The organism is Arthrobacter sp. Y3223151 (assembly GCF_059091125.1).
Map to the genome: position 1 here is coordinate 55,178 of NZ_JBNHGI010000006.1, position 56,528 is coordinate 111,705.

The following is a 56,528-nucleotide window of genomic DNA, read 5'->3' on the forward strand; positions in this document are numbered from 1 at the left end:
TCAGCACCAGCGGCCAGTTCCCTGGCCATGACTGCCAGGACCCTCCCATCCTTCCTGCCTCCGCAATACACCACAGTGTAAAGAAAAGGACGGCCGCCAGAGGGGCGCCCCAATTCCGCACGAAGTTCAAAACCGGTTCCATGCCAGTCACCATATCCACGGCAATCACACCAATCCCGCCGAAATGCTGCAAATCAACCTATTAGCCAAATGAATCATTCTATGAGCCAGATTTGGTCCGGACCGCACTTCTGGTCTGGTCAGACCCCTCCCGATCGACCCGCACAGCCCGATGATGATCCTTGGTCTGCCCAGAAAGCATGCAAACGCCGATAACGACGCATATGCCGCGGGTAGCGGCGACTCGCCGGTATGTACCCGTCAACTCGTTTAGCCTTCCCGGAGCGTAGAGCCAGCATAAGGGCACCCTTTATGTACAGAAGTTTGGTGGCCGTAGTGTTTCGAGGAACAGATGGACGGAGCCATCTGGCGTCCTCGCATAAAGTGGGCTCAGTCTCAGGTGAAGAAGTAGGTTTCCAAACCATGCAATCAACCGCAGCAGATATTTCAAGGGGCAACTCTCCCTGGTGGTCATCCATCTGGGCGAGAACGCTAATCGGCTTGGCCCTGCCTCCCGCGTATGTGCTCATCCTGCATCATTTCGTCTACCTGTCCTCGGACGCTGTCCAGACCCCCTCCCGAGTAATTGGGGCCGAGGTGGGTGACGCTGTTCTATGGGGCGCAATTGCAATGGCAGGTTTCGGATTGCTCGGGATACTGGTCACGATCTACTTCCCCAACAAACGTCCCGTCGTCCCTGCCTGGTCACTCGGAATCTTGGTGCTGATCATGCTGGCCGACATTTGGCTCGTGACGCTCCTAGGCATAGGAGTTTTCAATGTGCCTCACATGTACGCACCGGTGACACTTATCGTCGCCTGCACTGCAATGGCCCAACGGATGACAGCCGCACCTGAACACGGACGATGGCCGCGGATTGGGTTTACACTCGGCGCGGTTCCCTTCTTTGCGGCCACCCTGCTACTGGTAACCGAAATCATTTTCGGTTCCAGGTGAGGCAACGACAGGCCCGGGGTGGTCCACCCTCCGGCCCGCGCCAGCGGGACCGGTAGGCTTAGTGTGCTTTTCTTGCGCACGCTTTGGAAGCTTCTCTGGCCAGCACTTTTCCGCCATTACTTTGATGCAAGGCTGATGGCTGGGAAATCGCACTACCGGGGCACACCGCTTCTAGGCCAAATGTCCGGCAACACCGTCCGCACTGGGTAGGCTGGGCGAAAATCGATTCGTCCCCGGTCCCACAAATCGGGGTTGATGCATGGGGGAAAAAATCGCTAAGAAACCGTCCATCCTGTTGACTATAGGCTTCTTTCTGACTGCCGGCCTCATCCTTGGCATCAGCACCCTTCCCAGCCAGAGCCCTGCAATTGACACGCCGGATGCCTACCAGCCCTTCGTCGAATGCTCAGCTGACTACGCGGACGGTGCAGGCGCAGAACTGGACCGGATGAATATGATCGGCGCGGAGAGCAGTATCATCATTTCCCCCGAAGAAATGAAGGTTCTGGGTTTCTCCGAAGCCCAGATCCAAGCCCAGACAGCGAAATGGAACGAGCTTTCCCCGGAAGAACGTGAAGAGCAGTTGTGCCGTGCAGCGCAACAGAACCCGGCCAGCACTCAATAACGTGAAGCGGGGGCGGGACTAGCTCCCACTGGCATGAATGCAGCGCACTATCGACAAGCAAAAGGGATCTCGTCCAATGAGGTGATGTTGCCGTGGCCTCTGCCTTCAGGCTGATATTCACACCACTCGTCAAGGAACAACTGACCGAAAGTCCATAGAGCCGGCAAGGAAGCAACAAGTACCAAAATCCCTGCGGCGACGCCGCTGGAGGCGCTGGCCGAGAAGTGTGCGAACACATCCGGCCCGCCGTCGTCCTGGCGCAACCCAGATGAGGGCTCATCCGCAGGAACCCATCCGCTAGCCAAGTCAATTGCAAGTTTGTAATGACCCGGGAGCTGCTGCGGATGCATCAGAAATGGCTGTGGGCTGCCAGGAAGTCGGCGTGCGGCGCTTCATCGCCTCCGATTACGGCATGGCGCGTCCTGCTATTCGGCCGGGCGCATACTACTGGCCTAAACTGAACGGATCATGAGCTCCTTGACTTCGGACACGTCCGGGCACAACAGCCCTGACCAGAGCACCTCCAACGACGCCGCAGAAGACCGGGAGCAGACCCCACCGCTGATCCACCTCGACGCGCCGCGCGACGGCGTTCCGCTGGTCATCGCCAGCGAGTCGGGCCTGCAGCGGGCCGCCGCTGCGCTGGCGGCCGGCACCGGTCCGGTCGCCATCGACGCCGAGCGGGCCTCGGGCTTCCGCTACGGGCAGCGCGCCTTCCTGGTCCAGTTGCGGCGCGAGGGTGCCGGCACCTGGCTGATCGACCCCGAGCCGTTTGAGGACCTGAAGCTGCTCAATGACTCCCTGCGCGGCGTCGAGTGGATCCTGCACGCCGCCAGCCAGGATCTGCCCTGCCTGTCCGAGCTGGGCATGTGGCCCGACAAACTGTTCGATACCGAACTCGCGGCCCGGCTGGCCGGCCTGCCCCGGGTGGGCCTGGCAGCCGTGATCGAGTCCCTGCTCGGCTTCACGCTGGCCAAGGAGCACTCCGCGGCGGACTGGTCCACGCGTCCCCTGCCCGAGCCGTGGCTGCGCTATGCCGCGCTGGACGTCGAGGTGCTCATCGAGCTCCGCGATGCCCTGATCGACAAGCTGCGCGACGCGGGCAAGCTTGAGTACGCGCTGGAGGAATTCGAGGCGGTGCGCGCCGCCCCGCCGTCGCCGCCGCGCGTCGACCCCTGGCGCCGCACCTCCGGGCTGCACCAGATCCGCGACCGTCGGCAGCTGGCCGCCGTGCGCGAACTCTGGAACGAACGCGAAGCGCTGGCCGCCAAGCGCGATGTTGCCCCGGGCCGGCTGATCCCGGACTCGGCCATCGTCGCCGCGGCCAAGGCCATGCCCGCCACCGTCCCGCAGTTGCTGGAGACGCACGGGTTCCACGGCCGGGCCGCGCAGCGTGAAGCACCGCGCTGGCTGCGGTGCGTGGCCTCGGCCCGGGGCGAGACGGACCTGCCTCCCCTGCACCTGCCCACCAACGCTCCCCCGCCGCCGCGCTCCTGGGCCGACAAGGACCCGGCCGCCGCGGCCCGGCTGCAGACCGCCCGCCCCAGGCTGGCGTCGCTCGCCGAGCAGTTGGACATGCCGGTGGAGAACCTGCTCACCCCCGACTACCTGCGCCGCACCGCATGGCGTCCGCCGGAGCCCGTCACGGAGCAGTCGGTGGACGCCGCCCTGGCCGAACTCGGCGCCCGCCCCTGGCAGCGGAAACTGACGGCCGGGCTGCTCGCCGAAGCGTACGCCAACCCGGAGCCGCTGGCACTCAAGGAGAACCCTGAGCCCGAGGCCGCCGCCGGCGGCGGCGCGGCGGGCACCCCCGCGCGCCGGCGGACTTCCACGGTAACTGTTGCAGGGCCCGCCGACGCGGCGGGGGCGGTGTCCGGCTCCATCCGGCGGCGCCGGCGGGAACGGCATTCCCCCGCCTGACCCCCCTCGGCTGAGCCGCGAGCGGACCTGGTCGTGGCCGGTACGCGGGTCTATGCGTTGGCTTGGCCGCCGTTCCCGGCAGACTCCCGCCCACCGGCGGTGACTGGCCGCTGCCCGCGGACGGCCGCTGCCCGCCGGCCGGGTACCGTCAGGACGGCGAGGCTCGCGATGACCAGGGCGACGCCGGTCCAGCCGGCCGGCGACAGCCGCTCGCCCACCACCAGCACGGCCAGCACGGCGGCCACGACAGGCTCCGCCAGCGAAAGCGTTGTGGCGGTGCTCGCGCGGACCCGCGCAAGGCCGAGGCCGAACAACACGTAGCCGGCGAACATCGGGACCAGTGCCATGTAGGCCCCCACGGCCGCATTGCCCCAGGAGGCCAGCAGCGGAGCGCCCGTGGCCAGCAGCACCGGCATCAGCAACAGTCCGCCCATACCGAACATGGCGCCCATGGCCGCGCGTGCGGGAACACCGCCGCCGATGATCCGATGCGCCGCCCAGGAGTAGAGGGCGTAGGTCAGTCCCGCCAACAGGCCCAGGGCGATGCCCGCAATCGTGCCGCCAATACCCCCGGCAGCGCCGCCGTTCGCGGCACCGCCGCCGGCGCCTCCGGCGGCCGCTAAACACAGCAGGGCGGTCCCGGAGAGCCCCAGCACGGCGGCGCCGGCCCAGCGGGCCCCCAGGATGTGGCGGTCGACAGCCCGTTCGATGAGCGCGGACGCCAAGGGGGCGGAGCCGATGCTCACCACCGTGCCGACGGCAACGCCGGCCAAGTGCATGGAACTGTAAAACGCCAACGGGTACGCGGAGACGGCGACCGCCCCCGGAAGGACCAGCTTCCACCGCACCCGCAGTTGCGGCCGGGCACGCCCCATCGGCCGCAGCGCGGTCAGCGCCTGGAAGAGTCCGCCCGCTCCCATGGCCACCGCGCCGATGGCAAGCGGACCGACGCCGGGCGCGAAGGTGGCAGCTGTACCGGTGGTCCCCCACAGCACCGACGCCGCCAGCACCAGGAAGGCGCCGGCAGAGGCCGCCGCCGGCCGGTGCCGCTGCTCTTCTGCTTCCATGTCCCCTCGCCGGTTGCCTGCCGCCCAGCCTAGCCGCCACAGCGTACCCGCGGCATTCGTTCCACCGGACCAGCAGCCGTACTTGCTGGCTAAGTTACCGGCGGGTAACATCTTGCTAGCACTGTGTCCCGCATCTCATGGAGGTATCAGGTGAGCCCTACGTCCCCGCCCCGCGCCCTGCGCGATGTCGTCTTCGTCGACGGCGTGCGCACGCCGTTCGGGAAGGCGGGTGAGAAGGGGATCCACGCCGGCACCCGGGCCGACGACCTGGTGGTCAAGTGCATCCGGGAACTCCTGCGCCGCAACCCGTCGCTGCCGCCGGGCCGCATCGACGACGTGGCCATCGCCGCCACCACGCAGACCGGCGACCAGGGCCTGACCATCGGCCGCACCGCCGCGCTCCTTGCCGGCCTGCCCCGCTCCGTCCCCGGTTTCGCCATTGACCGGATGTGCGCCGGCGCCATGACCGCCGTGACGACGACGGCCGGCGGCATCGCCTTCGGCGCGTACGACGTGGTGGTGGCCGGCGGCGTGGAACACATGGGCAACCACCCAATGGGCCAGGGTGCGGATCCGAATCCGCGGTTCGCCGGCGAGCGCTTGGTGGATCCTGCGGCGCTGAACATGGGCAACACCGCCGAAAACCTGCATGACCGCTTCCCCGCGATCACCAGGGAACGCGCGGACGCCTATGCTGCGGCCAGCCAGGCCAAGCTCGCCGCGGCCTACCGGAACGGCAGCATCCAGCCCGACCTGGTGCCGGTGGCCGGCCGCAAACCGGGTGAAGGATGGTCGCTGCACAGCGCGGACGAACCCCCGCGGCCGGACACTACCGTGGAAGACCTGGCCGGGCTGCGAACCCCGTTCCGCCCGCACGGCCGAGTCACCGCCGGCAACGCCGCCGGCCTCAACGACGGCGCCACCGTCTCGCTGCTGGCCTCTGCGGAGGCAGCCGGCGAGCTCGGCCTGCCGGTGAAGATGCGCCTGGTCTCCTACGCCTTCGCCGGAGTCGAGCCCGAGGTCATGGGCATCGGGCCCGTCCCTGCCACCGAGAAGGCCCTGAAGATGGCGGGCCTGGACATCGCGGACATCGGCTTGTTTGAGATCAACGAGGCCTTCGCCGTACAGGTGCTGTCCTTCCTGGACTACTACGGGATCGCCGACGACGATCCCCGCGTCAACCGCTACGGCGGGGCCATCGCCGTCGGCCATCCCCTGGCCGCCTCCGGCGTTCGCCTCATGACCCAACTGGCCCGCCAATTCGAAGACGACCCGTCGGTGCGCTACGGACTGACCACGATGTGCATCGGGCTGGGCATGGGGGGAACGGTGATCTGGGAGAATCCGCACCATGCAGATTATTCGGGCAGCACCGTCGATACGGCCGCCGCAACTGTCGGAACCGCTGCCCCCGCGGCAGCACAGGCACGAGAGGACCACGCATGAACCCCGACTACACGGCCCTGGCCGCGAAGTTTCCGGACGAGACCGTCACCCACTCCTACGTGCAGGATGTGGAACTGCCCGGTGCCGGCACCCTGGCGCTGCTGACCCTGGACAACGACCTGGACCACCGTAAGCCGACCACCCTGGGCCCCAACAGCCTGGTGGAACTCGGCACGGCACTAGAAGGGCTTAAGGCGATGGCCGCGGCGGGCGGGATCTCCGCCGTCGCCATCACCGGCAAGCCGTACTACCTGGTGGCCGGAGCCGACCTGGGCGCCGTGGGCAGGCTCACCGGCCCCGAAGACGGACGGACCATGGCCAGGCTGGGCCACGATGCCTACGCCACGCTCGCCTCCCTGGGCGTCCCGACGTTCGCCTTCATCAACGGAGCAGCGATGGGCGGCGGGCTGGAGATCGCGCTCGCCGCCGACTACCGCACCATCTCCACCGGCGCCGGTGCCATCTCGCTGCCGGAAGCCTTCCTGGGCCTGATCCCCGGCTGGGGCGGGGTCTACCGGCTCCCCCGGCTGATCGGCCCGGCGAATGCCGTCAAGGTCATGGTCGAGAACCCGTTGAGCAACAACAAGGCGCTCGACGGCGCGGCCGCCTACCGGCTGGGCGTCGCCGACGTCCTGTTCGAACCGGCCGATTTCCTGGAGCAGTCGCTGGTTTGGGCCACGCGGATCCTCACCGACGACGACGCCCCCCGGCTGGTCGCGGACCGCCGCGCTGGAACCTCCGCGGCCACCGAGGCGGACTGGGACAAGGCCCTCGCGGCCGGCCGGAAGTTCGTGGAAGCCAAGACGTCCAACGCCGCGCCGGCGCCGACCAAAGTCCTGGACGTGATGGACGCCGGCCGGGGCAAGAGCCAGCAGGAATCCGCGGGGCTGGAAGTCGAAGTGCTGGCGGAATTGATGCAGACCCCGCACTTCCGCGACACGGTATACGCCTTCCTGGAGCTGGTGCAGAAGCGTTCCAAGCGGCCCGCCGGCGCGCCGGACCCCAAGCTCGCCCGACCCGTCACGAAGGTGGGCGTGGTCGGCGCGGGCCTGATGGCCAGCCAGCTGGCGTTGCTGTTCGCCCGCCAGCTGAAGGTTCCGGTGGTCCTGACGGACATCGACCAGGCCCGGGTGGACAAGGGTGTGGGGTATGTCCACGCCGAAGTGGACAAGCTGCTGGCCAGGAAGCGGCTCTCGGCCGACGCGGCCAACCGCACCAAGGCCCTGGTCACCGGCTCGGTCTCCAAGGAAGCGTTTTCGGACGCCGACTTTGTGATCGAGGCCGTGTTCGAAGAACTGGCGGTCAAGAAGCAGGTCTTCGCCGAGGTCGAGGCAGTGGTCTCCGAGGACTGCATCCTCGCCACCAACACCTCATCCCTGTCGGTCACGGAGATGGCAGCGGACCTGCTGCATCCCGAACGCGTGGTCGGCTTTCACTTCTTCAACCCGGTGGCCGTCATGCCCCTGCTGGAAGTCGTCCGAGCGCCGAAGACCAGCGACGAGGTGCTCTCAACCGCCTTCGTCCTGGGCAAGGCACTCAAGAAGACCACCGTGCTGGTCCAGGACGCCGCCGCCTTCGTGGTGAACCGCGTGCTGCTGCGGCTGATGGGGGAAGTGTCCAACGCCTTCGACGAGGGCACTCCCGCCGACATCGCCGACAACGCGCTCAAACCCATGGGCCTGCCGATGACCCCGTTCACCCTGCTGGCCATGGTCGGCATCCCGGTGGCCCAGCATGTCACCGAGTCGCTGAATGCGACTTTTGGCGACCGCTTCCGGGTCTCTGCCAACCAGCAGCGGCTCATCGACAACGGCATCACGTCCCTCTGGATCACGGACGACGACGGCCGGCAGGTGATTCCCGAGTCGACCCTGGCGCTGCTGGAGTTCGGAGACTCCCCCAGCAGCTCCGAGCAGCTGCTGCGGCGCACCCAGGACGCCCTCGCCGAGGAGATCGGGCTCATGCTGGAAGAAGGCGTGGTGGCCGCGCCGGAAGACATCGACCTGTGCATGATCATGGGTGCGGGCTGGCCGCTGCATTTGGGCGGCATCACCCCTTACCTGGACCGGGCCGGCGCCTCCGAACGGGTCAACGGCCGAAAGTTCCACCCGGAGCGGTAACCGCAGCCGCCGAAGCCGGGCACCGCCGTCGTACCGCTCCTTCAGGACGACGGCGGTGCCGGCCCGCCGGGGGAAACGGCGTCGTTACCCGTGAGCGCAGGCCGGGGCGTTTCAGTCACGCGACACCACCTTCATGGACGTCGTTTCCCGCCAAAAACCCCAGTGCCTTGGCTCTCACACTGAACGCAAGGGGCACGAGGGCGAGAGAGACCAGCAGTCCGAACATCATCGGCGGCCCGCCGACGTTTGCGACGGATCCGGCGTGGACAAAAACGCCTGCAAAGATCAGCGACATGAAGCATAGCGAAGCCGTCATGACGGTGGCCCATCGCTTTGACCGACTGGAGGACACGTTGCCCGCCACCGCGGCCGAAAGCAGCTGCCAGGACGCCAGCAAGGCCACCTCGAAACCGCCGATGGCAATCACGATTACCGTGACGTACGGGGGCGCCAGGTACGCAACCTCGGGGTAGGCACCGGCGAACTCTGCGGCGACCCGCGGAACAATCAGCAGCTGAGCCAGCAGTGCCCCAACAGCAAGGGCTCCGAGGATGATGCGGAAGGGTGTGGCTCGCTGGCTGATCATAGGGCAATCATCACCTACGTCGACTGGCTGGCGGGAAGCGCTAGGCGCAAATGAACAGGCATAATGCCAATAAACGAAAGGTGAGACCATGGCGGCAGTCGTTACCCCAGCGCGGCGACCTACTGCCGGACCAATAGCGGCGACGGTTGTCCTTGTGGCTTCGCTGGTCCTCTTTTTCGTCACCGACAACGCGCTGGTGGTTGTCGCCGTAGCTTGTGCCGTGGTGTTCTCACTGTTCGGACTACAGATGTCCAAGTGGTACTGGATCCCGTCTACCCTCGGCTCATTGCTGCTGCTCTTGCTGCTTGCGCTCATGATACCCCTGTGGACTGGAGGCTAGATGGTCGAGGTTGGGAACCCCACCAGGGTTGCTACCCTGCGTCCCTGCCTCCGCGAACGCCGATAGCCGCGATCCTCTCAACCATGATCACCAACCTGCGACGCCGCGCTTTTCGGACGATGGCCGTCATTAGACTTGCGCTCCGGTTGCCTCTGCACCGGGCCGGCATTCCGGCCCCTCGCAACATCTGCGGCGGCCAACGCTGAAAACCATTGCTTATCCCCTGGTGGGGGCGTGTTTTCCTGTTCCCGGATGTAGAGGTCCGTGATAACCCGCTCGACTGCCGGTGCTAGATAACGCGGATGGCCGAAGTGCCCGGCCATAACAGCCCGGCTGGCGGCGTCGTCGACCCCCGCCATATCGAGGCCTTCCGGCAGGCGCAGGAACCAGCGGTAGCCCCGGGGCCGAGGCGGCAAGCCCGCATCTCTCAGGTAGGCGTCGATGTCGTCCTCAATGGCGCGGATATCATCCTCGCTGATCGGCTCTTCCCAGGAAATGACGGCGCCGTCGGACTTCTCGCAGCGGACCTTGACCTTTTCGGTGCGGGGGCCCATCGGCTCACGTCGAATATTGTCCGGGCCGGCGAACCAGGAGATCATCGCGTCCCAGCCTGTCTCAGCGATTTCGATCCAGCCGTCCGGTCGGGGCCCTTCAGAGACCTGCTCCCACATCTTTAATCGCCTTCTTGTTGAGGGCCGGGCAGGGGCAGAGGCCCGGATGCGTTGATTATCCCATCCGGGCCCCTGCCATGGATGCCCGGAACAGGACAAGGAGAAGGTGCTAGAACGGGGTCAAAGCGCTGAAGAACAGGGGGCTGGGCGGGCTGCAGTACTTCGATTTCACCGCCAACCAGGCCTGGGCATACATTGTCGCCTTCGCCGCGAACTTCGTCGCCTGGCTGCAGTTGACCGCCCTCGTCGACAAACATGCGGCCCGTTTCCCGGGCCAAATCTTGAATGCTCGGGTCAAGAATTCTTCATCGAGACACGTGTCCGGGCATATACACAGTTATCGGCTTGGGAAGTTCTTCTGAAAACCGGGGGGATGCACCAGTGCTGCAGTGATCATGCGGCGCATGATGATGTTGTGAAAAGGCCGAATTAGGTTGAAGTAGAGCCGCCCCGTCCAACGGCGGTAATGGACGACGGTAGTGATCTGGAAATTGTTCTTGGGTTCGGTTCCGGTCGGCTCCACCTCGACGATGAGGTGGGCGATTAGATGAGTGTCTTCGGCGGTGAGCACCAGGTAGGCGTCTTCCTTGCTTTCGGAAACCGTGAAAAAGGCGAGTCTGCCACCGGGGCGGAGGCTCATCTCTGCCGGGCGAGGTGCGCGGTTCGTACGGCCGGATGGGTGTTCGAGCCGCATGAGGCGGGCCAGCACGCCACGAGCCACGAACAGCGCCTTTAGCCAGATCGGTTGCCACGACAGGATGTTGCTGATGCCCTCACGTAGAGACAGTGATGTAGTGGAGCTCACCCTGTCCAGGTGGTCTACTGACTTCGCGTATTGCTCAAGTTCCGGGCGCATGAGTTCGCCTTTCATGGGGGGCGCCGCTGCGATCTCCTACGAGCGAACGTGCGGCTGACTTAGCGCGCCGAATCTGCATATTGAGGTGGCCAGACCACCTTGAATCGTTCGAAGACGATCTCGTCGGACTCTGCCCATTGACGCCCTTGGGCTGCTGATACGCGAGCCCAATAGCGGCGGTGCTCACGCTGCCAACTGTCTAGGCTCAGATCGTCCTCGCCTTCGTCGAGGGCGAACGCAGCGTCAGCACTATTAAAGGAACCAATGCGCAGTTCAATACTGCGAATGATGATGCTCGGAGTGCCGTTCCCATCACAGGCAATCCAGTGGGACCCGATCCGGGGCACCTGGTCACCTCGCGCTATGAAGTCCGCAACGAGCTCCGCCGTCGCGCGTTTCCTTCCGCTGAGAACATGAGCGAGAAGTTCATCAGCTAACCGCTGCGTATCACCGAAGTGTTCAATTGTGTATTCCGGGGACGCAGCTACCGCCTCCGGGTGAGCAGCACAGTATTCCTGCCACATCCGAATGCCTGCGTCATGGTCGACAGGGCCAACAGGGTCAAGTTTCACCACCTCATAATGTCAGAAGCAGGCGCCCGATAGCCGGTCTCTAGAGCGGCACCCGATCGCCACTCCCCTAACTAAGGACGGGTTTTTTACTAGCACTGGCTCCGACGATTCGCGGATACCTTTCCCACGTCTGATGCCAGCTAGCGGTCTCTACCCCCGGCTTCGGCCGGCGGTTGTGGGTCTGTTCCGTGGCTCTTGTCTGCCCATTCCTCGGCGAGGATGGCGTAGACGTACTCGTCGGTCCATTCACCCTTTCACCAGGCTGACTTGTGGTGGTGGGCCTCGCGGCGCATGCCGATGCGTTCGAGCAGTGCGACCGAGCGGTCGTTGCGGGTGTCGCAGTCGGCGCAGATGCGGTGTACGCCGTGCTCGGTTAACAGAACGCCGCCACGAAGCGCCAAACTTCACGGGCGCGGAGCGCCGCGCGGAAGGACGCGAGTACGCTGTCCGCCAGCAGGAGGGCGGACGTCTTCACCGAACGGCGAATGATTGCGCGCGTCTGCGGGCGCGACTAGCGTCGGGGCATGAGAGCGAACGTCTATGACCGCTACGGGTCGCCCGATGTGCTGCGGCTCGACGACATCGCCATGCCGACGCCGGGGAGAGGCCAGGTGCTCGTGCGGGTGATCGCGACCTCGGTCAATCTGAGCGATTGGGAGGGGCTGCACGGGTCGCCCGCCTACGCCCGATTCGGCGGCCTATTCAGACCGGCCCGCCGCACGCTCGGTTCGGACATCGCGGGAGTGGTCCAGGCGGTGGGCGCAGGGGTCACGCGTTTCCGGATCGGTGACGACGTCTATGGCGACAATCTCGCTCTGAAAGGCGGCTTCGCGGAGTACGCGGTCGCGCCGGAGCACGCTCTCGCCGCGAAGCCGTCGCACTTGTCGTTCGCTCAGGCCGCTACCGTGCCGCAATCGGGGGCGATCGCGGTGCAAGCGGTTGCGCGTGCGAAGCCCGGTGCGCGGATGCTGATCAACGGCGCCGGCGGAGGAACCGGGGCGTTCGCGCTCCAGCTCGCCGCTGCCGCCGGCATCCATGTCACGGGGGTGGACAACGCCGGCAAGCTCGACTTCATGCGCGACCTAGGTGCTGCCGAGGCCATCGACTACCGAACCGGTGACTTCACGCGGACCGGGCCGTACGACCTCATCATCGACCTCGTCGCCCGGCGGTCGGTGTTCGCGTATCGCCGCGCGCTTGCCCCCGGTGGCACCTACCTGATCGTCGGCGGGACGATGCGCGCCCTGCTGCGAGTGGTGACGATTGGCACGCTGATCGGTGCCATGACGGGGCGGCGTTTGGGGGTTCTCGCCGTCAAGCCGGGTCCGGCGCATTTCTCGATCCTCACCGAGCGGTGCATTGCAGGAGATGTTCGTATCCACATCGACCGCGTGTTCCCACTCGCGCAGGTGCCCGAAGCGCTCGCCTACGTCGGCGAGGGCCACGCGCTCGGCAAGGTGGTGGTCGAGGTGCGGGCAGGCGCCGCCTGAAGGCACTACGAGAGGGTAAGGCCTGGCACCTCGAGAAGCAGGAAGGCCGCGGCGACGAACAGCAGGCCCGTGTAGACGAATGGCCGAAGCATAGAAGCGGGTAACTTGAACTGGCGCTTCGCTTTATTCGAACATGTGTTCTATTTTTAAGGGATGGATGGGGACGCGCTGGCGAAGCTGGCGGCCCGTTACGCCAGGCGGGCCGAGCCGGTGTCTTTGACCCCGGAGGAACTGGATCTCGGGCACTGCAAGGTGACCCGTGTGGTGCCAGGGGTGCCGGTTTGGGCGTGGATCCGGTTCCCGGGTTCAGCGGAGCTGGTTGCCGGTGAGGCATTTGGCTGGACGTCCCGGGCGGTGCAGGTCACCTGGACGGACGCAGGGGTCCGGCGGATGACCTGGGTGTGGGCATCCGCGGTGCGGCGGCGTACCGATCAGGTGCGGAAAACGCCTTTGGGCGACAGGACGGCGAAGGCCAATGATGGCGGTACAGGAAGCGACAGGCCGTAGAACGCTGAATGAGCCGGCTGAACCAACCCATGGGCCCGGACGTCTACCTTTGCGAAGGCACCCATACTGCCCACGGGGAAGGTCAGCGCATGAATCCCGACGCCGGTCCCTCGCGACGCTCGGTCCTGGCCGCCTCCGCAACGGCCTGCTCGGCGTGTGCACTGGCTGCCTGTGCTCCGGCGGGGAACGGCGGCGGCGAGGCCGGCGGAAAACGCGCCCCGGCTGCCACCGGCGGCGCAGCCATCCAGATCCTGAAGCTCGCCGACGTGCCGGTTGGCGGCAGCGGCAATGGCGAAGCGGCCGGGCAGGAAATCCTCGTCCACCGCGCCGACGAGACTACCGTCCTGGCCTACAGCGCAGTCTGCACTCACCAGGGGTGCACCGTGGCGCCGGCGGGCGAGGAGTTCCGCTGCCCGTGCCACGGCTCTGTCTTCAGCGCCGCAGACGGCTCGGTGCTCGACGGGCCGGCGTTGAAACCGCTGCAGCGCTTTGCGGCGGCCATCGACGGCGAATGGATCACCGTAGTGGCTTGATTGCTTACACGTTGGGCCCGGCGCGATCGGCAGTCGGTTTGGAAATTTACCAGCACCTTCCGGGAGAATAACGGACATGAGTTCGTCCCTGCCTTCGCGCCGCGCCATCCTGACCGCTACGACCGCCGTCGGTTCGGTGGGCGCGCTCACCGCATGTTCCCCGCTCCAGGACTACACAGGGGCACAAGGTGCCTCCGCTTCCCCGATTGCCAGCGACGGCACGCCGGTTCGGGTCGGCAAGCTCAGCGACGTGCCGGTCGGCGGCAGCGCCAGCGGCGAGGCAGGCGGGGAGAAGATCCTCATCCACCGCCCCGACGAAACTACCGTCCTGGCCTACAGCGCCGTTTGTACGCACCAGGGATGCGGCGTGACTCCGACGAAGGCTGAATTCGTGTGCCCGTGCCATAACTCGACCTTCGCGCTCGCCGACGGCACAGTTACCGGCGGTCCGGCACCCGCTCCGCTTCCGCGCTTCGCGGCGGCTGTCGACGGCGAATGGATCACCGTCACCGTCTGAGACCGGCGGCCGGGAAGCCACCGGGGCAGGCGTCCTAATCGGCCGGAGCCGGCCGGGCACCGTATCCGGCGTCCAGGAAGTCAATCAGCGCCCGGTCGAGGCCGGCGGTTGCTGTCGCCCGATCCGGAGCGAGGAAGGACTCGGCTCCGCGCCAGTCGCTCTTGACCACACGGCCGGCGGCCGCCCAATGAACGCCGACCAGTTCGGCCCCGGCGTCCAGTGAATAGTCCTTCCGGCCGGCGAGGCCGGCGACTGTTTCCCTCATTCGGGCACTCTGCACTACTTCATAGCGGTCGCACCGCGTCCGGCGGCCGTCCGTCAGCAGGACGTCCTCGGCGCCGGCCAGAGACATCTTCGTCCATGCCCCGCTGTCGGGTTCGGCCGGCGCGGCGTCGTCCAGCCGGAAAAACTCCACGGCCTGGGTGCCGGAACCGATCATGTCCGCCAACAGGAGGTACTCCCCGTAACTTGGCAGGCTAGTCCCGGGCAGCCCGAAGTCGTTCCGGCGGGCCGACGCCTCGGTGAGGCCCGGCCCCTGCCGGTAATAAGAGGACTCCCACTGCCGGGTCCCGGGCTCGAAACGGATGACGGATTCCGCGCGGTACCCGTCCGGCCCGCTCCCGAAGGCGATCCGCGTGGTGAGGACGTGATCCGCCCACCGGCGGTAGAGGCAGCCCTGCTTGGCGCCCTCAAAGTAAAAGTCTTCCCAGCGTTCCATCGGCACCTCCCTCGGCCCCCTCGGAGATGTCAGAACAGGGCCACTTTTGGCACCGCGGGGAAGATGCCTTCCAGCTCGGTCAGGTCCTCGGCGGTGGGCTGCCAGCCGGCGGCTTGGGCGTTCTGCCGGATCTGTTCGGGCTTCGTGGCACCGGCGATGACAGACGCGACCGCGGGACGCGTGGCAAGCCAGGAGATCGCCACCTCGATTTCCGTGAGCCCACGGTCGGCGGCGAAGCGGGAGAAGGCGCCCAGCTGCTCCCAGTCGGCGTCCTTGAGCATGTTGGTGCGCGAGTGTGTCAGCCGGCTGCCTTCCGGCGCCTTGCCGTCCTTGTACTTGCCGGTGAGCAGGCCGTTGGCCAGCGGGAAGTACGGCAGCAGGCCCAGTCCGTAGGCCTCGGCGGCAGGGGTGACTTCCAGCTCCGCCCGGCGGTCCAGCAGGTTGTAGTGGTTCTGGCTGGAAATGAACGGCGTGTAGCCGCCCATCCGCGCCGTGAATTCCGCCTCGGCGATCTGCCAGCCGGCCCGGTTGGAGTGGCCGATGTAGCGGACCTTGCCGGCACGGACCAGGTCGTCGAGGGCGGACAGGGTCTCCTCGACCGGAGTCAGCGGGTCGGGCGTGTGGAACTGATAGAGGTCGATCCAGTCGGTGCCCAGCCGGCGCAACGAGGCCTCTGCGGCCCGGACGATGTACCGCCGGGAGCCGCGGGCACCGAAGTCTTCGCCGTTCGCGCCCCGCATGTCCATGCCGAACTTCGTGGCAACCACCACGTCGTCGCGCCGCGATCCCAGCGCCTTGCCCAGGAACTCCTCGCTCAGGCCCGGGGTCTTCCCGTAGCTGTCGGCGACGTCGAAAAAGGTCAGGCCGGCGTCGAGTGCGGCCTTGACCACCGCATCCGTGCCTTCCTGCGTTTCCGTCGGGGTGTTGGACCGGCCGAGATTGTTGCAGCCCAATCCCACCGTCGAGACGGTGAGGCCGGATTTGCCGAGACGCCGGTATTCCATCGCTACATCCTTGTCATGTCACTAAGGGATTTGCCGTTCGCCTCGCATCCTATCCCGGCTCCGGCCCCCGTTCCGGAAGCGGGAGTGAGTTCGGACACGTCACGCAGGCGGCCGCGGCGTTGCCGCTTCTGTCTTTGGGTGCCGCTGCACATATGATCGAAACCATGGCCAAAGTTCTGACTTCCCTTCCCGTCGGCGAACGCGTCGGCATCGCCTTCTCCGGTGGACTCGATACGTCCGTTGCCGTTGCCTGGATGCGCGACGGCGGAGCCGTGCCCTGCACCTACACGGCCGACCTCGGCCAGTACGACGAGCCGGACATCGACGCGGTGCCCGGCCGCGCCACCGAGTACGGCGCGGACATCTCCCGCCTGGTGGACTGCAAGCCCGCCCTCGTGGAGGAAGGCTTGGCCGCGCTGGCCTGCGGCGCCTTCCATATCCGCAGCGGCGGCCGTTCCTACTTCAACACCACCCCGCTGGGCCGCGCCGTGACCGGCACCTTGCTGGTGCGCGCCATGCGGGAAGACGGCGTGGACATCTGGGGCGACGGTTCCACCTACAAGGGCAACGACATCGAGCGGTTCTACCGCTACGGGCTGCTGGCCCACCCCAGGCTGCGCATCTACAAGCCGTGGCTCGACCCGCGCTTCGTTTCCGAGCTCGGCGGCCGCCAGGAGATGTCCGAATGGCTGACCGCGCACAACTTCCCCTACCGCGACTCCGCCGAGAAGGCGTACAGCACCGACGCCAACATCTGGGGCGCCACCCATGAGGCCAAGACGCTGGAGCACCTGGGCACCAGCCTGGAGGCCGTCGAGCCGATCATGGGCGTGGCCTTCTGGCGCGAGGACGTGGACATTCCCACCGAGGACGTGTCGGTGCGCTTCGTGGCGGGCCGCCCGGTGGCGATCAACGGCACTGAATTTACCGACGCCGTCGCCCTGGTCCAGGAGGCCAATGCCATTGGCGGCCGTCACGGGCTGGGCATGTCCGACCAGATCGAGAACCGCATCATCGAGGCCAAGTCGCGCGGCATCTATGAGGCCCCGGGCATGGCCCTGCTGCACATCGCCTACGAGCGGCTGCTCAACGCGATCCATAACGAAGACACCGTGGCCAGCTACCACGCCGAGGGCCGCCGCCTGGGCCGCCTGATGTACGAGGGCCGCTGGCTGGACCCGCAGGCGCTCATGCTGCGCGAATCGCTGCAGAAGTGGGTGGGCTCCGCGGTCACCGGCGAGGTCACCCTGCGGCTGCGCCGCGGCGAGGACTACACCATCCTGGACACCACCGGGCCGTCGCTCAGCTACCACCCGGACAAGTTGTCCATGGAGCGTGTGGGCGATGCTGCCTTCGGTCCGCTGGACCGCATCGGCCAGTTGACCATGCGCAACCTGGACATCGCGGACTCCCGCGCCCGCCTGGAGCAGTACGCGGCCCAGGGCCTCGTGGGCGGTCCCACCGCCGAGCTCGTGGGCGCACTGGAGGCCGGCGGCGCGAGCGAAATCGCCGACACCGCCCAGCTCGACCCGGCCGACCGCGCGGCCGACGAGGCGCTGGACCGCGCCGCGTTCGACGCCGGTACCGACTGATTCGCCGGCCCGCCTCGGCGGGCAGCGGCACGGGCACGGCGCCACTCTTCGAGGGCGCCGTGCCTTCGTCTGTCCGGAGCAGGGGGCCGCGAGCCTGAGCATGCGGCCGGTTTCGCGGCGGGACAGCAAGCCGTGTGAAAGAGTGGATTTGTGCCCTTTACCCGTGCCGAACTGCTCGCCTACCGGGACGCGCTGGTCCCCGATCTCCTGGGCCCGGGCCTGCGCCTGCTGTTCGTCGGCATCAATCCCGGCCTCTGGTCGGCTGCCACCGGCTCGCACTTCGCCCGGCCCGGCAACCGGTTCTACCCGGCCCTGGCGGCCGCCGGCATCACCGACCATGAGATCCGCGCCGGGGACGGCATGGCGGCTGCCGACCGCAACCACCTGATCGACCGCGGCGTGGGCATCACCAACATTGTCCCGCGGGCTACCGCCAGGGCGGACGAGCTGGGTGCCGAGGAACTGCGCACCGGGGCCCGGCGCTTGGCTGCCAAGGTCGAAACGCTGGGGGCCCGGGTGGTGGCGGTCGCGGGAGTGACCGCGTACCGGGTGGGCTTTGAGCGGCCGAAGGCGCAGCTGGGCCGGCAACCGGAAACGCTCGGCGGGGCCGAACTCTGGGTGGTGCCGAATCCCAGCGGCCTCAACGCCCACCACAGCGTGGCCACGCTGGCGGCCGCCTACCGGGAGGCGGCGCGCGCCGCGGGCCTGGACGTGCCCGAGGGCGGCTAGCGCCGTCCCGCCGGCGGCCGGCCCTACAGGCTGAACGCCGTCTTGGCCGGCAGCGGATGCTTTTGTTTGACCGCGGCGAGGTCCCCGTGGGGCGCGACGCCGATGCTCAGCTTGGTGAAGTCCAGTTTGGCTTCGCGGAGGCAGACCTTCAGGCCGGCCACCGCCTTGGCCGCATCCGGCGCCAGGACATAGATGTTGAGCTTGTGCGGGACGAACTCGGTCTTCTCCACGGTTCCGAGCCCGCGCCAGGCGAAGTACTCGGTGATGGTGCGTTTGGCTTTGTCCTCGAGGTAACGGTCCCGGTCGCTGCCGTCCGCCGTCTTCAACGCATACTGGGCAATCACCCAGTGCTGCTCCCCCGGCGTGAGCTCCGCGTAGCCGTCTTCGGCGCACTGCGCGGCGAACGCGTCCATCAGCGACTCGGCGGCCTCGGCATCGACGTCCCGGCTCTCCTGCGTGGTGCTCTGGTGGCCCACCGTTCCGTGATTGACCACGAACTGGCCGTAGTCTTCGTCGAACCACGCCTCGCGGAACACCAGCGCGCCGTCGTCGTTCTTCTTGTACACCCGAAGGAAACTCATGTCCGTCCTTTGTTCAACCATGTCAGGGCCGTTCCGTCGAACGGCGCGGCCTCTGCCGCCACTTGCCCGTAGAGCGCCAGGCAGCTGGCCTGGATCCGATCGGCCAGCGCCGGCGGATAGTCCATGGTCACCCGGTGTTCGGCGAATTCGTCCTCGTCGTCGATGTACACGCCGCCGCTGACGGAGCGGACCACGTCCAGGTCCATGTCCGTGAGCTGGACTTCCCAGCCGGCCGGAAGCAGCGGGTCCACCCGGATGCCGGTGGCCAGGTCGATGTAGATGCGAAAGTCGCCCGGGTAGGTGTCGTCGTAGAACGTCGCCACGTAGTCGCCTTCCCGAGGCAGCAACTGCACGGCGTCGGAGGCCGCGAAGAAGGCGATGCCGGGCCGGGCGACCAGGGAGCCGGCCGGCTGGAAGATCCAGTCGCCGAAACCGTCGGAGCCGAGGTAGGTGCCGGGCACCAGCCAGTGGGCAGCGCCGTCGTACTTCCAGTTTCGGAACATCACCATATCGCCGGGCCGGGCCTCGGCGGGGATGCGGCCGGTCACTGGATCTTGGGAATCTGGCCGGTCGGCAGTTCCTGGCCGGGCAGCGGGCGCGCGAACGGGACCTTGGTGCCCAGCACCTGCGCGACGGTGTCCTGGGCCACCTGCTGCGCGGTGAGGCCTACCCGCTCCAGGACCTCGGCGCGGGTGCCGTGGACCAGAAACTCGACCGGGAGGCCGACCTCGTTCAGCGCCGTGTCCACACCGGCGGCACGCATCTCCTGGCGGATCCGGGATCCGACGCCGCCGGCGCGGACGCCGTCTTCGATCACGACGACGATCCGATGTCGGGCCGCAAGGCCGATGATCGAGCGGGGCACCGGCAGCACCCAGCGCGGGTCGACGACGGTGGAGCTGATGCCTTGGGCGCCGAGCCGGTTCGAGACATCCAGTGCCAGTTCGCTCATGGCTCCGATGCTGACGATCAGCACGTCGTTTTCGGTGGAGCCGGACGGCCGGCGCGCCAGTACGTCGACGCCGTCCTTGAGCCGTTCCAGGGCCTCGACCTCCGGTCCCACCGAGCCCTTGGAGAAACGGACCACGGTGGGAGCGTCGTCGACGGACACCGCCTCGCGCAGCTCTTCCTTCAACCGGGTGGCGTCGCGGGGGGCAGCCAGGTGCAGCCCCGGCACGATCTGCAGCAGCGACATGTCCCACATGCCGTGGTGGCTGGGGCCGTCCGGGCCGGTGACCCCGGCACGGTCGAGCACCACGGTGACGCCCGCCTTGTGCAGCGCGACGTCCATCAGCAGCTGGTCGAACGCGCGGTTCAGGAACGTAGCGTAGAGGGCCACCACCGGGTGGAGTCCGCCGTAGGCCATGCCGGCGGCGCTGGCCAGCGCGTGCTGCTCCGCAATGCCGACGTCGAAGACACGGTCCGGATGCCTACTGGCGAATTTCTGCAGGCCCACCGGGATCAGCATCGCTCCGGTGATGCCGACGATGTCCTGGCGCTCGTCGGCGATCTCGGCGATCTCGTCGGCGAACACGGAGGTCCAGGACTGCCGGCCGCCGGACTCGACGGGTTCGCCGGTCTCCGGGTCGATGACGCCCACGGCGTGGAACTGGTCCGCCTCGTGGGCGCGGGCGGGTGCGTAGCCGCGGCCCTTTTCGGTCATCGTGTGGACAATTACCGGGCCCCGGTAGTTCTTGGCCTGCGTCAGCGCGGCCTCGACGGCCTCCAGGTCGTGTCCGTCGATCGGGCCGATGTACTTCATGCCCAGGTCCTCGAACAGGCCCTGCGGCGCCCACCAGTCCTTGATGCCCTTCTTGGTTGCGTGCAGGCTCCGGTAGGCGAACTGGCCCAGCGGCCCGCCCGACTGCAGCTTCCGTTTCCACCAATCCAGGGTGCCTTCGTAGGCCTGGTGGGTGCGGACCTTGTCGATGGTGGTCCGGCGCAGCGCGGCCAGCTGGTCGGCCAGCCCGCCGATCGTCGGCGCGTAGGACCGCCCGTTGTCATTGACCACGATCACCACGCGCCGCCCGCGGTCGGCGGCGATGTTGTTCACGGCTTCCCAGGCCATGCCGCCGGTAAGGGCGCCGTCACCCACGACCGCGACGACGTAGCGGTCGCCTTCACCGGTCAGCCGGCGGGCGCGGGAGATGCCGTCGGCCCAGGACAACGACGACGACGCGTGCGAGCTTTCGACAATGTCGTGCACCGATTCGGCGCGGTCCGGGTAGCCGGCCAGCCCGCCCTGCTGCCGCAGCGTGCCGAAGTCCTGCCGCCCGGTGACCAGCTTGTGCACGTAGGACTGGTGGCCGGTGTCAAACACGATGCTGTCGTGCGGGGAATCGAACACGCGGTGGATGCCGAGGGTCAGCTCCACGACGCCAAGGTTCGGGCCGAGATGTCCGCCGGTCTGTGCGACGTTCGTGATCAGGAACTGGCGGATCTCCCGGGCCAGGTCCTGCAACTGGACCATGTCGATCCGGCGCAGGTCGCGCGGCTCGCGGATGGTCTCGAGCAATCCCACAGAGCAGGTCCTTTCCTTCACAAAGCGTCGGTTAATCCTACCGCCATCCATCCGCCACTCTGCGTTCCCCCGGTGCGAGGGTGCACACAACGCGGGCGACGCGTGGTCAGGGACCGAGCCGGAAAGCAGGCTGGTGCGGTGGCCGGACGCCGCAGGGCGGACGTCCATCGGACGCCCGCCCTGCGTTGGGCCGCTGTGCGGTGTGTGCCGGATCCCGGGCTAGTTCGCCGAGATCTGGCGCAGCACGTACTGCAGGATGCCGCCGTTGCGGTAGTAGTCGGCTTCACCCGGGGTGTCGATCCGCACCACGGCGTCGAAGCTCTTGGTGCCGCCGTCCTCGCCGGTGGCGGTGACCTTCAGCGTCTTCGGGGTGGTGCCCTCGTTCAGCGCGGTCACGCCCTCGATGGAGAAGGTCTCCGTGCCGGACAGGCCAAGCGACGCGGCGGACTCGCCGGCCGGGAACTGCAGCGGCAGCACGCCCATGCCGATCAGGTTCGAACGGTGGATCCGCTCGAAGCTCTCGGCGATGACGGCCTTGACGCCCAGCAGCGCGGTGCCCTTGGCGGCCCAGTCGCGGGACGAGCCGGAACCGTACTCCTTGCCGGCCAGCACCACCAGCGGGGTGCCGGCGGCCTGGTAGTTCATGGCGGCGTCGTAGATGTAGGCCTGCGGACCGCCGGTCTGGGTGAAGTCGCGGGTGAAGCCGCCCTCCACGTTGTCCAGCAGCTGGTTGCGCAGCCGGATGTTCGCGAAGGTACCGCGGATCATCACCTCATGGTTGCCGCGGCGGGAACCGTAGGAGTTGAAGTCCTTGCGCTCCACGCCGTTTTCCAGCAGGTAACGGCCGGCGGGGCTGTCCGACTTGAACGAACCGGCCGGGGAGATGTGGTCGGTGGTGACCGAGTCGCCCAGCTTGGCGAGCACGCGCGCGCCGCTGATGTCCTGCACCGGCTCCGGCGTGGCACTCATGCCTTCGAAGTACGGTGGCTTCCGCACGTACGTGGAGTTCGGGTCCCAGGCGAACGTATCGCCTGCCGGGGTCTCGAGCGCCTTCCAGCGGTCGTCGCCCTCGAACACACCCTCGTAGCCCTTGGCGAACATCTCCTTGTTGATCGAGGAGTCGATGACCTGCTGGACCTCGACCGGGTTCGGCCAGATGTCCTTCAGGAACACGTCGTTGCCCTCCGTGTCCTGGCCCAGGGGCTGCTTCTCGAAGTCGAAGTCCATGGTGCCGGCCAGGGCGTAGGCGACGACCAGCGGCGGGGACGCCAGGTAGTTCATCTTGACGTCCGGGTTGATGCGGCCTTCGAAGTTGCGGTTACCCGAGAGCACCGAGGTGATCGACAGGTCGTTGTCCTGGACCGCCTGCGAGATTTCGGGCTCCAGCGGGCCGGAGTTTCCGATGCAGGTGGCGCAGCCATAGCCGACCACGAAGAAGCCAAGCTTCTCCAGGTACGGAATCAGGCCCGACTCTTCGTAGTAATCGGTGACAACCTTGGAGCCCGGGGCGATCGAGGTCTTGACCCACGGCTTGGACGCCAGGCCCTTCTCCACCGCGTTGCGGGCCAGCACGGCCGCCGCCAGCATGACGGACGGGTTGGACGTGTTGGTGCAGGAGGTGATCGACGCGATGGACACCGCACCGTGGTCCAGTTCGAACTCGCGCCCGTCCTCCATGGTGACGTGGACACGCTTGGAGGCGCGGCCGTCGCTGGGCAGGGCGACGTGGCGTCCCTGGGCGGCCGAACCGCCGGAGGGGCGCTCGTGGGCCTGCGCGGTGCCGGACTGCACACCGCCGGCCTGCGCAGCGGCAGCGTGACGGACCGTGGAGGTCATGGCCGGGGCATCCGACGCCGGGAAGGACTCTTCGAGGGCCTCGTCCAGGGCGTCCTCGTTGCCGGTGCCGACGTAGCTCTGCAGGTCCTTGCGGAACTGGTTCTTGGCGGACGTCAGGGCGATGCGGTCCTGCGGCCGCTTGGGACCGGCGATGGACGGAACCACGGTGGACAGGTCCAGCTCAAGGTACTCGGAGAACTTCAGTTCGTGCGACGGATCGTGCCACAGGCCCTGTTCCTTGGTGTACGCCTCGACCAGGGCGACGTTCTCCTCGGAGCGGCCGGTCAGGCGCAGGTAGTCCAGGGTCACGTCGTCGATCGGGAACATGGCGGCGGTCGAACCGAACTCCGGGCTCATGTTGCCGATGGTGGCGCGGTTCGCCAGCGGCACCGCGGCCACGCCTTCGCCGTAGAACTCCACGAACTTGCCCACCACACCGTGCTTGCGCAGCATCTCGGTGATGGTCAGCACGACGTCGGTGGCGGTGGCGCCGGCGGGGATTTCACCGGTGAGCTTGAAGCCGACAACGCGCGGAATCAGCATCGACACGGGCTGGCCGAGCATGGCGGCCTCGGCCTCGATGCCGCCGACGCCCCAGCCGAGCACGCCCAGGCCGTTGACCATGGTGGTGTGCGAGTCGGTGCCGACCAGGGTGTCCGGGTAGGCGCGCAGCTTGCCGTCAACCTCGCGGGTCATCACGGTGCGGGCCAGGTATTCGATGTTGACCTGGTGCACGATGCCGGTTCCCGGCGGGACCACCTTGAAGTCTTCGAAGGCGGTCTGTCCCCAGCGCAGGAACTGGTAGCGCTCACCGTTGCGCTGGTACTCGATCTCCATGTTGCGCTCGAGCGCGCCGGCGTTGCCGAAGACATCGATCTGGACCGAGTGGTCGATCACCAGTTCGGCCGGGGCCAGCGGGTTCACGCGCTTCGGGTCGCCACCGAGCTCCTTGACGGCCTCGCGCATGGTGGCCAGGTCGACGACACACGGAACACCGGTGAAGTCCTGCATGATGACGCGGGCGGGGGTGAACTGGATTTCGGTGTCCGGCTGTGCGTCGGGGTTCCAGCCGGCCAGGGCGCGGACGTGGTCCGCCGTGATGTTTGCACCATCTTCGGTGCGCAGCAGGTTCTCCAGCAGGACCTTGAGGCTGAACGGAAGGCTCTCGGCACCTTCAACGGCACTCAGCCGGAATATCTCATACTCGGTCCCGGCGACGTTCAAGACGCCTTTGGAACCGAAGCTGTCCACATTACTCATGACAGGACTCCTCTCGCCACACTTTATCTTTGTCCGGGCGGCAACCACCCGCTAGTTAGGCATCCCTAAGTGTGAAGGGACAGCTGTGGGCTCGGCCTCTGGCCTTTTTGACGCGCCGCAGCCCGCAGAATGTACAAGCCAGAGACAATATGCTTCGTCCGGAACCGCTGCCCCCATCCTATCGGGTAGCCCGTTGGCAGGAACCGGAGCGCCGCCTGTGGCCTGCCTCACAGCCGGGATTGGGGTGCAGCGGCCGCCGGATCGTGCGGAAGGGTTGGGAGCGCGCGGGGAGGGCCGCCGCCGGCACGCCCGCTCCCGCTTAGCGGCGCCCCGGGGTGAGCACGGCGAAGGACTCCATGTGGTGGGTATGCGGGTACAGGTCGAACACGCGCAGCGAGTCGAGGTTCCAGCCCAGCTGCAGGAAGTAGCCCAGGTCGCGGGCGAAGGACGCCGGGTCACAGGATACATAGCCGACCGCTCGGGGGTTCCGGGCGGCCACCGCCTGCACCACGGCTTTCCCGGCGCCGGCGCGGGGCGGGTCAAGGACGACGGCGTCCATCTCTTCGGGCCGCGAGCGCAGCACCCGCTCAACCTTGCCCTGGACGATCTCGACCTGCCCGAAGCCGTGAAGGTTCTTGCGGGCGTCCTTGCTGGCGGCCGGCGAGCCCTCGATGGAGAAAACGTTGCCCGTCACCCCGACGGCTTCTGCCAGGGGCGCCGTGAAAAGCCCGGCACCCGCGTACAGGTCGGCCACCCTCTCCCCCGCCCGGGGCGCAACGCCGTCCAGGACGGCGGCAGTCAACGTGGCCGGCGCCAGCCGGTGAATCTGCCAGAAGCCGTCTCCGGTCACGCGGTACTGGTGCGGCCCGCTGGTTTCGGCGACCCAGGTGCGTCCCCGCAACCGGGTGAGCCGCCCGGGCTCTGGCTCCCACGCGGCAACCGACACGCCGGGTTCAATCCGGTCGGCAATCTTCGCCAGCCGTTTGGGCGTCGTCCCCGCGCCCGGCACCAGCAGCACCAGCGGTGTGCTCCCGTCGGCGGGCGCGGCCACCTCCACCCGCTCCAGCCCCGACAGATCCAACTCCCACAACCGCAGGTCGTTGACGCCGTCCGCGGCCAGCGGCATCGCCTCGATGGGGACCAGCTCGTCGGACCGGTGCGCGTGCATGGCGAGGCGCCCGTCGGACCCCACGCCGAAGGCGGCGCGCGTGCGCCAGCCGAGTCCGTCGTCGTACTCCCCCGCGGGGGCTTCCACGGTGACCTGCCGTTCCAGCTTGGCCAGCCGTTGCAGCTGTTCGGCGAAGATCAGGCCCTTCAGCCGGCGCTGGGCGTCCAACCCGATGTGGCCGAATTCGGCGCCGCCCACGGCCGGCCGGCCGGCTTCGGCAGCGGCCAACGCGTCCGCCGGCGCCCAGGGATGCTCCACCCGGTCCGGGGATGCTTCCAGCACCCGGACGGTGTCCGCCCGCCAGAATCCGGCGTCCGGTCCGCCTTCGGTGACGCGTGCCAGGACCCGCTCCCCGGGCAGCGCGTGCCGGACGAACACCACCCGGCCGTCGTGCCGCGCGACGAAGTGGCCTCCGTGCGCCGGGGCGCCGACGGTCAGTTCGATCAGTTGCGGGGCGGGGTCGGTCATGAAAGCTCCTGGTAGCGGCGGACGGAATCGGAGGAGGCCAGTTGCCACGGCACGCTGGCCACCATGACGCCGGGCTCGAAGTGCAGCCGGGTCTTGATGCGCAGCGCGGTCTGGTTGTGCACCAGCTGCTCCCACCAGCGTCCCACCACGTATTCGGGGATGTAGACCACCACCAGTTCGCGGGGTGAGTCCCGGCGGATGCTCTTGATGTAGTCGATGATCGGCGTGGTGGTCTCGCGGTACGGGGAGGCGAGCACCGTGATCGGAACCGGGATGTTGAGCTTCTCCCAGTCGCGCAGGGTCTGCTCGGTCTGTTCCCGGTCCAGGTCCACAACCACCGCGTCGAGCCGGGACGGCCGGGAGGCCCGGGCGAAGGCAAGCGCCCGGAGCGTCGGCTTGCGCACGTGCGAGACCAGGATGACCGCGTGCACCCGGGACGGCAGCGCGGTGGTCGGCTGGTCCGGGTCGATCGCGAGCTCGCGGGCGACCTGGACGTAATGGCGGTTGATGCTGTGCATGACCAGCCCGAGCAGGACGATGCCGAGCACGGCCAGCCAGGCCCCGAAAACGAACTTGCTGACCAGTACCACCACCAGCACGGTCACGGTCAGGATGAAGCCGACCATGTTGATGAACCGCGAGCGCAGCATCCTGCGCCGCACCGGGCGGTGCGCGGTAGCCCGGATTTCGCGGGACCAGTGCCGGATCATGCCCAGCTGGCTGCAGGTGAAGGAAACGATCACGCCGATCACGTAGAGCGGGATCAGCCGGGTGACGTCCGCATTGAACAGCAGCACCAGCACCACGGCCGCGGCCGCCAGCGCGAGCACCCCATTGCTATAGCTGAGCCGGTCCCCGCGGGTCCGCAGCTGGCGGGGCAGGAAGCCGTCGGTGGCGAGGATCGATGCCAGCTGCGGGAAGGCGTTGAACGCCGAATGGCTGGCCAGCACCAGGATCGCCGCGGTGGCCGCGACCGTCAGGTAAAAGAGCGGGGCGCCGCCGCCGAAGACGGTCTCCGCCAGCTGGCTGAGCACCGGGGACTGGAAGTAGCCGGCCGGCAGGGGCCCGCCGTCCAGCCGCAGCTGGTCGGCGGGGGCCTGCACCACCCGCACCTCCGTGGCCCGGGCCAGGTACATCACCGCCATGGTGATCACGGTTGCGGAGATGCCCAGCATCAGCAGCGCAAAGCCGGCGTTCCTGGCGCGCGGTTTCTCGAAGGCCGGCACGTTGCTGGCCGGTGTCTCCAGGCCGGTGAGTGCCGCGGCGCCCGTGGAGAAGGCCCGCAGCACCAGCAGCGCGCCGGCCAGCCCGGTCAGGCCCGCCTCCAGGCCGGGTTCCGGCACGACGTCGAACGCCGCGCTCGGTGCCTCGCCCAGGCTTCCGGTGAGGTCAAGGACGAACCCGGCCAGGCACATCAGCAGTACGGTGCCCACAAAGACATAGGTGGCGATCGCCACGGTCAGGCGCCCGCGTCCCAGCCCGCGCAGATGGAGCAGGGCGAGGATCGCGATGCCGGCGACGGCCGCTCCGGGCTGCCAGCCCTTGAGCGCCGGAACGGCGGACACGAGGTAGTGGGCCGCCGAAGACATGGACACCGCGACGGTGAGCACGTAGTCCAGCATCAGCGCGGAGCCCACCGTGATGCCCGCCGGCTTGCCCAGGTTCCGGGTGGCGATCTCGTAGTCGCCGCCGGACGGATACGCGTGGATGCTCTGCCGGTAGGACGCCACCAGGACCAGCAGCACCACCATGACCGCCAGGCCCACCCAGGGCGACAGGGCGATCGCCGCGACGCCCGCAAGTGCCAGCGTGAGCAGGATCTCGTCCGGGGCGTAGGCCACCGAGGAGAGCGCGTTGGCGGAGAAGACCGGAACCGCGAGGCGCCGCGGCAGCGCGTCCTGCTTCAGCCGCTCGCTGCGGAACGGCTTGCCCACCAGGACCCGCTTGAGGGCATCGAGGAATGTCAGCACGTTTCCCTCGGTGGCACGCGCTGCCAATGGGTCCGGATCTTCACGGCTTAGAGTCTAGACTGCCGGCCGGAATTTGCGCGGCCGGGGGGCCTTTGCCCCGCAGTTTCATAGCCGCGGCACGGCCGCCGGGGTTAGCATATGCGTATGAATGTGCGTTGTATCACATTCAGGGGTCCGGGGCCGTTTGACCCAGTGACTGCTCGCTAAGGAGTCTTAGATGGGCAATGCCGCCGCCGTGATGACCGGCCTGAGCAGCATCGAGATTCAGGAACGCCCCATGCCCGAGCCTGGTCGGGGCCAGGCCGTGATCCGGGTGGAAGCCGTGGGGGTCTGCGGCTCCGACGTCGCCTATTACCGCTACGGGAAGATCGGCCCGTTCGTCGTTGACGGCCCGTTCATCCTCGGCCACGAGCTCGCCGGCGAGGTGGTCGCCGTCGGCGAAGGCGTCGGCAACGTGCGCGTCGGCGACCGGGTGGCCGTCGAGCCGGGCACGCCGGACCGCAGCTGCGAAGAGTGCCGGGCGGGGCGCTACCACCTCTGCCCGAACCTCGAATTCCTGGCCACCCCGCCCTACGACGGAGCACTGCTCCAGTACCTGGCCATGGACGCCCGCTGCTACTTCCCGATCCCGGATTCGATGAGCTACGAGGACGGCGCGCTGCTCGAGCCGCTGTCCGTGGGGTTGTGGGGCTGCCGGCGGGCGAACCTCCAGGCCGGCGACGACGTGCTGATCACCGGCGCCGGGCCGGTGGGCCTGCTTGCCGCCGAAGCGGCGCGGGCCCTCGGCGCGGGAAGCGTCACGGTCACGGACATCTCCGAGTACCGGCTCGGTGTGGCCCGCGACCACGGCTTCGCGGTGGAGAAGAGCGACGCGCCCACGGCGCGGACCTACGACGTCCTCCTGGAGTGCTCGGGCGCCGGCGGCGTCCTCGCCTCCGGGCTCGGCCGGTTGCGCGAGGCCGGGCGGGCAGCCGTCATCGGCCTGGCCAAGACCGAGGAGGTGCCGCTGCCGCTGTCCACGCTCAATTGGAAGGAGATCACCATCTCGATGGTGAACCGGTACAACAACACCTGGCCGCTGGGCATCGACCTGGTGTCCTCCGGCCGGATCAACCTGGAGGGACTGGTCACGCACAGCTTTTCGCTGCCGCAGACCGCGGCCGCCCTGGAAAACACCTCCACCGAACCCGAATCGCTCAAGGCGATGATCTACCCCCAGCGGCTCTGACCGCGGATGCCGGAACGCACGAACGGCAACGCGGCACGCCACCAGTAAGAGGAGTTCCGATGAACAAGAACACACGGGGAATCATGGGCCTCACCACGGCCCTCTTTCTTGCAGCCGGCATGACAGCCTGCGGTGGCGGCGGCGGCGGTGAAGGCGGCGGCGGAGGCGGCGGCGGGACCGCAGGCGGTGGCGGCGGCCAGGCCGAGGGCAAGATCGCGTTCCTGATGCCGGACCGCGCTTCGACCCGCTATGAGCAGCAGGACAGCCCGCTGTTCAAGGCCAAGGTCGAAGAGCTGTGCGGCGGCTGCGAGGTGCTGTACCAGAACGCCGACGGCGACGCGAACAAGCAGCAGCAGCAGGCCAACGCCATGATCACCCAGGGCGTCGAGGTCCTGGTCCTGGACCCGGTGGACAGCACCGCTGCCGCCTCGCTGGTCAACACCGCGAAGGGCCAGGGCATCAAGGTTGTCACCTACGACCGGCCGGTCCCGGACACGCCTGCGGACTTCTACGTCTCCTTCGACAACAAGAAGATCGGCAGCCTCATCGCCGAGGACCTGGTGAAGAAGCTGGACGCCGACGGCGAAGAGACCGGCGGGGTGCTGATGGTCAACGGCTCCCCCACGGACCGGGCCGCGCAGCTGATCAAGGAGGGCGCGACGGAAGCGGTCGAGGCCAGCGAGCACGAAATCCTCGCCTCGTACGACACCCCGGAGTGGCAGCCGTCGAAGGCGCAGGACTGGGTGGCCGGCCAGATCACCCAGTTCGGTGAGGACATCACCGGCATCGTGGCCGCCAACGACGGCACGGCCGGCGGCTCCATCGCCGCCCTGAAGGCCGCCGGCGTCTCGCCGTTCCCGCCGGTCACCGGCAACGACGCGGAGGTCGCGGCGATCCAACGGATCATCAAGGGCGACCAGTACAACACGATCTCCAAGCCCATCAAGATCGTCGCCGAAAAGTCGGCCGAGGTGGCGGTCCAGCTGCTCAACGGCGAGACCCCCGAACCCGACGCGACGCTCTTCGACACCCCGTCCGCGCTGTTCGTGCCGACGGTGGTCACCCAGGAGAACGTCAAAGAAGTGATCTTCGACGGCGGCATCTACAAGCCTGAAGAGATCTGCACCGGTGAGTACAAGGCGGGCTGCGACGAACTCGGCATCGAGTAAATCGAGTAAGGCAGCCGCCGGCGGTGCCGCGGCCCCCGCGGTACCGCCGGCCCAGGGGAAGGGGAAGCATGTCAACTGTGTCAGCGGAACGGCCGGAGGCTGCGGCCCCGGTCCTGTCCATGCGCGGCGTGAGCAAGCACTTCGGTGCCGTTGCCGCCTTGACCGATATTGACCTGGACGTCCACGCCGGCGAAGTGGTCGCCCTGGTCGGTGACAACGGCGCCGGGAAGTCGACGCTGGTCAAGATCCTCGCGGGCGTGCATCCCCAGGACGCCGGTACCGTGAACTTCGACGGCCAGAACGTGACGATCCACACGCCGGTGGATTCCATTCAGCTGGGCATCGCCACGGTGTTCCAGGACCTCGCCCTCTGCGACAACCTCAGCGTCGTCGACAACCTCTTCCTCGGCCGTGAGCTGGGCGCCTGGCGGTTAAACGAAGTGGAGATGGAGGTCCAGTCCTGGAAGCTGCTGCGCCAGCTCTCGGCGAAGATCCCCTCGGTCCGCATCGCGGTAGCCTCCCTCTCCGGCGGGCAGCGCCAGACCGTCGCCATCGCCCGGTCGCTGCTCGGCAGCCCCAAGCTCATCATCCTCGACGAGCCCACCGCAGCCCTCGGCGTGGCGCAGACGGCGGAGGTGCTGAACCTGGTGGAGCGGCTGCGCGAAAACGGCCTCGCCGTCATCATGATCAGCCACAGCATGCAGGACGTTAAGGCCGTCTCCGACCGCGTCGCGGTGCTGCGGCTGGGGAAAAACAACGGCACCTTCCGGATGAAGGACGTCTCGACCGACGACCTGATTGCCGCCATCACCGGCGCCACGGACAACGTCGTGACCCAGCGCGCCGCCCAGACCGGGGCGGCAGCGGCCGGCGCGGCCTCAACCGACACGGGGGCCGAGGGGGCCGGGCTGGGCGGCCCGGGCGGAGGCTCGCTCCCGCCCGGCCAGGCCGCCGGAAGCGCGGGCCGACAGGGGTCAGGGGCAGCAGCACCGGAAGAAGGGACCGTACCATGACAACGAATCCAGCCGCCCCGGTCATTCCGGTGGCCACGGACCTGCAGGACGAACGGCTGATCCGGACCGAGGGCTTCAAGGGCGCCGTCAAGGTCGGAATCAACCGGGTCCGCGGCGGCGACCTGGGCGTGCTGCCCATCGTCGTCGGGCTGCTGGTCATCTGGTCCATCTTCCAGGTGCTCAACCCGTTCTTCCTCTCCAGCGCCAACCTGGTCAACCTGCTGCTGGAAAGCGCCGCCGTAGGAGTTATCGCGCTGGGCATCGTCTGCGTCCTGCTGGTCGGCGAAATCGATTTGTCCGTCGGCTCCGTCAGCGGCCTGTCGGCCGCGATCGTCGGCGTCACCTTCATCAAGCAGGACTGGCCCATCGGGCTGGCGGTCCTGACCGCGATGGCGGTGGGCGCAGCGATCGGGCTGGTCTATTCGGTGGTGTACACCAGGTTCGGGGTGCCCTCCTTTGTGATCACGCTGGCCGGCCTGCTCGGTTTCCTCGGCCTGCAATTGTTCGTGCTCGGCGTCGAGGGCACCATCAACCTGCCGTTCGATTCCTTCCTGGTCTGGTTCGGCCAGCAGGCCTTCGTGCCGGGCTGGCTGTCGTACGTGCTGGCGGTCGTCGGCGTGGCCGGCTTCTTCCTCAGCCAGCTCACGCTCTCCCGCCAGCGGGTCAAGGCGGGCCTGTCCGGGCGGCCGATGAAGCTGGTCGTGATGCAGACGGTCCTGCTGGCTGTGATCCTCCTGTTCGCGGTGTGGTACCTGAACCAGGCCCGCGGCGTCGGCTGGATGTTCGTCTTCTTCGCCGCCCTGGTGCTGGCGATGCACTACGCCTTCACCCGGACCCAGTGGGGCCGCTCCGTCTACGCCGTCGGCGGCAACCGGGAAGCGGCGCGGCGGGCCGGCATCGCCGTCAACCGCATCTACGTGTCCATCTTCGTCCTGTGCTCGACGTTCGCGGCCGTCGGCGGCATGCTGGCCGCCGGTCGCCTGGCTGCCTCGGCGCAGAGCAGCGGCACCGGGGACGTGAACCTGAACGCCATCGCCGCCGCGGTGATCGGCGGGACCAGCCTGTTCGGCGGCCGGGGCTCGGCGTTCTCCGCCCTCCTGGGCATCCTGGTCATCCAGTCCATCTCCAGCGGCCTCACCCTGTTGAACCTTGAGTCCTCGTTCCGGTACATGATCACCGGCCTGGTGCTGCTGTTGGCAGTGATTCTCGACGCCGTATCCCGCAAGTCCCGCACCTCGCACGGCCGCGCCTAGTGGCCGGCCGCCGGACCGACATGTTCCTGGGCATCGACATCGGCACGGGCAGCAGCAAGGCGGTGCTGGCGGACGCCGGGGGCAGGGTGCTGGACAGCGCGGCGGTCGCGCACGAGGTCAGCTACCCGAGGCCCGGCTGGGCCGAGTTCGACGCCGAGGGCGGGGCGTGGGCGGAAGTAGTCCGGCTGTGCCGGGAGCTCTTCTCCCGGAACGACGCCGGGGCGGTCGCCGGCCTGTGCGTCAGCGCGATGGGTCCGTCCCTGGTGGTCACGGACGAAAACCTGGCCCCGCTGCGGCCGGCGATCCTGTACGGGATCGACGCGCGCGCCGTCGTCGAAATCCGCGAATTAACGGAGGAGTTTGGTGCCGAGGAGATCTTTCGCGAGGCGGGCAAGGTGCTGTCCTCCCAGGCCGTGGGACCGAAGCTCCGCTGGCTGCGCAACCGGGAACCGGAGGTCTTCGCCCGCGCCCGGAACTGGCACAGCCTGAACTCCTTCGTCCTGGCCAAGCTGACCGGCGAGCTGGTTCTCGACCACCACACGGCCAGCCAGTGCGATCCGCTCTACGACCTTCGCGGCAACCGGTGGCATCCGGACCGGTACGGCGCGGTCGCCGGGCACCTGCCGGAGCCCCGGCTGGCGTGGCCGGCCGAAGTCTGCGGCCGCGTCCACCGCCGGGCGGCCGAAGCGACGGGGCTGCCGGAGGGCATGCCGGTCTGCGCGGGCACCGTCGACGCCTGGGCCGAGGCGTTCAGCGCGGGCGTGCGGCAGCCGGGCGACCTCATGCTGATGTACGGCTCCACCATGTTCTTCGTCCAGGTCCTCGGGGAGTTCCGGTCCGAACCCAAACTCTGGACCACTGCCGGGGTGGATCCGGGGTCGCTGACGTTGGCGGCGGGGATGTCCACGTCCGGGAGCCTGACCACGTGGCTGCAGCGGTTGTTCGGCGGCGTCCCGTTCGAGCAGCTCATCACGGAGGCCGCCGCGGTGCCGCCGGGATCCGACGGACTGCTGCTGCTGCCCTACTTCGCCGGCGAACGGACCCCTGTCTTCGACCCGGACGCCCGCGGGCTGATCACCGGCCTGTCGCTGCGCCACGGACGCGGCCATCTGTTCCGTGCCGCCTATGAGGGCATCGGCTTCGGCATCCGGCAGATCCTGGAGTACCTCGAACACGCGGGCGAACCGATCCGGCGCGTCGTGGCCGTCGGCGGCGGCACCAAGGCCAGGCTGTGGACGGAAATCGTCAGCAACATCAGCGGGCGCGAACAGCTGGTCCCGGAACAGGCCATCGGCGCCAGCTACGGGGACGCGCTGCTCGCGGCCATCGGCACCGGGGCCGTGCCCGCCGGGACGGACTGGGCCCGCACGGCGGCGACCGTGAGTCCCGATCCGGCGACGGCCCCGCTGTACGAAAAGCTCTACGCCACCTACAGCCACCTCTACCCGTCGAACCGGGAGCACATGCACGTGCTCGCGGCCCTGCAGGAGCCCGCGGCCGGGTAGCTGGTCCCGGCCGGCGCGCGGCCGCCGGCGCCGTTTCGAACCCCCGGTCATGGCATCGATGGACCGGTTCAGCGTTATGGTTGCAGTACATTTGATTCCCGCGTTGCAGCGGGTGCCGGAAGGACGTGGATGGCGCACTTTGTGATCATGGGCTGCGGGCGCGTAGGCGTGACGCTGGCCCACACCCTGGAGGACTCGGGGCACAGCGTGGCCATTATCGACCAGGACGACCGGGCGTTCCGCCGGCTGCGCTCGGGGTTCACCGGCCGCAAGGTCACCGGCGTCGGGTTCGACCGCGACACCCTGCGGCACGCAGACATCGAGAACGCCTACGCCTTCGCTGCCGTTTCCAGCGGCGATAACTCCAACATCCTCGCCACCCGGGTGGCCCGCGAAACCTTCCACGTGCCGCATGTGGTGGCCCGCATTTACGATCCCGGCCGCGCCGAGATCTACCAGCGGCTCGGCATCCCCACGGTGGCCGCGGTGCGCTGGAGCGCCGATCAGGTGCTGCGGCGGATCCTGCCCGAACAGGGCATCAAGGGCGACTTCCGCGAGGCCTCCGGCCGCCTGATCCTGGGTGAGGTGCAACTGGACGACGGCTGGGTGGGCCGGGAACTGGCCGAGATCGAAGCCGCCTCCGGCGCCCGGGTGGCCTACCTGACCCGGTTCGGCGAGGGAATCCTGCCCGGCCGCGGCACCCGCTACCAAAAGGGCGACATAGTCCACGCCATGATGGCGGTGGATTCGACCTTCGAAATCGACAGGATCCTGTCCAAGCCCCCCGTGGAGGAGTCCGAATGAGGGTGGTCATTGCCGGCGCCGGCAGCGTCGGATCGTCGATTGCGCGGGAGCTGCTCTCGAACAACCACGACATCCTGCTGATCGATCCGAAGCCCGAGGTGATCGGCCGCAGCGGGCTGAAGGGCGCGCGCTGGCTGATCGGCGACGCCTGCGAGATCACCACCCTGCGTGAAGCCCGGCTGGAAGAAGCCGACGTGGTGGTCTCGGCCACCGGCGACGACAAGGTCAACCTCGTGGTCTCGCTGCTGGCCAAGAGCGAGTTCGGCGTCGGCCGCACGGTGGGACGCGTGAACAACCCCAAGAACGACTGGATGTTCGACGACTCCTGGGGCGTGGATGTTGCCGTGAACACCCCGCGCCTGATGACCGCCCTGGTAGAGGAAGCCGTGGAGATCGGGGACCTGGTCCGGCTGCTGACCTTGCAGAGCGGCGTCGCATCCATGGTCGAGTTTACGGTTCCCGCCGACTCGGCGCTGATCGGTCAGCGGCTCGGCTCCATCGCCTGGCCGCAGGACGCGACGGTGGTGGCCATCCTGCGCGACGACGCGCCGATTACGCCGAGCCCTGACGACGTGGTGGAAGGCAGCGACGAGCTCTTCTTCATCACGACCATCGCCGCGGAGGACGACCTGCGTGCGGTCCTGACCGGCCGGCCCGCCGCCGCGGCGGCGGCAGACTAGGTCACTCGGACCGGCCCGCCTCGACGGCGGCCGGGCGGGAGACCAGCCACGCCAGCCACAGCCCCAGCGCGTACAGCGGCACGCCCATGAGCAAGCGGGTGGTGCCCAGCGCCACCAGTCCGTCCTCGCCCATCAGGTAGAGGGGAAGCTGCACCGCAAGCCGCAGCAGGAGCACCGCCATCACGATCCAGGTGGCGATGGTGTACGCCTTCAGCCGCTGCGGCTGCTGCCGCCATGCCGTGCCCTCGCTGCGGATCAGCCCGAAGATCAGGCCCAGCACCGGCCACTTGACGGCCACGGACACCAGCATGACCAGAATGTAGGCGGCATTCGTGATGAAGCCCCAGACATAGAAGTCCTCGGCCCGGCCCGTGCTGTTGGCAACGAAGGCGCAGATGGCGACCCCCACCAGGCCGGAGAAGGCCTGCGTCACGGTGCCGCGCTGCACCAGGCGCAGCAGGGTGAAGACGGCGGCGGCCGCCAGCGCTCCGATCAGGGCGGGGCCGAGCTCCCGGCCGATGGTGAACACCACCAGGAAGATCACGCCGGGCAGGATGCTCTCGGCCAGACCGCGGACGCCGCCGACGGTCTTCAGCACGTCGATCTGTCCGTCGTCGGTGCGGTGCACCGCGGCGCTTGCGGCGTAGGCGCCGGCGAGTGCCTCGGCCGCGTCCGGGCGCCTGTTGCCCGGTTCCCGGGCCGGTTCCGGACGGGCTCCCGACGGCTGCCCGTCCCCCGGCGGCGGCACGATGTGCGGACCGGAGTCCGGCTGCTGATCTGTCATGGGTCAATTCTCCAACGGGCTGAGGATCTCGTAGCGAGGATTGTAGACGGTGGCGGTTCCTTCCACCCTGAACAGCATGCCCTCGAAGGCCAACCGGATGCCCGCCGCGATGCCGGGAACGCGGCGCTGCCCCAGCCAGATGAGCCGGACCCGCGGGTGCCCGCCGTCGCGGGACTTGCCGGGCTCCTGCTGGCCCGCGTCGGTGACGACGGCGGAAAACCGCGGCGGCTGCCCCGGCGGCGCGATGGTGATCGCCTCAACCAACCCGGTGGCGGCGACGTGGCCGCGCTCGGGCAGCCGGGCGATGGGGCTGTCCGCGGAGCGGCGATGGACGCGGGAGCGGTCAGCCAATCTCGGTGATCTCCGGGCCCCGCTCGGGCGCGGTCAGGCCGGGGTGGTGCGGCGCCGCGGGCTGCGGCTGGCCCGGGACGCCCTTGGGCATCTTGAGCTGCAGCAGGTCCTTGGGCGGCAGCGGCTGCGAGCCCCGGACCACCACGGTGGAGCGGAAGAGTTCCTCGAGGTCCGCGGCCTTGGCCCGGTCCAGCGCGGCGGGTCCGCCGATCACGCCGCGCAGAAACCAGCGCGGCCCGTCGACGCCGAGGAAGCGGGCCACCCGGAAGCCCTGCTTCCCGTCCGCGGTCTGTGCCGGCAGCTTGGCCACCACCTCGGTGCCCATCGGTCCGTCGATCTCTTGGACGGTGCCGCCCTGTGAACCCACGGAACTCGCGATCTGGGTGCGGATTTCCTTCCACAGCCCCTCGGATTTCGGCGCGGCGAATGCCTGGAGCTGCAGGTTGGAACCGGCCAGGTCCAGGGTCACCGCAACCACCCGCTTGGACTTTTCCTCGACCTCGAGCCGCAGCTGCAGGCCCTCCCGGGGACGGACCTTCAGCGCACCCAGGTCCAGGTAGCCGTTACCGGTGTCCTGCTCGGAGTCGTCGTAGGGGCCGTTGCGGCGGGGACCGCTGTCCGGCGCCGGCCGGGTGGCGTCCTCGCCAGGTGCGGCCGCGGCGGCTTCCTGCCCTTCGCCGTCGTTCTGGTTCCTCTTCTTGGAACGCCCAAATGCCATAACGTGAGATTCCTCTTCCTCCGGTCCTGCACCGGGTAGCTCAATGTCTGCGCTGAGGGGGTGCCTGCTGCGGCGGGCAGGCGCGCGTGCGTGCCCGCCGCACCGAGGGTGCGGAACTAACCGGCGCCGAACCCTCCGGTGGATCCGAATCCGCCGGCCCCCCGCGTCGAATCCGGGAGCTCGGCGACGCGTTCGAACGCGGCCGTCTCCACCTTCTGGATGACCAACTGCGCGATCCGGTCCCCCCGCTTGAACGTGAGCGTTTCACTGGCATCGGTATTCAGCAAGGTGACCGCTATCTCGCCCCGGTAACCGGCGTCCACCGTGCCGGGGGCGTTGACGATGGTCAGTCCGTGCTTGGCGGCCAGCCCGGAGCGCGGGTGGACCAAGGCAACATACCCGTGCGGCAGCGCCAGCGCCACGCCCGTCGGCACCAGAACACGCTCCCCCGGGGCGATCCGGAAATCGATCCGGCTCCGCAGGTCGGCCCCGGCGTCCCCCGGGTGGGCGTAGGCGGGCGGTTCCAGTCCGTCGTCGAGCATTTTCAGCTGGACCGTCAGCGTTTCAGTTGTCTGCTGCACTCGTGATCGTTTGTCCTTGCGATTGCGGATGTGGCGGCGGGAAGACTGCGGCCGCCAAGGGCCTGGCCCGCTGAGATATTCCGCACATCACTCTAGCGCGTTTTCAACCGTGGCGCCCGCGGGCGGGCGGGCTTCCGGGGGCCCGCCGGGAGCAAGGTGAAATGCCTGTCAAAAGGTGAAAAGCTGAGTCCATGACACAACCCGCGACCCCTGCAGGCGGCTCCGGTCCCGCCGGCGGTCCTTCCTCCGTGACCCACTTCGATGAGCGGCTGTGGCCCAATTTCTGGGTCTGGCTCATCGCCGCCGGCACCGCCGCCGCGGTCATCGTCATGCTGGCACCGATCAGCATGACCGCGGGCATCATCGGCGCCGTCGTCGCCGCCATCCTGCTGGCCGTCCTGCTGATCGCTTCCACGCCGCGGATCCTGGTCACCGACACCATCCTGCAGGTGGGCCGCGCCCAGATCGAGCGCCGCTACGTGGGGCGGGTGGAAGCGTTCACCGGCGAGGCCGCCACCGAGCAGCGCGGCCCCAAGCTGAACGGCACCGCCTACATGTGCATGCGCGGCTGGATCGATCCGGTGGTCACCATCGAAATCACCGACGAGACGGACCTGACCCCTTACTGGATCGCCTCCACGCGCCGGCCGCAGCAACTCGCCGCGGCCCTGAACCGCCCCGCCCCGGACGCGTCCTAGCGGACCCGCGGGGCAGCCCCGGCGGCGCCCTGCCCCGTGGTGCCGGCGGCTACCCCTCGCAGTCCCGGCAGTAGAGCAGCCCGTCTTTCTCCTTGGCCACCTGCGACCGGTGGCGGACCAGGAAGCAGGAGGCACAGGTGAACTCGTCCTGCTGGGCCGGGAGTACGCGGACCAGCAGTTCCTCGCCGGAGAGGTCGGCGCCGGGCAGCTCGAACCCCTCGGCCGCCTCGGCCTCGTCCTCGTCGACGACGGCCGACTGCGTGTCGGTCCGCCGGTGCGACTTCAGCTCTTCAATGGACTCCTCGTGGGTCTCTTCGTCGGGCTTCCGCGGGGCGTCGTAGTCAGTGGCCATTGTTGTTTGCTCCCACTCCGGTGGTCCGGTCCAGTTTCACGTCAGACCCCCGGTTCCGGGACACAAGCCCATGCCTGACGATCTGTGCACAGGCTCAACGCGTTCGCCGTCGATTTTGTGCCCGTGACGCGAAGATTCTTGCCGATTTCGGTGCGCCTGCCAAACCCAGGGGTTGCAGGGCGTTCGCGGCCGCCTGCGGACGGGGCGCCCGATCGGGGCGACCTTGGCCACAAACACCGCGCCACACCTGCGAAAACAATAGGAAAAGCCCGGTATGGGTGGCAGAGTTTCAGGCATAAAGTGTCGTCTGGTGGAGGGTTTTCATGCAGGATCTACGGCTGGTGGGTGTCCATGAGGATGGCGAACATCTGCTGTTGAGCGCAGGTGGGGACGACTACCGTCTGGCCATAGACGAAGCCCTGCGCACAGCGGTCTTCCGACCGACAACAACGCGCGCTCCCGGGGCCGGCGAACCGTCGGACGCCGGTATGTCCCCCCGCGAGATCCAGGCGCGCATCCGGGCGGGCGCCACGGCCGAGGAGGTCGCGGCCGAATCCGGCCTCGACCTGCAGCGGATCCGGCGCTACGAAAGCCCGGTGCTCGCCGAGCGCCACTACATCGTCGAGCAGGCCCGCAAGGTGGAAGTCGCCGGCCCGCTGCCCGGCCACGACGGCTACCGGTCGGCCTTCGGCGATGAGCCCGCCACCCTGGGAGAGATGGTGGACCACCGGATCCATGCCTTCGGCATCGACCCGGAATCGATGAACTGGGATTCCTGGCGGCGCAGCGACGGCACGTGGGAAGTTGTGGCATCCTTCACCGCGCCGGCGGCTCCCGCCACCGACTCCATCGGGGAAGAACCGCCCGCCCGCTGGGTGTTCCATGCGGCCCGCCGCACCATCCAGAACGCCAACCGGTGGGCGCAGCAGCTGAGCGAGCTCGAAACCGTGGACGGCCCGGTCCCCGGGCGCCGGCTGAAGGCCGTCACCGACCATGTCTTCGACTTCGAAGCCGACACCGGCGCGGACCCGGACCTCGAGCCGGCAGGGCAAGAGGACGACGGGCAGGACGACGGGCAGTCGTCCGAGTCGGAAGAGCTGCTGGAGGTGCTGCGCTCCCGGCGCGGGCAGCGGCTGGGCGTCGACGAAGATGCCGACGACGCGCTGGCCCTGATGCTCACCCACGGTCCGATTCCGGCGGCCCACCCGCGCGACTCGTTCGGGGAAGCGGATGATTCCGGCGACGACCCCGGCGCGCGGCCGCGTGCCGGCTTCCCGCTGACGCTGGCCCCGGCCTACGACGACGGCGCGGTCTCTTCGCTGGAGCTGGGGCACGGGATCAGCACCCACACGCACGAAATCACGCTCTCCGGCGCGCCCGGTTTCCTGCGGGACGAGCCGGCTGCGGGAACGGGCGGCGGCGTCCGCGGCGAGGACGGCGACCTTACCGCGGAAGAGGCCGACGCGGGCCCGGCGACGGGCGGCGCGCAGGAAACGGGCGCCCCGGTGGACGACCGGATTGAGCTCGTCAGCCCTTCCACAGCACCGCTGAAAACCGCAGAAAACGGCAGCGCAGCGGCCGCGGACCAGGCCCGTCCGGCGCAGGCCGGGGCGGAGACCGCCGCCGATCCCGAACCCGGGGACAAAGACACGGTGCGGGAAGATCCGGCGCCGGAACCGCCCAAGCGCTCCATCAAACCGAAGCGCTCCAGCGTGCCCAGTTGGGACGAGATCGTCTTCGGCACCAAGCACGACTGACCAGCGGCCGGCGGCGGCCGGGACCCGGCGGGGTGCCCGGCCCGTCAACCTCCCGTTGCCGGCGGGCGCGGCTTCCTAGCGCCGTTTGCCCGGAGCCGCCAGGGTCAGCAGGGGCACTTCCCGCTCCGCCTTCGTCAGCGAGCCGTGCTGGCCGACCACGGACATCGCCGTCTCCGGCACGCGCCGCGTGTCGTAGAACGCCACGGGCTCCCGCGCAGCCACCATCAGGTCTCCGATGCGCGGCAGCACCCGCGGGTCCACCCGGCCGAAGAACCCTCGGCTGACCGCCTCTTCCCGGGTGAACACCCAGGCCTGCTTCCCATACCGCTGCAGCCAGGCACGGGCCACCTGCTCGCGCTGCCCAGCCGTGGCGTCCGGCTCAAAATAGAGGTGGACCAGCCGCGGTTCGCCGCCGGTGTGCCGCACCCCGGCCACCAGGGCCGGGTCCGCCGAGTAGTCGAAACGGAATTCCTCGGCCACGTCCAGCATGCCGTGGTCCGCGGTCAGCAGCAGCAGGGTATCGGCCGGAAGCTGCCGGGCCAGGCGGCGCATGTCCGAGTCAAGTTCCTCCAGCGCATGCCCCCACTGGGCCGAGGCCGCGCCGAACCGGTGGCCCGCCTTGTCCAGTTCGTTGAAATAGAGGTACACCAACGCCCGGTCCGTAGCCGCCAACGCTTCGGCGGTGGCCTGCGTCCGGGCATGGCCGGTGGCGCCGGGCACGAACCTGCTGCCGCGCAGCGCCGCCCGGGTCATGCCCGACTCCGCGAACCGGGGCAGGCTGACGGTGGTCACCGGCAGCTGCTCCGCCACCCGTTCGAACACCGTGGAATACGGTTGCCACACCTGCGGATCCACCCCGGGGTCCCAGCCTCCGAGCTGGTTGACCACCTTGTCCTGCCTCGGGTCCAGGACGTCATAGCCGACCATGCCGTGCAGGCCGGGCGCCAGCCCGGTCCCCAGGCTGGCGAGGGACGCCGCCGTCGTCGAGGGAAGGGCGCTGCCGAGGGTCCGCGAGTTGTCCATGGCCTGGCGCAGGAAGGGGGCATGTCCGCCGCGCTGCTTCAGCAGCGCCTTGCCCAGTCCGTCCACCATGACCACGCACACACGCCGCGCCGGCGGCAGCTGCAGCTCATTGTCGAAGCCGTCGGCGCCCAGCGCGGCCGCCGCGCTGGTCATGACCTCCGCGAGGGAGTTGCGGCCGTAGCCGGGGGCAGCCGGAAGCGGTTCCTGTATCGGCGTCACGCAGCGTCGATCCCGCGGATCAGCGGCCGTGATGGCCGCGGACCAGGCGGTTGCCGATGCGCGGGCGCTGCTGCACCGGCCCCGGCGCGGCGGCGGGCTCCGGGTGGCTGGTGCTGACCTTGCGCAGGGCGCGGGCAAAGTCCTTGGCGTTCTGGACCGCCTGCAACCCGTCGGCCTCGGCGCTGACCCGCAGCACGATGTCTTCCTGGACGATGTTGCCCGTGTAGCCGTGGTCGGCGTCGCACTGCGGATCGCCGCAACCGGCCGGGCCCATGTCCAGCCGCTGGCCGCCGGACCAGGCGATGGCCAGGGTCAGTTCGCGGGCTTGGTCGGCGGAGGTGTAGTTCTGCGGCTGGGCGTAGACGTAGCTGAGCACCACGGAGCGGATCTGGCTGACCGGGACCGACTCGGTGGAAATCTGCGCCACCATTTGCTCGCCCTCGTCGTCCAGCTGCTGGTCGTCCACGTGGGTGATGACCAGCATGTCCTCGGTGAGCACCAGCACGGTGATGTGCCGGTGCACCTCGTTGCGGTCGAAGTGGGTCTCCAGGTGCACCAGGTGGGACAGCGGCTCGCGCTCGTCCAAGGCGTCGTGGACCACGTCGGAAACCAGCAGCGGGTAGAAGCCTGCCCGGTTGAGGGCGTCGTCGAGACTGCGGCGTTCGGCCGTCGATAGGGGGCTCATGGTTCCATAATCCCCTACCCTGCCGCCGGATGGCCAACCCGGCAGGTTCAGTCCCGCATGGCGCGCCGCGCGCTGTCCGTGCGGTGCGCGTGGTTTCCGAGCCGGACTTCGGCGTTCAGCACGGCCAGGCCCCGGTCGGAGAGCTGGACCGGGTTGAGCTCCAGCAGGGCCACTTCGGGGTGTTCGTCCTTGAGCTGCGCCACGCGGGCGATCAGGTCTTCGAGCGCCGGAACGTCCACGGCCGGCAGGCCCTGGTAGCCGAAGAGCTTCTCCGCGGCGCGGGGCCCGCGGACCAGGTCCGCCACATCCACGGTGGTCAGCGGGGGGATCCGGTGGGACCAGTCCCCCAGCAGGTTGACGGCGTCGCCGGCCAGCCCGAAGGACACCACCGGGCCCAGGAGCGGATCCTCGATGGAGCGGATGGTGCAGGCCTGGCCGGCGGGCACCATCGACTGGACTTCCAACGGGATGTCGCCGAACGGGGCCAGGCTGGCCCGCATGTGCGCGATGTTGGCGCGCAGGGTCGCCTCGTCCGTGATGTTCAGCCGGACCCCGCCGAGGTCCAGCCGTTGCCGCAGCCGCGCGTCGGTGGTCTTGACGGCCACGGGCCAGCCGAGCCGTTCGGCGGCGGCCACGGCCTCGTCGTCATGCGTGAAGCCGGCCGACTCCTGAACCGTGATGCCGTAACAGCCCAGCAGCCGGGCGGTCTGCGCAGCGGTCGGCGTCAGCAGCTCGGTCCCGGTGACCCCGCCGAGCAGGGCGTCGATCTGCCGTTGCGCCTCGGCGGGATCGGTGCCCGCCGGTTCGGCGAATTCGCCCTGGTCGCGGGCCTTCCATTCGGCGTAGCGGACCACGGCCGCCAGCGCGTTCACGGCGCTGCCGGGGCTGGCAAAGCTGGGCAGGCCCCGCTGCAACCCGCCGGAAGCCGTGCCTCCGGTGGCCAGCAGGCCGTCGGTCCGTTCGGCCAGGTCGAGCACGCCGGTGAAGGAGGCGACCACCGGCTTGCCGGCCTCTTCGGCGCAGTCCCGCAGCACCTCCGCCAGCCGGGAGGTCGGGATGCCGGTGGCGGGCAGGAGGGTGACGACGGCGGCGTGCACCTCGGGTGCGGACAGTGCCTGCTGCACCTGCCGGCGAAGCATCGGCAGCGCGTTTGACTGCCCGGTATTCAGGTCCAGCGCCACCTCCCGCCGGACCACGTCCAGCTGGTGCGCCTTTGCGGCGTCGGCCACCACGTTGCCCAGCGCCAGGGAGTTGCTGAAGACGGCCAGGTTGGCACCGGCCGGAAGCGGCTGGCTGACCAGGACCTGCGCCACGTCCATCAGCTCTTCATTGGTCTCCACGCGGATCACTCCGGACTGGCGGAACATCGCGTCGAGGGCGCCCGGCGGCGCCTGGGTAGTGCGCACCGCGTGGCCGGGCGGCAGTTGCAGCCCCATCACATCGGACTTGGCCACGATCACCGGCTTGCTGCGCGAGAGCCGCCGCGCGATGCGGGAAAATTTCCGGGGGTTGCCGATGGATTCCAGGTAGAGCCCCACGGCCATGGTGGCCGGGTCGTCTTCCCAGTACTGCATCACATCGTTGCCGGAGACGTCGGCCCGGTTCCCCGCCGACACCGTGGAGGACAGGCCCAGCCCGCGCCGGCTGGCGGCGGTGTAGAGCAGGACGCCGATCGCCGCGGACTGGCTGAACAGCCCGAGCGCCCCGCGCGGGGGCATGGCCGGCGCCATGGAGGCGTTCAGCGACACCGCCGGGTCGGTGTTCAGGAGTCCGAGCGACCCCGGGCCGATCACCCGCATCCCGTGGGCGCGGGCCTGGCGCACCAGCTCGCGCTGCCGCTGCAGGCCTTCGGTCCCGGCCTGGGAGAACCCGTCGCTGGCCACCAGGATGCCCTTGACCCCGGCGGCAGCGCATTCGCGGGCCACCTTGGGCACTTCCTCGTAAGGGACGGCGACGACGGCGAGTTCCACGGGGTCCGGGACGTCGGCGATGGCGGCATGGGAGATCATGCCGTTCAGTTCGAAGGCCTGCGGGTTGATGGCGTAGACGGGACCGGTGAAGCCGGCTTCGATGATGTTCTCCAGCAGCGAGTAGCCCACGCTGCCCCAATCCCGGCTGGCGCCGATCACGGCCACGGATCCGGGGGCCAGCAGGGCGGCCACGCTCTTGGCCTCGGCCCGGTGTTCCCGGGCGGCCATGACGGCGCGGGAGCGCTCGGTCGGGTCGATGTCGAACTCCAGTGCGACCACCCCGTCGTCGAAATGGCGCCGTACCTCGTAACCGGCGTCGTTGAAGACGGTGATCATTTTCCGGTTCTCCGGCAGCACCTCGGCGGAGAACTTGCTGATGCCGTTCTCCCGGGCGGCCGCCGCCAGATGCTCGAGCAGGATGGAGCCCAGCCCCCGGCCCTGGTGGGCATCGGAGATATTGAAGGCGACCTCGGCTTCGGCGGGATCGTCCAGCCTGTCGTAGCGGCCGATCCCGATGATTTCATCGCCGATGGTGATGACGAAGGCCACCCGGCTGACGTAGTCGACCTTGGTGAAGCGGGCCAGTTCGCGCGGGCTGAGCTTGGACTTGAAGGTGAAGAAGCGCAGGTAGATGGAGCTTTCCGATTGCCCCACGTGGAAGGCCTGCAGGGCCTCGGCATCGGCCGGGAGGATGGGGCGCAGGTGCGCCGTCCCGCCGTCGCGCAGCACGACATCCGCCTCCCAATAATCCGGATAATCCGGGGAATCAGCCTCTTGCGCCATAAACTCACTGTATCCGCAACTTTTAGCTAAGGACCGAAGCTCTACCGATGCCCCGCCGCCAGACTCCCGCCCCCGAAGAGGACTACACGGAGAACATCGTCGATATCGACGTGACCTCCGAGATGGAAGGCTCCTTCCTCGAATACGCCTACTCGGTCATTTACTCGCGCGCGCTGCCCGATGCCCGCGACGGGCTGAAGCCGGTGCAGCGCCGAATTCTCTACATGATGTCCCAGATGGGGCTGCGGCCGGACAAGGGGCACGTGAAGTCCGCCCGCGTGGTCGGCGAGGTGATGGGCAAGCTGCACCCGCACGGCGACGCCGCGATCTACGACGCGATGGTGCGGATGGCGCAGTCGTTCTCGCTGCGCATGCCGCTGATTGACGGCCACGGCAACTTCGGATCGCTCGACGACGGCCCCGCGGCACCGCGCTACACCGAGGCCCGCCTCGCGCCGCCGGCCCTGGCGCTGACAGACCACCTGGACGAAGACGTTGTGGACTTCGTGCCGAACTACGACAACCAGCTGATGCAGCCGGCGGTACTCCCGGCCGCCTTCCCCAACCTTCTGGTCAACGGTTCCTCCGGCATCGCCGTGGGCATGGCCACCAACATGGCGCCGCACAACCTCGGCGAGGTGATCGCCGCGGCCCAGCACCTGATCGCCAACCCGGACGCCACGCTCGAGGACATCATGCGGTTCGTCCCCGGACCGGACCTGCCGTCCGGCGGCAAGATCGTGGGCCTGGACGGAATCCGCGACGCGTATGCCACCGGCCGCGGCTCCTTCAAGACCCGCGCCAAGGTGGAGGTGGAGAAGCTCACCGCCCGCCGCACCGGTCTGGTGGTCACCGAGCTGCCCTACGGCGTGGGCCCGGAGAAGGTGATCGAGAAGATCAAGGACGCGGTGACGTCCAAGAAGCTGCAGGGCATCAGCGACATCGTGGACCTGACCGACCGGCAGCACGGCCTGCGCCTGGTCATCGAACTGAAGAACGGCTTCAATCCGAACGCCGTGCTGGCGCAGCTGTACCGCTATTCGCCGATGGAGGACTCCTTCGGCATCAACAACGTGACGCTGGTCGACGGGCAGCCGCGCACGCTGGGCCTGATGGAACTGCTGCAGGTCTACATCAGCCACCGCATCGGCGTCGTCCGCCGGCGCACCGCGTTCCGGTTGGGCAAGAAGAAGGACCGGCTGCATCTGGTCGAAGGCCTGCTGATCGCCATCGTGGACATCGACGAGGTCATCCAGATTATCCGATCCTCGGACGAGGCGGCCGCCGCCCGCGAACGGCTGATGGCCATCTACGACCTGTCCGAAATCCAGGCCAATCACATCCTCGAACTGCGGCTGCGCCAGCTGACCAAATACTCGCGGATCGAGCTCGAGAAGGAACAGGACGAACTGCGCCGCGAGATCGCCGCACTGGAGGAAATCCTGGCCAACGAGGCCATGCTGCGCCAGCTGGTCTCCGACGAACTGGGCGAGGTTTCCGCGCTCTACGCCACGCCGCGGCGGACCGTGCTGCTCGAGTCGGAGGCCGCCGCCCCGCTCCGCGGCACCGCCCTGCCGGCCCCCGCCGCCGGCAAGAACGCCAAGGCCGCCCTGCCGCTGCAGATCGCGGACGACCCGTGCTGGGTCCTGCTCTCCGCCTCCGGCCAGCTCGCCCGCACGGTGGACCAGGAGCCCCTGTCGGACGGCCAGCGGATCCGGCACGATGTCCTGGCGTCCGTCGTCAAGACCACGGCACGGGCCGAAATCGGAGCCGTGACCTCGCTGGGCCGGATGCTGCGGCTTCCGGTCCTGGACATGCCGGTGCTCGCCGCCGCTGCCGGGTCGCCCAACCTGGCCGGCGGCGTCCCGGTCAAGGAGTTCGTGACCCTGGCGAAGGGCGAGACCCTGGTGGCCTTGGCCCCGCTGGACAAGGTCCTCGCCCTCGGCACGGCCCAGGGCATCGTCAAACGCGTGACCCCGGACTACCCGCTCAACCGGGAGGACTGGGAGATCATCGCGCTCAAGCCCAAGGACTACATTGTGGGCCTGAGCGTCCCGGCCGACGACGACGAACTGGTCTTCATCACCCGCCAGGCGCAACTGCTGCACTTCCCGGCCTCGACGGTGCGCGCCCAGGGCCGCACGGCCGGCGGCGTTACGGGCATCAAGCTGGGCGCGGAAGACACCGTGACGTTCTTTGGTGCGGTCGCCGCGGGGGATGCGGACGCCGTCGTCGTCACCGTCGCCTCCTCGCAGGAAGCCCTGCCGGGCACCTCCCCCGGCTCGGTCAAGGTCACCCCGTTCACGGAGTACCCGGCCAAGGGCCGCGCCACCGGCGGAGTGCGCGCGCACCGCTTCCTGAAGGGCGAGGACATGCTCTCGCTGGCGTGGGCCGGGCACGGTCCGGCGAAGGCCAGCTCGGCCAACGGCGCCTCCCGGGCGCTGCCCACCGAACACGGCCGCCGCGACGGTTCCGGCATCCCGTTGTCCCAGCCGGTGGACGCCGTCGGCCCCGCCCTATCGCAGCAGGGGGCGCAAGACTCCTAAGCTGGAGCATGGCGATCATCCCCGACACCAAGGACTGGACGTGGGTCACCGAGCGGCCCTGCCCCGAATGCGGCTTCGACCCGGCCGGCGTCACGCCGGACCGGATCGGCCCGGAGGTGCTGGCCACGGTGCCCCGCTGGCAGGCGGCCCTGGCGGAGCCCGGCGCCCACGTCCGCCCCGACGACTCGACGTGGTCGGTGCTGGAGTACGCCGCCCACGTCCGTGACGTCTGCCGCGTATTCGATGCCCGGCTGCAGCTGATGCTCGGCCAGGACAACCCGGAGTTTGCCGACTGGGACCAGAACGCCGCGGCCGTTGAGGGACGTTACGCCGGCCAGGACCCGCGCGCCGTCGCCGAGGAGCTGGCGGCAGCGGCCGCGGAGGTCGCGGCCGGCTTTAATGCGGTGACCCCGGCCGAGTGGGACCGCCGCGGCAGGCGCAGCAACGGTTCGGCTTTCACCGTCGTCACGCTCGGCAGCTACTTCCTGCACGACGTCACGCATCACCTGCACGACGTCGGGGCGTAGGCGCCGGCCGGCCGCGGTGCACGACGTCGGCGCGTAGCCGCCGCCCGGCCGCGGTGCACGACGTCGGGGCCCTCCCCTGCCCGCGTCAGGTCAGCGGCAGTTCATAGTCCAGGTAGCGCTTGGTCGGCAGGTAGCCCATCCGGGTGTAGAGGGCCAGCGCCCCGCTGGGGTTCTCGGTGTCCACGCCCAGCCCGGCGTGTGCCATCCCGCCGGCCCGGAACCGGCGCATCGCTTCGGCCAGCAGCGACTGGGCAAGCCCGCGGCCGCGCCACGGCCTGCGGACGCCGAGGAGGTTCGTGAAGCCTTCGTCATACCCTGACTGCAGCTTGTACCGAGGATCAAAGCTGGCCACCTGGTACGCCACCGTCTCGCCGGAGGCGGCCTCCACCACCGACATGCTCCACTCCGGCCTAGTCTCCGGGTGCTGCACCAGGGTCTTCCACCGGCGCTCGTCCCTCGGCTCGCTGCCCCAGTGGTCCGCGAACGCCTCGTTGTGGGCCAGCCGCACTGCGTCGCTGTCGCCCGGGTCCAGGTCCACAAACACGAAGCCCTGCGGCAGCGGCGCCTCCGGGATCTCCTCCAGCGGCCGGGTCATTTCGGTGAAGTAGCGGACCACCGTGGCGCCCACCGCTTCCATCAGCGCGTTGTGCGCCGGATCTTGTTCCTCCGTGCTGCTCCGCAGGACGCCGCCGCTGATGCCGGCCGCGCTGAACCGGCGGCGCTGGCGGTCGGCCTGCCACTCGTAGAGCGCCCTGCCGATGCCGCGGCGGCGCCAGTCCGGATCCACCCCGCCCCAGGTGTGGGCGACGGGTGAGCCGGCATTCGCGTAGACCCGGCCCACGGCACGCACCGTCCCGCCGGCATCCAACCCGATGGCGGTGCACTCAGCGGGGTCGTTGGCAGGGTCGTCGAACGCCTCCGCCAGATCCGCCGTCGTCTCGGTCCAGACCGGTTGGTCCACCGCGGCCATCCGAAGGATCAACCGGTGCCATCCCTCGATGTCCGAGGCGGACATGGGACGCCAACGCAGGGCTCCGCCGGGAACGACCGGCAGGTCGGAATTGGTCATTGCCTCAGCTTAGGGCAGCGGCGTACGTGCCGGTAGGCAGATGCAGCCGAAGCTCGCACCATGCGGCTTGCCGCTCGTCGTGCGTCACCATGACCACTGCCTTGCCGGCGAGCCCGCGGCGCAGGTCGGCCAGCAACGCGTCCCCGGCCTCGCGGTCCAGGTGCGCGGCCGGTTCGTCCAGCAGCACCACATCGGAGTCGGCCAGCAGCGCCCGGGCCACGGCGAGCCGCTGCCGCTGGCCGCCGGAGAGGAAGTGCCCGCCCGGCCCGATCCGGGTGCCCAGCCCGTGCGGCAGTCCGGCCAGGAATCCGCCCAGCCCCACGGCGGCGAGCGCCGAGCGCATCTCCTCTTCGGCCGGCGGGTCCGTGGCCGGCCGGGCCAGCAGCAGATTGGCGCGGAGCGTCGAGTTGAACAGGTGCGCCTCCTGGGGCATCCACGCGATGGCCGACCGCGGAGCCCCGCCGGCCGTCCCGTTGACCAGGTAGCGGCCGGAGCCCAGTGGCAGGAAGCCCAGCAGCACGCCGAGCAGCGTGGACTTCCCGCTGCCCGACGGGCCGGTGACCGCCAGCCATTGTCCGCGCTCCACCCGCAGGTCCACGCCGGTGAAGGCGTCGTGGCCGGCGCCCGGGTACCGGTAGGACGCGTTGCCCAGTTCCAGCGCCTCGACCGGAGCTTCCCGCCGCGCTTGGCGGGCCGGGTCCGCGCCGCCGCTGCCCAGCTCCGGGATGACGCGTGCACCGGCGGCGCGCCAGGCGCCCCATTGCTGCACCGCGGTGTTCACCGCCATGAAAGGTTCGGCCAGCGCCAGCTGCATCAGGACGACGACGGCCACCACCCCTGGCGCGGTGCCTCCCGCCGAACCGAGCATCACGACGGCCGAGAGGGAACAGGCCAGCACGGTCAGCGCGTGTCCCAGGCCCTGCGCCCAGGCGCTGCGCTGCTCGGCGGCGGTCGCTTCCCGGTCGAGGCGGCGGGCACGCAGCAGCAGTGGCCCGGCAGCCGTGTTGGCGGCCAGGTCGGGTGCGGCGGCCAGCAGCCGCGTGAAGGCGTTCAGCGACCTGCCCTTGATCCGCACGGTGGTTGCCTGCGCGTGGCGGTCCGCCCAGCGCGTCAGGGCCGGGGCACCCAGCACGCAGATCCCGGAGAGCAGCAGCTGCCAGCCCAGGGCCGCGGGCATCAGCAGGGCGGTGGCCACGCAGGACGCGGCGGCCACCAGCAGGCCGACCAGCGGGGTGAAGACGGCCCGGGGGGCGATGTCCCGCAGTTCGTCCACGTCTCCGACCAGCCGTTCCAGGGCGCCGCCGCCGCGGGCCAGCCGCCGCCACGCTGCCGGCCGCTGCAGCAGCCCGTTCCACAGCCTGATCCGCAGCCGGTCGGTGCTTTCAAAGACGGCGTCGTGCAGCTTCAGCCGCTCCTGGTAGCGCAGTACCGACCGCCCGATCCCGAAGAACCGGACACCGACGATGGAGGTCATCAGGTACAGGATCGGCGGCTGTTCGCTGGCATAGACGATCAGCCAGCCGGACAGGCCCGCCAGCGCGACGGCGAAGAGCGCCGCGCCGAGGCCAAAGCACAGGGCGGCCAGGAACCTGCCGCTCCACGGCCGCAGCAGGGCCGCCTGCCGCCACAGGCCGGGTCCGGCGCCGGCGGCGTCCTCCGCCGCCGCTTCCGTTGTGCCGCCCTCCCCCTGCGCTTCCGTTCCGGCGCCAGCCCTTGCTCCGGGCGCCGGCCCGCCGCGTTCGATCCCCGCTGCCGGGGACCGCACACCTTCCGTCCCCGCCGGGGCGGCAGCAGCGGTTTCCCGGGGCGCCGGCATCACCGGCACCACGTGGTCGGCGAGCGCCGCGGTGTCCGGGTCGTGGGCCACCAGCACGGTGGTCACCCGGCCGCGGAGCCGGTCCAGGGCGGCCTCGATGGCCCGGGCGCTGCGTTCATCCACGTGTGCGGTAGGTTCATCGGCCAGCAGCACGTCCACACCGGGGACGTGTTCAATCCGGGCCAAGGCCCGTGCCACGGCCACGCGGCGCAGCTCTCCCGGGCTGAGGTCGCCGGTGTCCGCGTCCGCCAGGCCGGCGGCATTGACCTGCGCCAGCGCTTCCTCCGCCGCAGCACGCCCGGCCGGTCCTGCCAGCCCCGCATACAGCGCCACCTCCTCGGCCGCCGTGGCCTCGGAGGGAACCGGGTGCTGCGGGATCCACGCGATCCGGCCGCGGTCGAGGCCGGACACCCGGCCGGCCAGCCGGATGCCCGCCCCGTCCCGGCGCAGTCCCGCCAGGATCTCCAGCACCGTGGTCTTGCCGCCGCCGCTCGGCCCGGACAAGGCGGTGATGCGGCCGGCCGGAGCGGTGAAGTCCAGCCCTTCCAGCACCCGGCCGCGGCCCGGGTAAGCGGCGGCCAGCCCGGCTACCCGCAGCTCCGGCGCCTCACCGCGCACCGCCCCGGGCCGGTGCCCGGGGTCCGCAGCGGCGACCAGCGGCCGGCCCGCCGGCGCGTCCAACACGGCCTTGCTGCGCTCGAGGGCTTCCAGGCCGTCTTCGCTCGCGTGATGCGCCGAGCCGAGGTCGCGCAGCGGCTGGAAACACTCCGGAGCCAAGATCAGGGCCAGCAGCCCGGCTTCGAGTTCCATTCCGCCGTAGACCAGCCGGATGCCCACGAACACCGCAACCACGGCCACGGAAATGGTGGCGATCAGTTCCAGTGCCAGTGAGGACAGGAAGGCAACCCGCAGGGTGGCCAGGGTCCGTTCCCGGTAGGCGCGGGCGACGTCGCCCAGGGCCCGGGTCTGCGCGGCGGCCCGGCCCAGGCCGACCAAGACCGGCAGTCCCCGGGCCAGTTCCAGCAGGTGGTCGGACAGGCGGTCCAAGGCCGCGGCCGCCTGTTTGGTCCGGTCTTCGGTGTGCTTGCCGATCAGGATCATGAAGACCGGCACCAGCGGCAGCGTGAGCACCACGATCAGCGCGCTCACCCAGTCCGCGGCCAGGATCCGCAGCCCCACCAGCAGCGGTACGGTGGCGCAGGTCACCAGGGCCGGCAGGTACTTGGCGTAGTAGTCATCCAGGTTGTCCAGTCCCCGGGTGGCCAGCACGCTCAGGGCGCCCTCGCCCGGGGCGGAGCCGTCGCGCGCTGCCGGGGAGGCGCCGCCGTCGTGCAGGATCCGGGCAGCGAGGCGGGCCCGCAGGTCCTCCTTGATGCCGGCCGCCGCCCGCTGCGCGGCCACGTCCTGACCCCAGGCAGCGGCCGCGCGCAGGACGGCGCCGAGGGCGCCGGGCAGCAGGACAGCATCCCAGCTGAACGTCCCGGCCGCCACGCCCGCCACCCCGGCGGCCACCGCCGAAGCGAGCAAGACCAACCCGCCGGCCTTGACGGCCGCGGCCAGTCCCAGCAGGTAGAGCGCACGTTTGCCGGCGGCGCCCACCGGAAGCACCGGCTTCACTGTGCGGTGACGGCGTGTGCTGCGGGGATGGCGGAGGCGCTCACGCGCTTGCGGAACACCCAGTAGGTGTAGCCCTGGTAGACCAGCACGGCCGGGATGCCGAACAGCGCCACCACGCTCATCACGCCCAGCGTGTAGTCCGACGACGACGCCGAACCCACCGTCAGGCTGAAGGCCTCGTCGATGGTCGAGGGCAGTACCGTGGGGAACACCGCGGTGAAAATGGTTGCCGACCCGGCGACCACGAAGGTGCCCAGTCCGGCGAAGGACAGTCCGTCCCGGCCGGCCTTGGCCAGCAGCCAGGCCGCCGCCGCGCCGAGGGCGGCCAGCAACAGCGTCGCCACCGTGACGGCCTTGCCGTGCCGCAGCACCAACACGGCGGCCCAGGCGGCCATCGGCAGCAGCGCCACCGGCAGCCAGCGCAGGACCAGTGCCTTGGCCCGCAGCCGGACCTCGCCGTCGGTCTTCAGCGCCAGGAAAGCTGCCGCGTGGACCAGGCTGAAGCCGACCACCGCCAGCCCGCCGAGCACGGCGTAGCCGTTAAACCAGGCGAACGGTCCGCCCACCCGGTCGCCGTTGGCGTTGAGCGGCAGCCCGGTAGTGGTCAGGCCGAGCATGGCCCCGACACCGAAGGCCGCGACCAACGAGCCCAGCGCGATCGCCCAGTCCCAGCACGCCCGCCACCGGTCGGTGTCCACCTTGCCGCGGTATTCGATGCCGACGGCGCGGAAGATCAGGGCCAGCAGCACGAGCACCAGCGGAAGGTACAGGCCCGAGAACAGGGCGGCGTACCACTCCGGGAAAGCCGCGAACGTGGCGGCCCCCGCGGTGACGAGCCAGACTTCGTTGCCGTCCCAGACCGGGCCGATGGTGTTGAGCAGCACGCGGCGTTCCGTGTTGTTCCGGGCGAAGCCGCGCATCATCATGCCGACGCCGAGGTCGAATCCTTCCAGGAACAGGTACCCGGTCCAAAAGAAGGCGATGACAATGAACCAGATGGTGGGCAGGGTTTCCATGAGTCGTCCTTATCGATCCGTAGGAGCCGGTTCAGTACGCGAAAGCGAGCACGTCGTCAGGGTCTTTGCCGTCTCCGCCTGTTCCGTCTCCGTCCTTGCCGCGGCCGCCGGTGCCGCCGTCCTTGTCCGGGCCGTCCGCGGACGCCGCGTGCAGCAGCTCGGGCATCGCCGCGGGTACCCCGCCGCGGCAGTAGGCAGCGAGCAGTTTCACTTCCACCACCAGCAGCGAGCCGTAGACCAAGGTGAAGGCGCTGAGCGAGAAAACCAGCTCCCCCAGCGAGACACCCGGCGACACGGCCGCGGCCGTGAACATGAAGACATTGTCGATGCCGTCGGGATCCGGATTGGGTGCCACGACGAACGGCTGGCGGCCCATTTCGGTGAAGATCCAGCCCGCCGAGTTGGCGCCGAACGGGGCCAGGATTCCGAACACGGCCAGCCGCATCAGCCACTTCGATTCGGGGACGGTGCCCTTACGTACCACCCACAGGGCGACGGCGGCGGCCGCGGCGGCCAACATGCCGAAGGTGATCATCATCCGGAAGCCCCAGTAGGTGACTTCCATGACCGGCACGTAGTCGATTTCGCTGCCGGCGCGCTCGCCGTAGATCGGGTTGTCGGGCAGGTGCGTTCCGAAGCGCTCCTGGTACTCCGGCAGCAGGCTGTTGATGCCCCGGATCTCGGTGTCGAAGTCGCCGTTGGCCATGAAGGAGAGCAGTCCGGGCAGTTCCACCACGGCGACCATGTCGTCGCAGTCGTTTGAGCCGAGGTCACCGACCGTCAGGATGGAGAAGCCCGTACCGTCGTGGCAGGCGGCCTCCGCCGCGGCCATCTTCATGGGCTGTTGCTCGAACATCAGTTTGGCCTGCAGGTCCCCGGTGAGGGACACCCCGGCGAAGGAGACGACGGCGACGACGGCGCCGATCCGCAGCGAGCGGAGCCAGACCTTGTGGTCGGCCGCGTCCCTGCCGCGCGCCGGGTCCGATCCGACGACCACCGTGCCGTCCGGGCCCACAGTGTCGATGCCGTCGCGGCGGCGCTTCCACAGGTGGTACCAGCTGATGCCCAGCAGGAAACCGCCGGCCACCGACGTGGCGCCGAAGATGGTGTGCGGGAAGGCAACCAGCAGCGTGTTGTTGGTCAGCACCGCCCAGACGTCCACCATCACCGGCCGCCCGTCGATCATTTCAACGCCGACCGGATGCTGCATCCAGGAGTTCGCGGCCAGGATGAAGTACGCCGAACAGACGGTGGCCAGCGAGGCACCCCAGATGCTGAGCAGGTGCACCGCTTTGGGCAGCCGGCCCCAGCCGAAAATCCACAGCCCCAGGAAGATGGACTCGACGAAGAACGCGAGCAGCGCCTCCATGGCCAACGGCGCGCCGAAGACGTCGCCGACGAAGCGGCTGTACTCGCTCCAGGCCATGCCGAACTGGAATTCCTGGACCAGGCCGGTGGCCACGCCCATGATGAAGTTGATCAGGAACAGCTTGCCCCAGAACTTGGTCATCCGCAGGTACTGGTCCTTGCCGGTGCGGTACCAGGCCGTGTGCATGATTGCGACGAGCAGCCCCAGTCCGATCGTCAGCGGCACCATGAGGAAGTGGTAGACGGTGGTGATACCGAACTGCCACCGCGCGATTTCAAGTGCTTCCATTGCCGCTGCCTCCCGGACTGACCTGGGTTCCGGACTGCGCCGGAACTCATTTCTACAAGCCGTAGAACTTAATCTTCTACGAACTGTAGAACATTTGCACGAAAGACGGTAAATTAGAGACCAAGAGCACGGTCGCGGAAAGATTCTGCGCGCCGCAGATGCGACGTTAAAGGACGAAAAGGAACCAGATGGCTACTCTCGGAGATTTGGAACGGGCGGTCATGGACGTGCTGTGGTCCCAGAACGCCGCCGATCCAGCAGAAGGCGGACTGACCGCCAATGAGCTGCGCGACACATTGGCGCAGGTCTCCGCGGACGGGGCGGACGGCAAGGAGCTGGCCGTCACGACGGTGCTGACGGTCCTGTCCCGGCTCGAGAAGAAGGGGCTGGTCCAGCGCGGCCGCGACATCCGCCCCCACCGCTACCGGGCGGTGACAAGCCGTGAAGAGCACACCGTGGAGCTGATGCACGAGGTCCTGGGCTCGGCCCCGGACCGCGAGGCCGTCCTGGCCCGCTTCATCGGCACGGTCACC

The 56,528-nt window shown here is 68.9% G+C and carries 49 protein-coding genes (2 of these 49 running past the window's edge); 22 read left to right on the plus strand and 27 right to left on the minus strand.

From position 1 onward, the window contains the following. Position 1, minus strand: a 1-nt sliver of a protein-coding gene (locus AC5RUP_RS10355; protein WP_494158548.1) for a sensor histidine kinase. Its footprint begins 1,235 nt before the window's first position; only 1 of the gene's 1,236 nt is visible here; the start codon is cut by the window's left edge — 1 of its three bases falls inside, at position 1; the stop codon falls past the left edge of the window. 542 nt (positions 2-543) lie between these two features. On the opposite strand from AC5RUP_RS10355, the gene AC5RUP_RS10360 reads away from it, so the two are divergent. Both AC5RUP_RS10360 and AC5RUP_RS10365 read left to right on the plus strand, forming a co-directional pair. Continuing rightward, the gene (locus AC5RUP_RS10360) at positions 544-1,077 is read left to right on the plus strand and encodes a hypothetical protein (RefSeq protein ID WP_494154177.1); all 534 of its coding nucleotides are present in this window, start codon (positions 544-546) and stop codon (positions 1,075-1,077) included. Positions 1,078-1,336: 259 nt separating this feature from the next. Continuing rightward, a complete protein-coding gene (locus AC5RUP_RS10365) occupies positions 1,337-1,702 on the plus strand; it encodes a hypothetical protein (RefSeq protein WP_494154176.1) in 366 nt (121 codons plus the stop codon). A gap of 47 nt (positions 1,703-1,749) precedes the next feature. Here AC5RUP_RS10365 and AC5RUP_RS10370 read toward each other — a convergent pair whose 3' ends face one another. Continuing rightward, entirely contained in the window at positions 1,750-2,052 is a 303-nt protein-coding gene (locus tag AC5RUP_RS10370; protein WP_494158516.1) for a hypothetical protein, read from the minus strand. 118 nt (positions 2,053-2,170) lie between these two features. Here AC5RUP_RS10370 and AC5RUP_RS10375 point away from each other — a divergent pair, with 118 nt between their 5' ends. After that, positions 2,171-3,622, plus strand: a complete 1,452-nt coding sequence (locus tag AC5RUP_RS10375; protein ID WP_494158517.1) for an HRDC domain-containing protein — start codon at positions 2,171-2,173, stop codon at positions 3,620-3,622. Positions 3,623-3,672: 50 nt separating this feature from the next. Here the strand turns inward: AC5RUP_RS10375 and AC5RUP_RS10380 are convergent, their stop codons facing one another. Then, the gene (locus tag AC5RUP_RS10380) at positions 3,673-4,689 is read right to left on the minus strand and encodes a DMT family transporter (protein WP_494158518.1); all 1,017 of its coding nucleotides are present in this window, start codon (positions 4,687-4,689) and stop codon (positions 3,673-3,675) included. A gap of 150 nt (positions 4,690-4,839) precedes the next feature. Here AC5RUP_RS10380 and AC5RUP_RS10385 point away from each other — a divergent pair, with 150 nt between their 5' ends. Then, entirely contained in the window at positions 4,840-6,135 is a 1,296-nt protein-coding gene (locus AC5RUP_RS10385; protein WP_494158519.1) for a thiolase family protein, read from the plus strand. Then, positions 6,132-8,255, plus strand: a complete 2,124-nt coding sequence (locus AC5RUP_RS10390) for a 3-hydroxyacyl-CoA dehydrogenase NAD-binding domain-containing protein (RefSeq protein WP_494153908.1) — start codon at positions 6,132-6,134, stop codon at positions 8,253-8,255. The genes AC5RUP_RS10385 and AC5RUP_RS10390 overlap by 4 nt, the downstream gene beginning before the upstream one ends. Before the next feature lie 115 nt (positions 8,256-8,370). Here AC5RUP_RS10390 and AC5RUP_RS10395 read toward each other — a convergent pair whose 3' ends face one another. From AC5RUP_RS10395 to AC5RUP_RS10410, 4 genes are all read right to left on the minus strand, one after another. Next, positions 8,371-8,841 carry a DUF2975 domain-containing protein gene (locus AC5RUP_RS10395; protein ID WP_494153907.1) on the minus strand — a complete coding sequence of 157 codons (471 nt, stop codon included), beginning with the start codon at positions 8,839-8,841 and terminating at the stop codon, positions 8,371-8,373. A gap of 417 nt (positions 8,842-9,258) precedes the next feature. Continuing rightward, positions 9,259-9,852, minus strand: coding sequence for a DUF5956 family protein (locus AC5RUP_RS10400; RefSeq protein WP_494067673.1), 594 nt, complete (start codon positions 9,850-9,852; stop codon positions 9,259-9,261). Between the two features lie 337 nt (positions 9,853-10,189). After that, on the minus strand, positions 10,190-10,723 hold the full coding sequence (locus tag AC5RUP_RS10405) for a DUF2867 domain-containing protein (protein ID WP_494153906.1): 534 nt from the start codon (positions 10,721-10,723) through the stop codon (positions 10,190-10,192). A gap of 44 nt (positions 10,724-10,767) precedes the next feature. After that, positions 10,768-11,232, minus strand: a complete 465-nt coding sequence (locus AC5RUP_RS10410) for an ASCH domain-containing protein (RefSeq protein ID WP_494153905.1) — start codon at positions 11,230-11,232, stop codon at positions 10,768-10,770. A gap of 572 nt (positions 11,233-11,804) precedes the next feature. On the opposite strand from AC5RUP_RS10410, the gene AC5RUP_RS10415 reads away from it, so the two are divergent. The 3 genes from AC5RUP_RS10415 to AC5RUP_RS10425 all read left to right on the plus strand — a co-directional run bounded on the left by AC5RUP_RS10415 (position 11,805) and on the right by AC5RUP_RS10425 (position 14,327). After that, entirely contained in the window at positions 11,805-12,770 is a 966-nt protein-coding gene (locus AC5RUP_RS10415; protein WP_494153904.1) for an NAD(P)-dependent alcohol dehydrogenase, read from the plus strand. Between the two features lie 515 nt (positions 12,771-13,285). Beyond that, positions 13,286-13,810: a QcrA and Rieske domain-containing protein gene (locus AC5RUP_RS10420; RefSeq protein WP_494153903.1), complete on the plus strand. Its 525-nt coding sequence runs from the start codon at positions 13,286-13,288 to the stop codon at positions 13,808-13,810. Between the two features lie 76 nt (positions 13,811-13,886). Beyond that, positions 13,887-14,327 carry a Rieske (2Fe-2S) protein gene (locus AC5RUP_RS10425; RefSeq protein WP_494067669.1) on the plus strand — a complete coding sequence of 147 codons (441 nt, stop codon included), beginning with the start codon at positions 13,887-13,889 and terminating at the stop codon, positions 14,325-14,327. Between the two features lie 34 nt (positions 14,328-14,361). On the opposite strand, the gene AC5RUP_RS10430 is transcribed toward AC5RUP_RS10425, so the two are convergent. Together AC5RUP_RS10430 and AC5RUP_RS10435 are read right to left on the minus strand one after the other, a co-directional pair. Next, positions 14,362-15,045, minus strand: coding sequence for a hypothetical protein (locus AC5RUP_RS10430; RefSeq protein ID WP_494153902.1), 684 nt, complete (start codon positions 15,043-15,045; stop codon positions 14,362-14,364). Between the two features lie 29 nt (positions 15,046-15,074). Beyond that, positions 15,075-16,049 (minus strand): aldo/keto reductase, encoded by a 975-nt coding sequence (locus AC5RUP_RS10435; protein WP_494153901.1) that lies wholly within the window; start codon positions 16,047-16,049, stop codon positions 15,075-15,077. Positions 16,050-16,213: 164 nt separating this feature from the next. On the opposite strand from AC5RUP_RS10435, the gene argG reads away from it, so the two are divergent. Next, positions 16,214-17,641 (plus strand): argininosuccinate synthase, encoded by a 1,428-nt coding sequence (gene argG, locus AC5RUP_RS10440; protein ID WP_494067666.1) that lies wholly within the window; start codon positions 16,214-16,216, stop codon positions 17,639-17,641. A gap of 150 nt (positions 17,642-17,791) precedes the next feature. Continuing rightward, positions 17,792-18,370, plus strand: coding sequence for a G/U mismatch-specific DNA glycosylase (mug, locus tag AC5RUP_RS10445; RefSeq protein WP_494158520.1), 579 nt, complete (start codon positions 17,792-17,794; stop codon positions 18,368-18,370). Between the two features lie 23 nt (positions 18,371-18,393). On the opposite strand, the gene AC5RUP_RS10450 is transcribed toward mug, so the two are convergent. The 6 genes from AC5RUP_RS10450 to AC5RUP_RS10475 form a co-directional block, all read right to left on the minus strand. Beyond that, the gene (locus tag AC5RUP_RS10450) at positions 18,394-18,951 is read right to left on the minus strand and encodes a hypothetical protein (protein WP_494149318.1); all 558 of its coding nucleotides are present in this window, start codon (positions 18,949-18,951) and stop codon (positions 18,394-18,396) included. Further along, positions 18,948-19,499, minus strand: coding sequence for a DUF402 domain-containing protein (locus AC5RUP_RS10455; protein ID WP_494154004.1), 552 nt, complete (start codon positions 19,497-19,499; stop codon positions 18,948-18,950). Before AC5RUP_RS10455 ends, AC5RUP_RS10450 begins: the two co-directional genes overlap by 4 nt. Beyond that, positions 19,496-21,472, minus strand: a complete 1,977-nt coding sequence (gene dxs, locus AC5RUP_RS10460) for a 1-deoxy-D-xylulose-5-phosphate synthase (RefSeq protein WP_494154005.1) — start codon at positions 21,470-21,472, stop codon at positions 19,496-19,498. Before dxs ends, AC5RUP_RS10455 begins: the two co-directional genes overlap by 4 nt. Positions 21,473-21,691: 219 nt before the next feature. Beyond that, positions 21,692-24,568, minus strand: coding sequence for an aconitate hydratase (locus tag AC5RUP_RS10465; protein ID WP_494154006.1), 2,877 nt, complete (start codon positions 24,566-24,568; stop codon positions 21,692-21,694). Between the two features lie 319 nt (positions 24,569-24,887). Next, positions 24,888-26,204 carry a class I SAM-dependent RNA methyltransferase gene (locus AC5RUP_RS10470; RefSeq protein WP_494154007.1) on the minus strand — a complete coding sequence of 439 codons (1,317 nt, stop codon included), beginning with the start codon at positions 26,202-26,204 and terminating at the stop codon, positions 24,888-24,890. Further along, on the minus strand, positions 26,201-28,174 hold the full coding sequence (locus tag AC5RUP_RS10475; RefSeq protein ID WP_494132568.1) for an APC family permease: 1,974 nt from the start codon (positions 28,172-28,174) through the stop codon (positions 26,201-26,203). Before AC5RUP_RS10475 ends, AC5RUP_RS10470 begins: the two co-directional genes overlap by 4 nt. 217 nt (positions 28,175-28,391) lie before the next feature. On the opposite strand from AC5RUP_RS10475, the gene AC5RUP_RS10480 reads away from it, so the two are divergent. From AC5RUP_RS10480 to AC5RUP_RS10510, 7 genes are all read left to right on the plus strand, one after another. After that, entirely contained in the window at positions 28,392-29,402 is a 1,011-nt protein-coding gene (locus AC5RUP_RS10480) for an NAD(P)-dependent alcohol dehydrogenase (protein WP_494158521.1), read from the plus strand. A gap of 59 nt (positions 29,403-29,461) precedes the next feature. Further along, positions 29,462-30,571 carry an ABC transporter substrate-binding protein gene (locus AC5RUP_RS10485; protein WP_494154992.1) on the plus strand — a complete coding sequence of 370 codons (1,110 nt, stop codon included), beginning with the start codon at positions 29,462-29,464 and terminating at the stop codon, positions 30,569-30,571. Positions 30,572-30,639: 68 nt separating this feature from the next. Continuing rightward, complete coding sequence (locus AC5RUP_RS10490; protein WP_494158522.1) at positions 30,640-31,584, plus strand: ATP-binding cassette domain-containing protein; 945 nt, start codon at positions 30,640-30,642, stop codon at positions 31,582-31,584. Beyond that, positions 31,581-32,837: a sugar ABC transporter permease gene (locus AC5RUP_RS10495; RefSeq protein ID WP_494155084.1), complete on the plus strand. Its 1,257-nt coding sequence runs from the start codon at positions 31,581-31,583 to the stop codon at positions 32,835-32,837. Before AC5RUP_RS10490 ends, AC5RUP_RS10495 begins: the two co-directional genes overlap by 4 nt. Then, positions 32,837-34,342: an FGGY-family carbohydrate kinase gene (locus AC5RUP_RS10500; RefSeq protein ID WP_494158523.1), complete on the plus strand. Its 1,506-nt coding sequence runs from the start codon at positions 32,837-32,839 to the stop codon at positions 34,340-34,342. Before AC5RUP_RS10495 ends, AC5RUP_RS10500 begins: the two co-directional genes overlap by 1 nt. A gap of 129 nt (positions 34,343-34,471) precedes the next feature. After that, positions 34,472-35,146 (plus strand): potassium channel family protein, encoded by a 675-nt coding sequence (locus AC5RUP_RS10505; protein ID WP_494093442.1) that lies wholly within the window; start codon positions 34,472-34,474, stop codon positions 35,144-35,146. Then, the gene (locus tag AC5RUP_RS10510) at positions 35,143-35,826 is read left to right on the plus strand and encodes a potassium channel family protein (RefSeq protein WP_494131358.1); all 684 of its coding nucleotides are present in this window, start codon (positions 35,143-35,145) and stop codon (positions 35,824-35,826) included. The genes AC5RUP_RS10505 and AC5RUP_RS10510 overlap by 4 nt, the downstream gene beginning before the upstream one ends. A 1-nt stretch (position 35,827) precedes the next feature. Here AC5RUP_RS10510 and AC5RUP_RS10515 read toward each other — a convergent pair whose 3' ends face one another. The 4 genes from AC5RUP_RS10515 to dut form a co-directional block, all read right to left on the minus strand. Then, positions 35,828-36,610 (minus strand): DUF3159 domain-containing protein, encoded by a 783-nt coding sequence (locus AC5RUP_RS10515; RefSeq protein ID WP_494131357.1) that lies wholly within the window; start codon positions 36,608-36,610, stop codon positions 35,828-35,830. A 3-nt stretch (positions 36,611-36,613) separates the two neighbouring features. Beyond that, positions 36,614-36,961, minus strand: a complete 348-nt coding sequence (locus tag AC5RUP_RS10520; protein ID WP_494093040.1) for a hypothetical protein — start codon at positions 36,959-36,961, stop codon at positions 36,614-36,616. Next, positions 36,954-37,679 carry a DUF3710 domain-containing protein gene (locus tag AC5RUP_RS10525; RefSeq protein ID WP_494158524.1) on the minus strand — a complete coding sequence of 242 codons (726 nt, stop codon included), beginning with the start codon at positions 37,677-37,679 and terminating at the stop codon, positions 36,954-36,956. The genes AC5RUP_RS10520 and AC5RUP_RS10525 overlap by 8 nt, the downstream gene beginning before the upstream one ends. 116 nt (positions 37,680-37,795) lie before the next feature. After that, entirely contained in the window at positions 37,796-38,260 is a 465-nt protein-coding gene (gene dut, locus AC5RUP_RS10530) for a dUTP diphosphatase (RefSeq protein WP_493999514.1), read from the minus strand. A 191-nt stretch (positions 38,261-38,451) separates the two neighbouring features. Here dut and AC5RUP_RS10535 point away from each other — a divergent pair, with 191 nt between their 5' ends. Then, positions 38,452-38,958 (plus strand): DUF3093 domain-containing protein, encoded by a 507-nt coding sequence (locus AC5RUP_RS10535; protein WP_494155095.1) that lies wholly within the window; start codon positions 38,452-38,454, stop codon positions 38,956-38,958. A 49-nt stretch (positions 38,959-39,007) separates the two neighbouring features. Here the strand turns inward: AC5RUP_RS10535 and AC5RUP_RS10540 are convergent, their stop codons facing one another. Further along, positions 39,008-39,310, minus strand: coding sequence for a DUF4193 domain-containing protein (locus AC5RUP_RS10540; protein WP_493987423.1), 303 nt, complete (start codon positions 39,308-39,310; stop codon positions 39,008-39,010). Between the two features lie 323 nt (positions 39,311-39,633). Between AC5RUP_RS10540 and sepH the strand changes: the two genes are divergently transcribed. Next, a complete protein-coding gene (gene sepH, locus AC5RUP_RS10545; protein WP_494155054.1) occupies positions 39,634-41,067 on the plus strand; it encodes a septation protein SepH in 1,434 nt (477 codons plus the stop codon). A gap of 75 nt (positions 41,068-41,142) precedes the next feature. Here sepH and AC5RUP_RS10550 read toward each other — a convergent pair whose 3' ends face one another. The 3 genes from AC5RUP_RS10550 to AC5RUP_RS10560 all read right to left on the minus strand — a co-directional run bounded on the left by AC5RUP_RS10550 (position 41,143) and on the right by AC5RUP_RS10560 (position 45,747). Further along, positions 41,143-42,243, minus strand: a complete 1,101-nt coding sequence (locus AC5RUP_RS10550) for an alkaline phosphatase family protein (protein WP_494158549.1) — start codon at positions 42,241-42,243, stop codon at positions 41,143-41,145. 85 nt (positions 42,244-42,328) lie between these two features. Beyond that, a complete protein-coding gene (locus tag AC5RUP_RS10555) occupies positions 42,329-42,994 on the minus strand; it encodes a DUF5998 family protein (protein ID WP_493977911.1) in 666 nt (221 codons plus the stop codon). Between the two features lie 47 nt (positions 42,995-43,041). Then, positions 43,042-45,747, minus strand: coding sequence for a bifunctional acetate--CoA ligase family protein/GNAT family N-acetyltransferase (locus AC5RUP_RS10560; protein WP_494158525.1), 2,706 nt, complete (start codon positions 45,745-45,747; stop codon positions 43,042-43,044). 47 nt (positions 45,748-45,794) lie between these two features. Here AC5RUP_RS10560 and AC5RUP_RS10565 point away from each other — a divergent pair, with 47 nt between their 5' ends. Beyond that, the gene (locus AC5RUP_RS10565; RefSeq protein WP_494158526.1) at positions 45,795-48,293 is read left to right on the plus strand and encodes a DNA gyrase/topoisomerase IV subunit A; all 2,499 of its coding nucleotides are present in this window, start codon (positions 45,795-45,797) and stop codon (positions 48,291-48,293) included. Positions 48,294-48,301: 8 nt separating this feature from the next. Continuing rightward, positions 48,302-48,820, plus strand: a complete 519-nt coding sequence (locus tag AC5RUP_RS10570; protein WP_494158527.1) for a DinB family protein — start codon at positions 48,302-48,304, stop codon at positions 48,818-48,820. Positions 48,821-48,905: 85 nt separating this feature from the next. On the opposite strand, the gene AC5RUP_RS10575 is transcribed toward AC5RUP_RS10570, so the two are convergent. From AC5RUP_RS10575 to AC5RUP_RS10590, 4 genes are read right to left on the minus strand one after another with little or no spacing between them, the layout of a single operon-like run. Continuing rightward, entirely contained in the window at positions 48,906-49,889 is a 984-nt protein-coding gene (locus AC5RUP_RS10575) for a GNAT family N-acetyltransferase (protein ID WP_494155207.1), read from the minus strand. A 4-nt stretch (positions 49,890-49,893) separates the two neighbouring features. Then, complete coding sequence (gene cydD, locus AC5RUP_RS10580; protein ID WP_494158528.1) at positions 49,894-53,313, minus strand: thiol reductant ABC exporter subunit CydD; 3,420 nt, start codon at positions 53,311-53,313, stop codon at positions 49,894-49,896. Positions 53,314-53,318: 5 nt separating this feature from the next. After that, positions 53,319-54,338 carry a cytochrome d ubiquinol oxidase subunit II gene (gene cydB, locus AC5RUP_RS10585; RefSeq protein WP_494093054.1) on the minus strand — a complete coding sequence of 340 codons (1,020 nt, stop codon included), beginning with the start codon at positions 54,336-54,338 and terminating at the stop codon, positions 53,319-53,321. Positions 54,339-54,369: 31 nt separating this feature from the next. Next, positions 54,370-55,995 (minus strand): cytochrome ubiquinol oxidase subunit I, encoded by a 1,626-nt coding sequence (locus AC5RUP_RS10590; RefSeq protein ID WP_494154807.1) that lies wholly within the window; start codon positions 55,993-55,995, stop codon positions 54,370-54,372. A gap of 188 nt (positions 55,996-56,183) precedes the next feature. Between AC5RUP_RS10590 and AC5RUP_RS10595 the strand changes: the two genes are divergently transcribed. Further along, positions 56,184-56,528, plus strand: the 5' portion of a protein-coding gene (locus AC5RUP_RS10595) for a BlaI/MecI/CopY family transcriptional regulator (RefSeq protein ID WP_493999504.1). 45 nt of this gene lie beyond the right edge of the window; only the first 345 of its 390 coding nucleotides appear in the window; its start codon is at positions 56,184-56,186; its stop codon lies off the right edge, out of view.

Bases quoted from the DNA above. Each gene is read 5' to 3' on its own strand.
- AC5RUP_RS10360 (WP_494154177.1), top strand. From the start codon at position 544: ATGCAATCAACCGCAGCAGATATTTCAAGGGGCAACTCTCCCTGGTGG.
- AC5RUP_RS10365 (WP_494154176.1), top strand. From the start codon at position 1,337: ATGGGGGAAAAAATCGCTAAGAAACCGTCCATCCTGTTGACTATAGGC.
- AC5RUP_RS10370 (WP_494158516.1), bottom strand. From the start codon at position 2,052: ATGCATCCGCAGCAGCTCCCGGGTCATTACAAACTTGCAATTGACTTG.
- AC5RUP_RS10375 (WP_494158517.1), top strand. From the start codon at position 2,171: ATGAGCTCCTTGACTTCGGACACGTCCGGGCACAACAGCCCTGACCAG.
- AC5RUP_RS10380 (WP_494158518.1), bottom strand. From the start codon at position 4,689: ATGGAAGCAGAAGAGCAGCGGCACCGGCCGGCGGCGGCCTCTGCCGGC.
- AC5RUP_RS10390 (WP_494153908.1), top strand. From the start codon at position 6,132: ATGAACCCCGACTACACGGCCCTGGCCGCGAAGTTTCCGGACGAGACC.
- AC5RUP_RS10395 (WP_494153907.1), bottom strand. From the start codon at position 8,841: ATGATCAGCCAGCGAGCCACACCCTTCCGCATCATCCTCGGAGCCCTT.
- AC5RUP_RS10400 (WP_494067673.1), bottom strand. From the start codon at position 9,852: ATGTGGGAGCAGGTCTCTGAAGGGCCCCGACCGGACGGCTGGATCGAA.
- AC5RUP_RS10405 (WP_494153906.1), bottom strand. From the start codon at position 10,723: ATGAAAGGCGAACTCATGCGCCCGGAACTTGAGCAATACGCGAAGTCA.
- AC5RUP_RS10410 (WP_494153905.1), bottom strand. From the start codon at position 11,232: ATGTGGCAGGAATACTGTGCTGCTCACCCGGAGGCGGTAGCTGCGTCC.
- AC5RUP_RS10415 (WP_494153904.1), top strand. From the start codon at position 11,805: ATGAGAGCGAACGTCTATGACCGCTACGGGTCGCCCGATGTGCTGCGG.
- AC5RUP_RS10420 (WP_494153903.1), top strand. From the start codon at position 13,286: ATGAGCCGGCTGAACCAACCCATGGGCCCGGACGTCTACCTTTGCGAA.
- AC5RUP_RS10425 (WP_494067669.1), top strand. From the start codon at position 13,887: ATGAGTTCGTCCCTGCCTTCGCGCCGCGCCATCCTGACCGCTACGACC.
- AC5RUP_RS10430 (WP_494153902.1), bottom strand. From the start codon at position 15,045: ATGGAACGCTGGGAAGACTTTTACTTTGAGGGCGCCAAGCAGGGCTGC.
- AC5RUP_RS10435 (WP_494153901.1), bottom strand. From the start codon at position 16,049: ATGGAATACCGGCGTCTCGGCAAATCCGGCCTCACCGTCTCGACGGTG.
- argG (WP_494067666.1), top strand. From the start codon at position 16,214: ATGGCCAAAGTTCTGACTTCCCTTCCCGTCGGCGAACGCGTCGGCATC.
- AC5RUP_RS10450 (WP_494149318.1), bottom strand. From the start codon at position 18,951: ATGAGTTTCCTTCGGGTGTACAAGAAGAACGACGACGGCGCGCTGGTG.
- AC5RUP_RS10465 (WP_494154006.1), bottom strand. From the start codon at position 24,568: ATGAGTAATGTGGACAGCTTCGGTTCCAAAGGCGTCTTGAACGTCGCC.
- AC5RUP_RS10470 (WP_494154007.1), bottom strand. From the start codon at position 26,204: ATGACCGACCCCGCCCCGCAACTGATCGAACTGACCGTCGGCGCCCCG.
- AC5RUP_RS10480 (WP_494158521.1), top strand. From the start codon at position 28,392: ATGGGCAATGCCGCCGCCGTGATGACCGGCCTGAGCAGCATCGAGATT.
- AC5RUP_RS10485 (WP_494154992.1), top strand. From the start codon at position 29,462: ATGAACAAGAACACACGGGGAATCATGGGCCTCACCACGGCCCTCTTT.
- AC5RUP_RS10490 (WP_494158522.1), top strand. From the start codon at position 30,640: ATGTCAACTGTGTCAGCGGAACGGCCGGAGGCTGCGGCCCCGGTCCTG.
- AC5RUP_RS10495 (WP_494155084.1), top strand. From the start codon at position 31,581: ATGACAACGAATCCAGCCGCCCCGGTCATTCCGGTGGCCACGGACCTG.
- AC5RUP_RS10505 (WP_494093442.1), top strand. From the start codon at position 34,472: ATGGCGCACTTTGTGATCATGGGCTGCGGGCGCGTAGGCGTGACGCTG.
- AC5RUP_RS10510 (WP_494131358.1), top strand. From the start codon at position 35,143: ATGAGGGTGGTCATTGCCGGCGCCGGCAGCGTCGGATCGTCGATTGCG.
- AC5RUP_RS10515 (WP_494131357.1), bottom strand. From the start codon at position 36,610: ATGACAGATCAGCAGCCGGACTCCGGTCCGCACATCGTGCCGCCGCCG.
- AC5RUP_RS10525 (WP_494158524.1), bottom strand. From the start codon at position 37,679: ATGGCATTTGGGCGTTCCAAGAAGAGGAACCAGAACGACGGCGAAGGG.
- AC5RUP_RS10535 (WP_494155095.1), top strand. From the start codon at position 38,452: ATGACACAACCCGCGACCCCTGCAGGCGGCTCCGGTCCCGCCGGCGGT.
- AC5RUP_RS10540 (WP_493987423.1), bottom strand. From the start codon at position 39,310: ATGGCCACTGACTACGACGCCCCGCGGAAGCCCGACGAAGAGACCCAC.
- sepH (WP_494155054.1), top strand. From the start codon at position 39,634: ATGCAGGATCTACGGCTGGTGGGTGTCCATGAGGATGGCGAACATCTG.
- AC5RUP_RS10550 (WP_494158549.1), bottom strand. From the start codon at position 42,243: ATGACCAGCGCGGCGGCCGCGCTGGGCGCCGACGGCTTCGACAATGAG.
- AC5RUP_RS10555 (WP_493977911.1), bottom strand. From the start codon at position 42,994: ATGAGCCCCCTATCGACGGCCGAACGCCGCAGTCTCGACGACGCCCTC.
- AC5RUP_RS10560 (WP_494158525.1), bottom strand. From the start codon at position 45,747: ATGGCGCAAGAGGCTGATTCCCCGGATTATCCGGATTATTGGGAGGCG.
- AC5RUP_RS10565 (WP_494158526.1), top strand. From the start codon at position 45,795: ATGCCCCGCCGCCAGACTCCCGCCCCCGAAGAGGACTACACGGAGAAC.
- AC5RUP_RS10570 (WP_494158527.1), top strand. From the start codon at position 48,302: ATGGCGATCATCCCCGACACCAAGGACTGGACGTGGGTCACCGAGCGG.
- AC5RUP_RS10575 (WP_494155207.1), bottom strand. From the start codon at position 49,889: ATGACCAATTCCGACCTGCCGGTCGTTCCCGGCGGAGCCCTGCGTTGG.
- cydB (WP_494093054.1), bottom strand. From the start codon at position 54,338: ATGGAAACCCTGCCCACCATCTGGTTCATTGTCATCGCCTTCTTTTGG.
- AC5RUP_RS10590 (WP_494154807.1), bottom strand. From the start codon at position 55,995: ATGGAAGCACTTGAAATCGCGCGGTGGCAGTTCGGTATCACCACCGTC.